We start from the raw sequence: 56460 nt of genomic DNA on the forward strand, positions 1-56460 counted from the left end.
CGACCATCGCGCCGTCGACGGAGCGCTCGGCGCCGAACTGCTGGTCGCCTTCAAGCGGATGATCGAAAACCCGATGGGCATGCTGGTGTAGGGCGACAAGGCTGTACGAGAGACACCAGCCTTAGTCAAAAAATGCCGGAGGTCTCATATGGCCGTGGCGGGCTAAGGACGTCGGCTACAGCTAATACAACGGCCGGCCGTTGCCGCGTTGGGGACCTAACAAAGGCGGGTGAAACGGATGAAGACAGTTCTTTGCTATGGTGACTCGCTGACTTGGGGCTACAATGCCGAAGGACAGCGTCATGCCCTCGAGGACCGCTGGCCAAGCGTACTGCAGGCCGGACTCGGCGGCGGCGTCCAGGTCATCGCCGACGGCCTCAATGGCCGCACCACGGCCTTCGACGATCATCTGGCCGGAGCCGATCGCAATGGCGCCAGGGTACTACCCACGGTCCTGACGACCCACGCGCCACTCGATCTGATCGTCATCATGCTCGGCGCCAATGACATGAAGCCCTGGATCCACGGCAATCCGGTGGCGGCCAAGCAAGGCATCCAGAGGCTGATCGATATCGTCCGCGGCCATGACTATCCTTTCGACTGGCCGGCGCCGCAAATCCTCATCGTTTCGCCGCCTGTCGTCAGCCGCACCGAAAACGCCGACTTCAAGGAAATGTTCGCCGGCGGCGATGAGGCTTCGAAGCAGCTTGCCTCGCAATATGCCGCGCTGGCCGACGAAACGGGCTGCGGCTTCTTCGACGCCGGTACCGTGGCGCAGACCACACCGCTCGACGGAGTTCACCTCGATGCCGAAAACACCCGAAACATCGGCGAGGCGCTGACGCCGGTCGTGCGCGTCATGCTGGAATTGTGATTCAAGGAGAAAAATCGTGGCTGAGACCTACGACGTCATCATCATCGGCTCCGGGCCTGGCGGCTATGTCGCGGCGGTGCGGGCGGCTCAGCTCGGCCTCAAGACGGCGATCGTCGAGCGCGAGCATCTCGGCGGCATCTGCCTCAACTGGGGCTGTATCCCGACCAAGGCCCTGCTGCGCTCGGCCGAGATCATGCATTATTCCGACCATCTCAAGGACTATGGGCTGAAAATCGACGGCAAGGTCAGCGTCGACACAGCTGCCGTGGTCGACCGTTCTCGCAAGGTGTCGCTGCGCCTTAACAATGGCGTCGGCTTCCTGATGAAAAAGAACAAGGTCGATGTGATCTGGGGTGAAGCCAAACTCTCCAAGCCGGGCGAGGTTATCGTCTCGAAAACGGCCAAGAAGCCGATGGAGCCGCGGCCGCCAGTGCCAAAGGGCGTCAAGGGCGAGGGCACCTACAACGCCAAGCACATTATCCTGGCGACTGGTGCGCGGCCGCGTGCGCTACCCGGCATCGAGCCGGACGGCAAGCTGATCTGGACCTATTTCGAGGCGATGGTGCCGAAGGAGATGCCGAAGTCGCTGCTGGTAATGGGTTCGGGCGCTATCGGCATTGAATTCGCTTCGTTCTATCGCACGATGGGCGTCGACGTCACAGTGGTAGAGTTGCTGCCAGCCGTCATGCCGGTCGAGGACGCCGAGGTCTCGAAATTCGCGCAGAAGCAGTTCGAGAAGCAGGGCATGAAGATCATCCTGGAGGCCAAGGTGACCAAAGTCGAGAAATCGACCGATTCGATCACCGCGCATGTGCAGATGAAGGATGGCAGGGTCGAGAAGGTCACTGCTGACCGGATGATCTCGGCCGTCGGCGTGCAAGGCAATATCGAGAATCTCGGCTTGGAAGCGCTGAGTGTGAAGACGGATCGCGGGTGTGTGGTCGTCGACGGCTACGGCGCCACCAATGTTCCCGGGATCTACGCCATCGGCGATGTCGCCGGGCCGCCGATGCTTGCCCACAAGGCCGAGCATGAGGGCGTGGTGTGCGTCGAAAAGATCGCCAAATTCCCGGGCGTGCACGCGATCGACAAGCTCAAGATCCCCGGCTGCACCTACTGCAACCCGCAGGTAGCTTCGGTCGGCCTGACGGAGGCCAAGGCCCTGGCCGAAGGCAAGGAGGTTCGCGTTGGCCGTTTTCCCTTCGCCGCCAACGGCAAGGCGATCGCGCTGGGCGAAGACCAGGGCTTCATCAAGACCATCTTCGACAAGAAGACCGGTCAGCTGCTCGGCGCGCACATGGTCGGCGCCGAGGTCACCGAACTGATTCAGGGTTTTGTCGTCGCCATGAACCTCGAGACGACCGAGGAAGAGCTGATGCACACGATCTTCCCGCATCCGACGCTGTCGGAAATGATGAAGGAAAGCGTACTCGACGCCTATGGCCGCGCGTTAAACGCGTGATGGGATTGAATATGCCGGCGTGCATGGAACCCGACGGCATGGATGTTCGTTTGCGGATGCGTTTTTATCGTTCAAACAAGGAGAGGGTATATGGACGTGAACGGAGTGGGCTGGATCGCAGCCATCATCATCGGCGGCCTGGCAGGCTGGCTCGCCGAAATGGTCATGAAGAGCAATATGGGCATCTTCATGAACATCATCCTGGGTATCGTTGGCGCGGTCGTGCTGAACTTTATCCTGCAGGCTCTCAATATCGGTGTCTTCGGCGCCGGCTGGATAGCCTATCTGATCACCGGCTTCATCGGCGCCTGCCTGCTGATCGCGGTTGGCCGCATGGTGCGCCGCTAGTCCGACCAGACATCTGCCATGCGAAAAAGGCTGTTCCGGCATGCGCCGGAGCAGCCTTTTTCTTTGCGTCAAAAAGTCCTAGATGATGTTGCAATGCGAGCGCTGGATGTGCGGTCGCGAAGGAATCGGGTTTCCAGATGGTTACTGTCCTCGACACGATCGCCAATGCGCCGCGCTTGCGGCACCCGGAGAAGGCGCACAAGCCGGACCAGGACGTGCTGCGCAAGCCCGATTGGATCCGCGTCAAGGCGCCGATGTCCAAGGGCTATTCCGAGACTCGCGAGATCGTGAAGTCGCATAAGCTGGTGACAGTCTGCGAAGAGGCGGGCTGCCCCAACATCGGCGAGTGCTGGGAAAAGAAGCACGCGACCTTCATGATCATGGGCGAGATCTGCACGCGCGCCTGTGCGTTCTGCAACGTCGCCACCGGCATTCCGACCGCGCTCGATCCCGATGAGCCCGCCCGCGTCGCGCATGCCGTCAGACAGATGGGCCTGACCCATGTCGTCATCACTTCGGTGGATCGCGACGATCTGGCCGATGGCGGCGCCCGTCATTTCGCCGAGGTCATCCGAGCCATCAGGGCGGCGACGCCGTTGACGACGATCGAGATCCTGACGCCGGATTTCCTGCGCAAGGACGGCGCGCTGGAGATCGTCGTGGCGGCCAAGCCTGATGTGTTCAATCATAATCTCGAAACCGTGCCGTCGAACTATCTGACGGTTCGCCCCGGCGCCCGCTATTTTCATTCGATCCGGCTTTTGCAGCGGGTCAAGGAACTCGACCCTTCGATCTTCACCAAGTCCGGCATCATGGTCGGGTTGGGCGAGGAGCGGAACGAAATCCTGCAGCTGATGGACGATTTGCGCTCCGCCAATGTCGACTTCATGACGATCGGCCAGTATTTGCAGCCGTCGAAGAAACATCATCCGGTGATCCGCTTCGTCACGCCGGAGGAGTTCAAGTCTTTCGAGACGATCGGCCGGACCAAGGGCTTCCTGCTGGTTGCGTCGAGCCCGCTGACGCGCTCGTCGCATCACGCCGGCGACGACTTCGCCCGGTTGCGCGCGGCGCGCCAGGCGCTGCTCAAGAAATCAGCTTAACTCGCTGGTTTCATGCCGAAATTCGAAGCCATCCGCCGCGTTTCCCACACGCCTGGGGAGATGTTCGCACTGGTTGCGGATGTCGAGTCCTATCCGCAATTCCTGCCGCTTTGCGAAGCGCTGACGGTACGCTCGCGCAAGGAGCGCGATGGACGCACAGTACTCGTCGCCGACATGAGCATCGGTTACAAGGCGATCCGCGAGACGTTCACGACGCAAGTCCTCCTGAAGCCGGAGGAAAACACGATCGACGTGAAGTACATCGATGGGCCATTTAGATATCTGAGCAATGTCTGGCGGTTCGAGCCCGAGGGCACCGGCTGTGCAGTGCGCTTCTTCATCGACTACGAGTTCAAGAGCCGCATCCTGGGCGCGCTGATGGGGACGATGTTCGACCGCGCCTTCCGCATGTTCGCGGAGGCGTTCGAAAAACGCGCGGATGTCATTTACGGCGCCGCGCCACCCACCTGACGCTGGTCAAGCGCGCGCAAGCCAAGTTCCAGCGCATGGCGGACGGTTTCGCGGCGGATGAAATCGCGGCCTTCGTCGGCAAACAGCCTGTGTTCGGCGGTGACGGTTTCGCCCTTAAGCCCAACGCCGAACCATACCAGACCGACGGGCTTTTCCGCTGAACCGCCGCCCGGGCCGGCAATTCCGGTGACCGCCAGGGTCAGCCCGGCGGGAGAATTGGCGAGTGCCCCCTTGGCCATCTCGATCGCCGTCTCGCGGGAAACCGCGCCGTGCGCGTCGAGGGTGGCGGCTGACACGCCAAGCATGTCCATCTTGGCTTCGTTCGAATAGGTGATGAACCCGCGGTCGACGACGGCGGACGAGCCGGCGATGTCGGTGAGTGCCGCGATGATCATGCCGCCGGTGCAGCTTTCAGCCGTCGCCAGCATGATGCCGTGTTGCTGGCATGCCCTCAGCAGGGCGATCGCCAGATCCTTGTTGCTCATTCCGGAACCTCGCCGGGAAAAACCACGCTGGCGGTCGCGATTGCCGCTATGCCTTCCTCGCGCCCGACAAAGCCGAGCTTCTCATTGGTCGTCGCCTTGATCGAGATGCGATCGGGCGAAATTGCCAGCATTTGAGACAGGGCTGCCGTCATGGCTTCGCGATGAGGGCCGACGCGAGGCGCCTCGCAGATCAGCGTGATGTCGGCATTGGCGATGCGGCCGCCGCGATCGCGGACAATCCTTGCCGCATGTTCGACGAAGATTCGGGACGCGGCACCTTTCCACTGCGGATCGGATGGCGGGAAATGCGAGCCGATATCGCCGCTGCCGCAGGTCGCCAGCAGCGCGTCGGTCAGAGCATGGAGGCCGACATCTGCGTCGGAGTGGCCGGACAGCCTTTTGTCATGCGGAATAGCGACGCCACATAAAGTGACATGGTCGCCGGGCTCGAAGGCATGGACGTCGTAGCCATTTCCGGTGCGGATATCCGGGAACTGTGTCCGCCCCCCGGAGAGTCGCTCGTGCGCCATAGCTATGTCCCGTGCCCAGGTGAGTTTGACATTGTCCGGCGAGCCGGGAACGATCCTTACCGGAATGTCGGCCCATTCGGCGATCGAGGCGTCATCGGTAAAGTCCATCTTCCCAAGATGATGGGCTTTCTCATGCGCGGCAAGGATGGGCCAGAACGGGAAACCTTGCGGTGTCTGGGCCGCGTGAAGCCCGTCGCGAGGCACAGTTTCGCCGACCAGGCCGCTTGCCGCCTCGCGCTTCAGCGTGTCGGCGACGGGCAGGGCGGGCAGGGCCCCCTCGCGCTCACCGATGGCGGCGATGGTGCGATCGATCAACTCGGCGTCGACAAAGGGGCGGACTGCGTCGTGGATCAAGACCTGTCCCGGCGCCTGGCTGCGCAGGGCGAGCAATCCAAGCCGGACCGAGGCCTGCCTGGTTGCCCCGCCATCGATGGCGGTGACCCGCTCGACGTTGGCGCCGGCCGCCTGACGAAACAGATCGCGGTCGTCGGCATGGATGGCGACCACGACTTCGCCGGTCTGCGGATGGGCAAGAAATATCTCGAGCGTGTGCGCAATGACGGCCAAGCCGCCAATGTGCTGATATTGCTTCGGCCCATTGGCCTGCCCGGCGCGCGCGCCGCGGCCCGCCGCCACGATCAGCACCGCGACCTTGCCGCCCCTGCCGGAAGCCTGATCTTCGCTCACGTCCATCATGCCGATTGGCTTAGCGCACGATCCCGAAAAGTGTAATCGGTTTTCGGCAAGTTCGTGTGCCAAGTGTAAAGTTCAAAACGTCTTTCAGTGCGGCCTACTCTCTTGTGGTGCGGCCAAGGCGTGGGCGGGCAATTTCCCAATTGCGCCTCATTATGACGTCATTCCGCGTTGCGCTTCGAGATCAACATGGCTAGAGAATGTGCAACGAATGATTATGCTTGGTTTTTGTGCATGACTGATGTGAGCCTCTTGGCGGCGCCACTCTATGTCGGGGACGTGAAAATCCGCAATCGCGTGTTTCTAGCGCCAATGTCGGGCATTACCGACCAGCCGTTTCGCCAGCGCGCCCACGCGCATGGGGCCGGCTTGGTGGTGTCGGAAATGGTTGCGAGTGGCGAACTTGCCAAAGGCAGGGCGGGCTTCGATCTGCGCATACGTCATTCCGGGCTGCCCGTCCACATGGTGCAGCTTGCCGGCCGTGAAGCAGCGCATATGGCCGAAGCGGCGCGCATCGCCGCGGGCGAGGGTGCTGATATCGTCGACATCAATATGGGCTGCCCGGCCAAGAAGGTCACCGGCGGTTATGCCGGCTCCGCCCTGATGCTGGATCTCGACCATGCGCTGTCGCTGATCGATGCCGTGGTCGGTGCTATCGATGTTCCGGTGACGGTGAAGATGCGGCTGGGCTGGGACGAAGGCGCCCTCAACGCGCCGATGCTGGCGCGCCGGGCCGAACAGGCAGGCGTGAGAATGGTCACCGTGCATGGCCGCACACGTTGCCAGTTCTATCAGGGCAAGGCCGATTGGCGCGCCATCGCTCGGGTCAAGGAGGCGGTGTCCATACCGGTCGTTGCCAATGGCGATGTCTGCTCGCCGGTGGAAGCGAGAGCCATCCTCGATCAATCCGGCGCCGACGCCGTGATGGTCGGACGGGCGCATTATGGTGCGCCCTGGATCGCCGGCGCCATCGCAGCGGCAGCGTCAGGCGAGATGGCAGCAAATATCCCAACGACGTCCGCGGCCTTGGCCGACTACGTCATTGCCCACTATGAGGACATGCTGGCGCTTTATGGCGTCGAAAGCGGACTGCGCCAGGCGCGCAAGCACCTCGGCTGGTATCTCGACCGTCATGCCGCCGACGCCACTGCGGACCGCCGAAAAGCCATCCTCACCACATTCGAGCCCGCTCGGGTCATTGCGCTGCTGCGCGACGTGTTTTCAAGCGATCGGCAATCGCCGGACCTACGGAGCGCCGCATGAACGGCGCGGCAGGGCAGGGAGCCCAGATGGTGGACGCCGCCCAGATCGTCCTCAACACCATCCGCCGCCCGGTGATCATGATCAGCGAGGAGGGGTTCATCACCTTCGCCAACGCCGATGCGGAGGACTTCTTTCGCTCAAGCGCGACGATGCTGGCGCGCAATACGCTGTCCAAGCTCATCCCATTCGGCAGCCCGCTGCTCACGCTTGTCGACCAGGTGCGCGAGCGCAGGGCTCCCGTAAACGAATATCGGGTCGACGTGTCGTCGCCGCGCCTCGGCATTGAAAAGGTCGTCGATCTCTATGTCGCGCCGGTGACGGAATTCCCGGGCTCCGTGGTGGTGATGTTCCAGGAGCGCTCGATGGCTGACAAGATCGACCGGCAGATGACCCATCGGGGTGCAGCGCGCTCTGTGACGGGTCTGGCGGCCATGCTCGCCCACGAGATCAAGAACCCGCTTTCGGGCATCCGTGGCGCGGCGCAATTGCTTGAGCTCTCAGCCTCCGACGAGGACCGCGCGCTGACGCGGCTGATCACCGACGAGACCGATCGTATCGTGTCTCTGGTCGATCGCATGGAGGTGTTTTCGGATGAGCGGCCAATCGACCGCTACCCCGTCAACATCCATGTCGTCCTCGACCATGTGAAAGCAATCGCTAGAAACGGTTTTGCCAAGCGAATCAAGATCCTCGAAGATTATGATCCTTCGTTGCCTCCCGTTTTCGCCAACCGCGACCAGTTGATCCAGGTGTTTCTCAACCTGGTCAAGAACGCCGCCGAGGCCATAGGCAGCGACCCGCAGGGCGAAATCGTGCTGTCGACAGCGTTCCGGCCCGGCATTCGCGTTTCCGTGCCGGGCACGCAGGACCGCGTCTCACTGCCACTGGAATTCTGCGTCCGCGACAACGGGTCGGGCGTTTCGGAGGATATCCTGCCGATCCTGTTCGATCCCTTCATCACCACCAAGCCGAACGGCTCGGGGTTGGGCCTGGCGCTGGTTGCCAAGATCGTCGGCGAGCATGGCGGCATCATCGAATGCGAATCGACCCCGCGCGGCACCATTTTCCGGATCCTGATGCCGGCCTGGAAAGAAACACCATTCGCACTCGACGAAGACGGTGAAGGAGACCGCAAATGACGGTACGCGGCAATATTCTCGTCGCCGACGACGATGCGGCGATCCGCACTGTCCTCAACCAGGCCCTGTCGCGCGTCGGCCACGAGGTGCGCGTCACCTCCAACGCCTCGACCTTGTGGCGCTGGGTGGCGGCCGGCGAGGGCGATCTGGTCATCACCGACGTGGTGATGCCGGATGAGAATGCCTTCGACATGCTGCCGCGCATCAAGAAGGCGCGGCCGGAACTTCCAGTCATCGTCATGAGCGCCCAGAACACGTTCATGACGGCGATTCGCGCATCGGAGACCGGCGCCTATGAATATCTGCCGAAACCGTTTGACCTGACCGAACTGCTCAACATCGTCAACCGCGCGCTCTCGGAGCCGCGGCGCCCGAAGGTCGACCCACGACCGGAAGAACAGCCGGACGCGATGCCGCTGGTCGGGCGCTCGGCGGCCATGCAGGACATCTACCGCATGCTGGCGCGCATGATGCAGACCGACCTGACGGTGATGATCTCGGGCGAATCCGGCACCGGCAAGGAGCTGGTCGCCCGCGCCCTGCACGAATATGGCCGTCGTCGCGGCGGTCCTTTCGTTGCCATCAACATGGCTGCGATCCCTCGCGACCTGATCGAATCTGAACTGTTCGGTCACGAGAAGGGCGCCTTCACCGGGGCTCAGAACCGCTCCACCGGTCGCTTCGAACAGGCCGAGGGCGGCACGCTGTTCCTTGATGAGATCGGCGACATGCCGATGGAGGCTCAGACGCGGCTGTTGCGGGTCCTGCAGCAGGGCGAATACACGACGGTCGGCGGACGCACACCGATCAAGACCGACGTGCGCATTGTCGCTGCCACCAACAAGGACCTGCGCACTCTGATCAACCAGGGGCTTTTCCGCGAGGATCTTTTCTATCGTCTGAACGTGGTGCCGCTCAGGCTGCCGGCGTTGCGCGAACGATCCGAGGACGTACCCGACTTGGTCCGCCACTTCTTTAAGCTAGGCGAAACGGAAGGCCTGCAGACCAAGCGAATTTCGTCCGGCGGGATCGAATTGATGAAGCGTTACCCGTGGCCGGGCAATGTGCGCGAGTTGGAAAACCTCGTTCGCAGGCTGGCCGCGCTTTATTCGCAGGACGAGATTTCGGCCGAGATCATCGAGGCCGAACTCAAGACCGGCGAGCGCCCGGTCGTGCCGGGCGGCGGCAACCTCATTCCCGACGACCTCTCCATCGGCCAGGCGGTCGAACATTTCCTGCAACGCTACTTCGCTTCTTTTGCCGGCGAACTGCCGCCTGCAGGCCTCTACCAACGCATACTGTCGGAGGTCGAATACCCGCTGGTCCTCGCCTCGATGACGGCGACTCGGGGAAACCAGATCAAGGCAGCCGAGCTGCTCGGGCTGAACCGCAACACGCTGCGCAAGAAAATCCGCGAACTGGGCGTCAACGTCTACAAATCCTCGCGCCAGCCCTGACCATCCTCTTTTCGGGGGAGTAGACCCCCGAAAGAGTTCCGTTGCGGTCACACTTGTTGCATAATCGCCACAATGCGTTGCATACATCCGACGCAATCAATGGCTCTAGACGGCGACATGGCTTCGCAGGCACCTACACGCAACGAACCGCTTTTCAGCGAGCCCGCCACGCGCGACGGGCGCCGACTGCTTGCGCTGCCCGGCGTGATCGCGGTGGCCGGCGCGCTGGTAACGGCGGCGATCTCGTTCACCATCCTGGTCGGAGCCACACCGATCACACCGGACGAGTCGACGACGTTGGCGCTCATTGCTCTCAATGCCGCCTTCGTCCTGGCTCTCACCGCGCTGGTCGGCCGCGAGGTGCACCGCATCCTGATGGCGCGTCGGCACGGCAAGGCGGCCTCGCGGCTGCACGTTCGCATCGTCGCCATGTTCGCGCTGGTGGCCGCCATTCCGGCGATCATGGTGGCCATCATCGCGTCGATCACGCTAGACATCGGTCTAGACCGCTGGTTCGAAATTCGTACCAAGACGATCGTCAATTCGTCGCTGTCGATCGCCGACGCATACGTCCAGGAAAACGCCCGCAACCTGCAGGGCACCACTCTGTCGATGGCCTATGATCTCGATGCGTCGCGCTCGCTCTACGGTCTCGATCGCACCGGCTTTCTCGACCTCATGAACAAGGAAGCCGTCGGGAGGTCGCTGGCTCACGCCGCGCTGATCAAGCCCGACGGCTCCTTCGTCATGAGCGCCAAGACGGACACGACTTTTGCCATGCCGGAGCCGCCCGAAGGCGCGGTGGCGAGCGCGGCGGACGGCAAGCCGGTTCTGATCGAGCCGAAGACGCGCAACATCATGGGCGCCATTGTCAAGCTGCGCGAGATCGAAGGGCTCTATCTCTACACCATCCGCCTCGTCGACCCGGAGGTGATCAAGGCGCGCCAGATCGTCAGGTCCAACACCGACGAATATCGTGGCCTTGAGGACAATCGCCGCACTTCGCAGGTTGCCTTCGCGCTGCCCTATCTGTCGCTGACGCTGATCATCATCCTGTCGGCGATCTGGACTGGTATCGCCGTCGCCGACCGCCTGGTTCGACCCATCCGGCAGTTGATCGGCGCTGCCGACGAGGTCGCGACCGGCAATCTCGACGTGGCGGTTCCCGTCAGGCCTTCGGACGGCGACGTCGCGTCGCTCGGCGATACATTCAACAAGATGCTGCTGGAACTGAAATCGCAGCGCAACGAGATCCTTTCGGCCAAGGATCTGATCGACGAGCGGCGGCGCTTTTCGGAAGCGGTGCTCGCTGGCGTCACCGCCGGCGTCATCGGCGTCGATCCCTACGGCATCGTCTCCATCGTCAACCGTTCAGCCGAATCGATGCTGGCCATATCGGCCAGCGCGGCCCTCGGACAGAACCTCTCCGCCGTGCTGCCGCATGTCGGCCGGGTCTTCGAGATCGGCCGCAAGTCCGGCAAGCCTGTCTATCGCGAGCAGGTGACCTTCTATCGCGCCGGTGCCGAGCGGACCTTCAACGTGCAGATCACCATCGAGGCCGGGAACAGCGATTCAGAGGAAAAATCCTATGTGGTGACGATCGATGACATCACCGATCTGGTCCAGGCCCAGCGCTCGTCAGCATGGGCCGACGTGGCGCGTCGCATCGCCCACGAGATCAAGAACCCGTTGACGCCGATCCAGCTTTCGGCCGAGCGCATCAGGCGCCGCTTCGGCAAGGTCATCACCGAGGATCGCGAGATTTTCGATCAATGCACGGACACCATCATAAGGCAGGTCGAGGATATCGGCCGGATGGTCGATGAATTCTCGGCCTTCGCGCGCATGCCCAAGCCTGAGATGAAGGCCATAGACCTGCGCGAATCCCTGCGCGAGGCGTCCTTCCTGGTCGAAGTCAGCCGTGCCGACATTGCTTTCGAACGCGTATTCGGGACCGAGCCGCTCAAGGGGACCTTCGACAGCCGCCTGATGGCGCAGGCTTTCGGCAATGTGATCAAGAACGCCGCCGAGGCCATCGACGGGCTGGAACAGAAGGATGGTTCGCACGGCATAATCCGGATTCAAGCGGGGCGTCAGAATGGCGCCATCCGAATCGATGTCATCGACAATGGCAAAGGCCTGCCGCGCGAGAATCGCCAAAGGCTGCTCGAGCCCTATATGACCACGCGTGAAAAGGGCACCGGGCTCGGCCTCGCTATCGTCAAGAAGATCGTGGAAGACCATGGCGGCAGGCTGGAACTCCACGACGCGCCGGCCGATTTCCACAATGGGCGAGGCGCGATGATCAGCATCATCCTGCCGCCCGCCGCCGCCGTCGCTCCACGCGGCGAAAGCAGGGACGAGAACGAACGAGAAACTGAAAAGGTCGGTAATGGCGTCTGATATTCTTATCGTCGATGACGAGGAAGACATCCGTGAACTCGTCGCGGGCATATTGAGCGACGAAGGTCACGAGACCCGCACTGCTTTCGATGCCGACAGCGCTCTGGCTGCGATAGCGGACCGCGCGCCGCGGCTGATTTTCCTCGACATCTGGCTGCAGGGCTCGCGCCTTGACGGCCTGGCCTTGCTGGACGAAATCAAGACCATGCACCCGACCTTGCCAGTGGTCATGATCTCGGGCCACGGCAATATCGAAACCGCGGTCTCGGCCATCCGTCGCGGCGCCTATGACTTCATCGAGAAGCCGTTCAAGGCGGACAGGCTCATCCTGATCGCCGAGCGAGCGCTCGAAACCTCGAAATTGCGGCGCGAGGTTTCCGACCTCAAGCAGCGCAGCGGCGAGACGTTCGATCTGATCGGCATGTCATCGGCGATGAGCCAGCTGCGCCAAACTATCGAGCGCGTCGCGCCAACCAACAGCCGTGTGATGATCATCGGTCCTTCGGGGTCGGGCAAGGAATTGGCAGCACGCGCCATCCACACGCTGTCGGCGCGCAAATCGGCGCCGTTCGTGACGCTGAGCGCCGCCAACATCACGCCTGAACGCATGGAAGTGGAGCTATTCGGCACCGAATCAAACGGCGTCGAGCGTAAGGTCGGCGCACTCGAAGAGGCCCATCGCGGCATTCTCTACATCGACGAAGTGGCCGACATGCCGCGCGAAACGCAAAACAAGATCCTGCGCGTGCTGGTCGAACAGCAGTTCGAACGGGTAGGGGGCACCAAGCGCGTCAAGGTCGACGTCCGCATCATCTCCTCGACCTCGCAGAATCTCGAGGCGATGATCGCCGATGGGCGTTTCCGCGAGGACCTTTACCACCGCCTCGCCGTGGTTCCGGTGATGGTGCCGGGGCTGGCCGAGCGGCGCGAGGATATCCCCTACCTCGTCGACAATTTCATGAAGCAGATCGCCCGCCAGGCCGGCATCAAGCCGCGCCGCATCGGCGACGACGCACTCGCCGTGCTGCAGGCGCACAACTGGCCGGGCAATGTCCGCCAGTTGCGCAATAATGTCGAGCGGCTGATGATCCTGGCGCGCGGCGACGATGTCGACGCGCCTATCACCGCCGACCTGTTGCCGGCCGAGATCGGCGATGTCATGCCGCGCACGCCGAACCAGTCGGACCAGCACATCATGGCGCTGCCGCTCCGCGAGGCGCGCGAACAGTTCGAGAAGGACTATCTGATCGCCCAGATCAACCGGTTCGGCGGCAACATCTCGAAGACCGCCGAGTTCATCGGAATGGAGCGCTCGGCCTTGCACCGCAAGTTGAAGTCATTGGGCGTCTGATCCCGCCCGAAGGCCGTTCAGTGCGCTTGTGCCAACCATTTGCCGGTTACGGCAGCCGTGGAATCGCATAAGAACGCTGGAGAATTCTCCAGGGGTCGCCAATGCCGCGCATAGCCTATGTCAACGGGCGCTACGTCGCCCATGCGGACGCATCCGTGCACATAGAGGACAGAGGCTACCAGTTTGCCGACGGCGTCTACGAGGTCTGCGAAGTGGCGCGGGGCTTCATCGTCGACATGCCGCGCCACCTTGCTCGCTTGAACCGCTCGCTGTCCGAATTGTCGATCGCCTGGCCAGTCACACCGGGGGTGCTGCCGCTCATCCTGCGCGAGGTGGTCAACCGCAACCACGTCACCAATGGCCTGGTCTATGTTCAGGTCACGCGCGGCGTCGCAAGTCGCGATTTCGTCTTCCCGTCGGTGAATACCAAGCCGGCGCTGGTCGTCACCGCCAGGAAAATCGATCCAACAGCCGGTCCAAAGCGCGCCGAAACCGGCATCGCCGTCATTACCGTGCCGGAAAACCGGTGGGACAGGGTCGATATCAAGACGGTCGGATTGCTGCCCAATGTGTTGGCCAAGCAGAAGGCCAGGGAAGCCGGGGCACAGGAGGCTTGGTTCGTCGACACAGAGGGCAACGTCAAGGAGGGCGGCTCCTCAAATGCCTGGATCGTCACGCGCGACGGGGTGCTCGTGACCAGGCCCGCCGAGCATGGCATTTTGCGCGGTATAACCCGCACAACGATGTTCGAAGTGGCGGCCAAACTCGGGCTCAAGATCGAGGAGCGTGGCTTTTCTGTCGCCGAGGCCAAGGCTGCGCGCGAGGCGTTCATCAGTTCGGCGACGACCATTGCAATGCCGGTCGTGAGCATCGACGGGGATTCGGTCGCCAATGGACATCCCGGCTCGGTAACACTTTCGTTGCGGCAAGCCTTTTTTGACATTGCGGAAAAAAGTCCAGCCTGATAACCGCACAGGTGGAATGAACATCAATATATCTCGTTCTGCTTGTCGTTACTGACGACAAGATGGTGTTTGCGAGCTTGACATGCGCCCGACAATTTGGCGCATTGGTTTGCAAACCGAAGGGGATCGGCGAAAGCAAGAACAATGGCGGAACGATCGCAAAACCTTCAGGACCTGTTCCTGAATTCAGTTCGCAAGAGCAAGAATCCACTCACCATCTTCCTGATCAACGGCGTGAAGCTGACCGGCGTCGTCACTTCCTTCGACAATTTCTGTGTCCTGCTGCGCCGTGACGGCCATTCGCAACTCGTCTACAAGCACGCCATTTCCACGATCATGCCGAGCCAGCCGGTTCAGATGTTCGATGGCGAGGAAAGCCAGGGCGCCTGATTGGCACGTGAGAAAGACGCGGACGGTACGGTCCGCGGCAAACCAACCCATCATCCTGGGACGGAAGCCAAGGGTCCGACCCGGGCTGTTGTCATCGTGCCTGTGCTTACCCGCCAGCCGCGTGGCGACGACGAGACAAACAGGCCGCGGCTGGCGCGATCGGCCGATGCCCGGCACGACGAGGCGGTGGGGCTCGCCCGCGCCATCAACCTCGACCCGATCCACACGGCGGTGGTGACCGTCAACGACCCGCGCCCGGCAACCCTGCTCGGCAGCGGCAAGGTCGCGGAGTTCGCAGAAATTGTCAGGGAAAACCATGCGGAACTGGTCATCGTCGACCATCCGCTGACGCCCGTACAGCAGCGCAATCTTGAAAAGGAACTGAACGCCAAGGTGCTTGACCGCACCGGACTGATCCTCGAAATCTTTGGCGAGCGGGCCCGCACCAAGGAAGGCACGCTGCAGGTCGAGCTTGCCCATCTCAACTACCAGAAGGGACGCCTGGTCCGCAGCTGGACCCATCTGGAACGCCAGCGTGGCGGTGCCGGCTTCCTTGGTGGACCCGGTGAGACCCAGATCGAATCCGACCGGCGCCAATTGCAGGAAAAGATCATCAAGCTAAAACACGAGCTGGAAACGGTGCGCCGCACACGCGACCTGCATCGGGCCAAACGCAAGAAGGTGCCGTTCCCGGTGGTGGCCATCGTAGGTTACACCAATGCCGGCAAATCGACGCTCTTCAACAGGCTGACCGGAGCCGACGTACTGGCGCAGGACATGCTGTTCGCGACGCTCGATCCAACGCTGCGCCGCGTGCGCCTGCCGCACGGCACGCCGATCATCCTTTCGGATACGGTGGGCTTCATCTCCGACCTGCCGACACATTTGATCGCGGCCTTCCGGGCGACGCTTGAAGAAGTCGTCGAGGCGGACCTCGTCATTCACCTGCGTGATATTTCCGATCCCGACACGGCTGCCCAGGCCGACGATGTCGAGCGCATCCTGGCCGATCTCGGTGTCGACGCGGGTGATCCCAAGCGGGTCATCGAAGTCTGGAACAAGATCGACCGGCTGGATGAAGGCAACAGGAGCCGCCTGCTCGCCGATGGCGCCGACGCCAGCAAGGCGCCGCCGGTGGCAGTGTCGGCGGTGACAGGCGAGGGGATCGATGCGCTGAAGGCGATCATCGAGACGCGCATGGCGGGCGAGCTTGAAGACCTCACGGTAACCATCGCGCCGGCCCAGTTTGGCGTCGTCGACTGGCTTTACCGTAACGGCGACGTCACCTCGCGCACCGACAATGACGATGGCGGAACGACCATCACACTCAAGGTCACGGCAAGCGCGCGCGAAGAGATCGAAAGCAGGTTGCGTCGCAGAGGTCAGGCGTAGCCGCGTAGAGACGCCGCGCGCTACTTTGCGGTCTTTGCCTGCTGCCAGAGCGCTTCCATCTCGGCCAGGCTGGCGTTTTCCAGCGTGTTGCCGGATTCCCCCAAAGCCTTTTCGACATAGTGGAAACGCGTGCGGAATTTCTCGTTGGTACCGCTCAACGCCGCTTCGGCATCGATTTTGAGGTGTCGCCCGAGATTGACCACGGCAAACAACATGTCGCCGAACTCGTCCTTGATCGAGTCGGAGTCGCCCTTTGCCAACGCCTTGCGCAATTCGCCGATCTCTTCCTCGATCTTGTCGAGGATGGGAGCTGCCTCGCTCCAGTCGAAACCGACGCGCGCGGCCTTCTCCTGAAGCTTCAGCGCTCGTGTGAGCGCGGGCAGGGCGACCGGTACGCTGTCCAGGAAGCCCTTGCCATTATCCTCGGGGTCAAGACCGCGCGCCAGGCGGGCTGTGCGCTTTTCAGCCTTCTCCTGCGCCTTGATCGCTTCCCACATGCCTTTGGCCATGCCAGCGCTGCGCGCCTTCTCATCGCCGAAGACATGCGGGTGGCGGCGGATCATCTTCGTCGTGATCGCCTGGACCACGTCGGGGAAGGCGAATGCACCGGCCTCCTCGGCCATTTGTGCGTGATAGACGACCTGCAGCAGCAGGTCGCCGAGTTCGTCGCGCAGATCATCAAGATCTCCACGGGCGATGGCATCGGCCACCTCATAGGCTTCCTCTATCGTATAGGGCGCTATGGTCGAGAAGTCCTGTTCGATGTCCCAGGGACAGCCGGTCTTCGGCTCCCGCAGCGCCGCCATGATCTCGATCAGGCGCGACATGTCCTTCGATGGTTTCATGGAGCAGATGCTATCGCGCCGTTGGCCACGCGGCCAACGCTGTCGCCGGGTGCCGGCGTCTTGTCCACAGTTGCGCGACCAGCCTTGTCAGTCGAGTACGGAGACAATCGCCTTGGCGAGTTCATCCATGCGGTCCTCGGGCAGGCCCGCCACGTTGATGCGGCTGTCGCCGACCATATAGACGCCATGCTCTACACGCAGCCGCTCGACCTGCGCTTCCGTGAGGCCCAGGCGCGAGAACATACCGCGATGGCTGGCGACGAAGTCGAAGCGGTCAGAGTTGGACTGCCGGCGCAGCGCCTCGGCGAACTGCACACGCAGCCTCAGCATGCGCAGGCGCATCTCTTCAAGTTCGGCTTCCCAGTCGGCGCGCAATGCATCGTCTTCCAGCACGATGCGAACGGCAGCAGCTCCATGGTCCGGCGGCATGGAATACATGGCGCGCGCCGCCGACAGCATCTGGCTCATCGCGACGTCGGCTTGGCCGCCATCCTTGGCAAGGATCATCGCGGCGCCGACGCGGTCGCGATAGACGGCGAAATTCTTGGAGCAGCTGGAGGCGACGACCATTTCAGGGACCTTGGCGGCCAGCAGACGCAGGCCGAGGGCGTCCGCCTCCAGGCCATCGCCGAAGCCCTGATAGGCAATGTCGACAAACGGCAGCAGGCCGCGCTCTACGACCAGATCGGTGACGGCCTGCCACTGAGCCGCGTCGAGATTGGCGCCGGTCGGGTTGTGGCAGCAGCCATGCAGCATCACCACGTCGCCGTCGCTGGCCGTGCGCAGCGCCGCCAGCATGTCGTCGAAACGGACCGCGCCCGAGGCGGCATCGAAATAGGGGTATTCGCGGATCTGCAGGCCGGCCGCACGCATCACCGGCATATGGTTCGGCCATGTCGGATCCGATAGCCAGACCGTTGGGTCAGATCGCGTGCGCTTGAGCAGTTCGGCGACCAGGCGCAGCGCACCGGAGCCGCCAGGCGCCTGAGCGGCGCGGATGCGCGTCATGTCGGCACCGAGCCCGAAGGCCAGCTTGACCATAGCAGTGTTGAAGCCGGTATCCCCGGCAAGGCCGAGATAGGTCTTTGTATCCTGGGCCTGCAGCAGCCGCTTCTCTGCCTCGCGCACCGCGCGCATGACTACGGTCTTGCCGTCGCGACCCTTATAGACGCCGACACCGAGGTCGACCTTGTCCGGACGGGGATCGGCACGATAGAGGCCGATCAAGGCAAGGATCTTGTCGGCGGGAGCCGGCTTCAGGTCTTCGAACATCGCTATGGTTCCGTTGGCGCGGCGGAGTGATACGCAAATCGGACGTGATGCACCAGCGGTTTCAGTTACGCCAAAGCCGATGCGGTACGTCCCACGATGATCTGCACTGCCGCACCGCGCGGAAGAAAACTGGCGTCGCCGGGATTAAAATCCCCACATGCTCCGTAAACAGAGCATGAAACGGTCGATGCCACGCTTTGACATCATAGGACAGCTCGGGTCGTTGCGCCGCTACGCACGTTCCTTGACGCGCGACGGCACCGACGCGGAGGACCTCGTGCACGACGCGCTGGTGCGCGCCTATGAACGGCGCGACACCTTTCGCGCGGGCGGCGACCTGCGCGCCTGGCTGCTGTCGATCGTCCACAATGCCTTCATCGATCGCATGCGGTCACGCCGCTCGGAAGCAGCGCGTATCGAGCAGGCGGCTCACCTGGCCGACAGCAGCATGCCGCCGCCGCAGGAACATTCGTTGCGGCTGGCGCAGGTGCAAGAGGCGTTTTTCAACCTGCCGGAAGAGCAGCGCTCGGCACTGCACCTCGTCGCCATCGAAGGGCTGTCCTACCAGCAGGCCGCCGCTGCCAGCGGAGTACCGCTGGGCACCTTGATGTCGCGGATCGGCAGGGCGAGGGCCGCTTTGCGCGAAATGGAGGACTCTGGTCCTTCGATGTCGAAAAATCATCTCAGGGTCGTCGGAGGTCCTTCATGACTGCAAATGATCCCGTGACCGATGCCGATCTCGACGCCTATGTCGATGATCAGCTCGATGCCACCCGGCGAATCGAGGTCGAGGCATTCCTAGCGGCCCGCCCCGAGACCGCGGCCCGCGTCATGTCGGACCTTAGAACGCGGGACGAGTTGCGCGTCGCGCTCGCAGATTCGAAGGGCATGGCGCGGCCGGCAACCGCCGAGGCCGCGCGGCGGCTCGAGAGGGGGCTTGCGCGGGGTCGTGTCTTCACGGCGCTGCAGCGCGCGGCCACTGTTGCACTTCTGGTGGGGGCGGGCTGGCTGGCCAACGGCGTTATCGGGCCGATGTCGGTGACCAAGGTCGTCGCCTCGCCGCAGCCACCGGCCTATGTCGATGAAGCGATCCGGGCGCACAGGACGACCCTGGTTCGGGAGACCATGCCTTCGCAGCCTGAGGCGCCCAACTACAACGCCGGCGAGATCCGCGCCGCGACAGCCATCGTCATGCCAACGCTGCCAGCGGGCTGGAAGGTTCGCGATGTGCAGATCTATCCATCGCGCTTCGGTCCGAGCGTCGAGGTGGCGGTCGATACCAAGAATATGGGGCTGGTTTCCCTCTTTGCGATCCGCCCAGGCACCTTCGACGTCGTCAAGCCGACCGTGGCCCCCTCCGGCGAAATTTCATCGGCCTATTTCCAGGTCGGTGAAGTCGCCTACGCAGTGGTTGCGCAGGGAGAGGCGAGGGCTCTGGATCAAGCTGCCGAGACGCTTGCCAAGACGCTTTACTGACCAGTTCACAAAGGAGAATTCAACATGAACACCCCTAATCTGGGTTACCGCGTCGGGGCCGGCGCCCAAGCCGGGGCCGTCTTCGACGAAGGCCTGCGCCAGCATATGCTGCGCGTCTACAACTACATGGGTGTCGGCCTGGTGGTCACCGGACTGATCGCCTTTCTGGTGTCGTCGACGCCGGCGCTCTACGTTCCCATCTTCTCCAGCCCACTGAAATGGGTAGTGATGCTGGTCCCGCTCGCCTTTGTCATGCTGTTTTCTTTCAAAATGCAGACCATGTCGGCGGCCAGCGCCCAGGCGATGTTCTGGGCCTTCTGCGCGGTGATGGGCCTGTCGATGGCCTCCGTCTTCCTCGTCTTTACTGGAACCAGCATCGCCCGGACCTTCTTCATCGCGGCCAGTATGTTCGGCGCCACCAGCCTCTACGGCTACACCACCAAGCGTGACCTGACCCAGTTCTCGTCCTTCCTGATCATGGGCTTGATCGGCGTAGTGATCGCCAGCGTCGTCAATATCTTTCTCGGCTCGACAGCTCTGCAGTTTGCCATCTCGGTCATCGGTATCGCCGTCTTCATCGGCCTGACCGCCTGGGATACGCAGACGATCAAGGAGCAGTACGCCGAGAATTTCGACGCCGAATCGCGCCAGAAGCTGGCCGTATTCGGTGCCTTCTCGCTGTATCTGAACTTCATCAACATCTTCCAGCTGCTGTTGAATTTCACCGGCGAACGCGAATAGACCGTCCGCTGTGGGCAAGGGCGATGATTGTCGCTCTTGACGCGGAAGGGGTGGCCGGAGGGAAACCTCCGGCCACAATTCGTTCGGGCAAACGGCGAGCTGCATCTTGAGTCACTGACGGCTTTTGCTACTCTGCCGCTCGTCGACCCAACACCACGCGAGGATCTGTGGCAGACAGCCAGACGCTTCATGGCGACGGCATATCGGCGGTCATAGTCGGGCAGGGCGCCGAACTTGTGTCCCTGCGGGATGCGAAAGGGTTCGAGTTTCTATGGCAGGCCGGCCCGGAATGGCGGCGCCATTCACCTGTACTGTTTCCGATCGTCGGGCGGCTCATGGGCGATGTGTTGCGGTATCGAGGCCGGACCTATCCGATGTCACAGCACGGATTCGCGCGTGACAAGCCCTTTGCCTGGGAGGAGAGGGGCTCCCGGTCCTGCACGCTCGTTCTCACCGACGATGCCGACACCCGCATGCATTACCCGTTCGCCTTTCGGCTTGCGGTGACCTACACGCTGGATCGCCAGCAACTTGGCGTGGGCTTCGAGATCAGCAACACAGGCGATGAGCCGCTGCCGGCATCGATCGGAGCGCATCCGGCATTCAACTGGCCGCTGCTGCCGGATCTGGCCAAGACGGATTACCAGCTGACGTTTGCCGACAATGAAGTGGCGCCCATCCGCCGGCTGAAAGACGGCCTGATGTTGGCCGCGCCGCAGCCAACGCCTGTGCAAAGCAAGACTCTCGAACTGTCCGAGCGACTGTTCGACGAGGACGCTATCATCCTCGACCGCCCGGCCAGCACCAGAGTCCGCTATGCCGCCGGCCACGGTCCGGCGGTCGAAATGTCATGGCAGGGATTTCAGGAGCTGGGCATCTGGTCGAAGCCCGGGGGCGCGCCGTTCCTGTGCATCGAGCCCTGGCACGGCACCGCGAGTCCGATGAACTTCGATGGCGACTTTACCGACAAGCCGGGGGTGATGCTGATCGAACCCGGCGCGACGCGCGCGCTGAGCTATCAGATCCGGATCAGCACAGAGCCGGGGTGATCGCAACCCGGCGAACCATTAGGTCGTCGCTTTCTCATATTCGATAGTTGCCTGCCGCCCGCCTTGCGCCGTATGATTTTCAACAGCGGGGCGCGCCGATGGCACCAAGGTTCATTGCAAGACAGCTTTCACGACCAACCGGGATAGGTGGCTGGTTGGTCAGACTTGGCATGAATCGCGGCAATGCAAAGCTGAATGCCTTCGCGCTTGATCAGCTGCAGGTGGCAGCGCTGGATCGAGTCGTGGAGGTCGGATTTGGCGGTGCCGTGGTCATGCCGCAGCTTCTGCGGGACGCAGCATTTGTATGCGGTGTCGATCGATCCCAGGATGTTGTAGACGCTGCCGCTCGCCGCTTTGCCGATTTCGTCCACTCCGGACGAGCAGAGTTCAAAGTGGGGACAGTCGAAAACCTGCCGTTGCCAGACGCCACCTTCGATAAGGCCCTTAGCGTCCACACAGTGTATTTCTGGCAAAGCCTGGAGGCTGGGTGCAAGGAGATTGCGCGTGTGCTCAAGCCTGGCGGGCAAATTGTGCTGGGTTTCCTTCCTAAAGCCCATATGGATCGGATGAAGATGCCAAGTGACATCTTTACCCCGCGCGATCCGGACGATGTCATGGCCCCCCTTGAACAGGCGGGCTTCCGCATGGTGGAGACGCGCAGACCAAATTCCGAAAGCGGGTGGGTGGTCGCTACTGGTACACGCGCCGATGACCGCTAAGCCCGATTTCGTCCTAGATATAAAGTCGCATAAGATAGATTATGGAACTGACGGATAGGGTCGAAGCGCGGCTAAGCCCATGAAAACAATAACCTATCTCCCGCATGAGACGGTCTGCTACGGTCACCGATGTGATTCACATTGCTATGGCCGCGAAAGATGGCCCGCTGTGTTCCAATGAACCGACGGATCATCGCTGCGACTCATAAGGCAGTTCGACTACCATTCCATCATATGCCGGCTCGACGTTCGCGGGCGTCTCGGTCATGACCGTGGCGTAGTCCAGCGGCACGTGCATATGCGTCAGCACGGCGTGGTTCGGCGCCAGTCGCTCGATCCAGCCGAGCGCTTGCCCGAGCGACAAATGGCTCGGATGCGTCCTGTATTGCAGCGCGTCGATGATCAGCACGTCAAGATCGCGCAGCCGGTCGGCGGTACTATCTGGAAAATCGCTGATGTCAGGGCAATAGGCCATACCGCCGATACGGAAGCCGAGTGAGATGATGTCGCCATGCACCTGCGGCAGAGGCTCAAGGGCGAGGGCACCCCCCTCTCCTTCGATGACCAACGGCCTCTCATGGCTGATGATGTGGGGGGTGACGATGGGCGGATAGGAGCTGGCCGCCGGCGTTTCGAAACAGTAACCGAAAGCCTGTCTGAGCCTTACCATTGTCGGCTCATCGGCATGGACATTTATCCGGTGGTGCTGATCGTGGACGAAGCCGCGCAGATCATCGATGCCGTGGATATGATCGGCGTGCGGATGGGTATAAACGACCGCGTCGATGCGCCGGACCGAGGCCATCAGCATCTGCTGGCGAAAATCCGGCCCGGTATCGATGACAATGGTCGTGCGGGCGCCATTGGCCGCGATGCGCTCGATCAGGGCCGAGGCGCGCATGCGCCGATTCTTCGGATTGTCGGGGGCGCAATTGCCCCAGTCGCCGGTGATCCGGGGAACCCCTGGCGACGAGCCGCAGCCGAGAATGGTGACGCGAAGCCGGTCCGCCATGCTCAGGCACTTTGCTCTACGGGGCGTGGCATCTTGCGGAAAAGACGAAAGAAATTGCTGGTCGTCAGTGCCGCGACTTCGGCTTCGCTGACGCCGATCGTCTCGGCCAGGACCTTGGCTGTGTGCGCGACATAGGCTGGCTCGTTGCGCTTGCCGCGAAACGGTATGGGCGCCAGGTAGGGCGCGTCGGTCTCAACAAGAAGGCGGTCATTGGGCACATCGGCTGCTATGGCGCGCAGTTCGTCCGAATTCTTGAAGGTGAGGATGCCCGAGAATGAGATGTAGCCGCCGAGCGCGATTCCGATTTCGGCCAGCCGGCGTCCGGACGAAAAACAGTGCAGGATGAATGGGAAGGCCCCCTTCTCTGTTTCGTTCTCGAGGATGGCGGCCATGTCGTCATCGGCGTTGCGCGCATGGATGACCAGAGGCAGCCCTGTCTCGCGTGCCGCGGCGATGTGATTGCGAAAGCCTTGCGCCTGTGCGTCGCGGGGCGCCTTGTCGTAGAAATAGTCCAGCCCGGCCTCGCCGATCGCCACCACCTTCGGATGTGCGGCGATACGGATCAGGTCCGCCGCAGTGATGTCAAGCTCCTCGTCGGCATTGTGCGGGTGGGTGCCGACCGAGCAATATACGGCGTCGAAAGCTTCCGCGATTTCAACTATTTGCTGGAACCTTTTCACACGGGTCGAAATCGTCACCATGCGCCCGACACCGGCGGCAAGGGCGCGGGCGACGATGGCGGTCCGCTCCTCGGCGAAATCTGGAAAATCAAGATGACAGTGGCTGTCGACGAGCATCAGGCTTCCGCACCCTGCTTTTCAACATAGCGTGGGAAGACGCCTTCCGGCGCGGGCAAGGCGGTGCCCGGCACCAGCGCGTGGTCCGCGTGGACATGCGCGAACTCACGCTCTCCGGCCGGCACTGCCAGCAGGTCGAGCAGTTTCGCCGCCGAGCCCGGGACGAAGGGTTGGCAAAGCAAGGTCACGCGCCGGACCACTTCCGCAGTCGTCCACAGCACGGTTTCCATACGCGCCGGATCGGTTTTCCTGAGCGCCCAGGGCGCTTGTCCGGCGAAGTACCGATCGGCTTCCGCGACGACGTCGAAGATCGCCGCCAAGGCAACATGGGTCCCCTGCCCGGCCATCGCCTTTCGCGCGGTTTCCAGCGCTTCCACGGCCTGGTCGAGGATCGCGCTGTCGGCCTCCGTAAGGTCGCCGCGATGCGGCACGGCGCTAGCGCAGTTCTTGGCGATCATCGAGAGCGAGCGCTGCGCCAGATTGCCGAGCCCATTGGCAAGATCGGCATTGGTGCGGTTGACGATGGCTTCATGGCTGTAGCTGCCGTCGTTGCCGAACGGCACCTCACGCAGGAAGAAGTAGCGCACCTGGTCCAGACCATAGTGTTCGACCATCGTGAATGGATCCACGACGTTGCCAACCGATTTCGACATTTTCTCGCCGCGGTTGAACAGGAAGCCGTGCGCGAAAACGCGCTTTGGCAGCTCAATGCCGGCCGACATCAGAAAGGCCGGCCAATAGACCGCATGGAAGCGGACAATGTCCTTGCCGATGATGTGCGTGGCCGGCCAGTAGCGCCATTGCTCCGCCTTTGTGTCGGGATAGCCCGCGGCTGTGATGTAATTGGTCAGGGCGTCCACCCAGACATACATCACATGCTTGTCGTCGCCCGGCACAGGCACGCCCCATTTGAAGGTCGTGCGCGAGATCGACAAGTCCTTCAGTCCGGATTTGACGAAGCTGAGCACCTCGTTGCGGCGCTCGGTCGGACCAATAAAGTCGGGCTGGTTCTCGTAAAGTGCCAGCAATTTGTCCTGATAGGCGGAAAGCCTGAAGAAGTAGCTTTCTTCCTCGTTCCATTCGACCGGCGAGCCCAGCGGCTCGCGGCGCACGCCATCTTCGCCGAGCGTCGTCTCGCTCTCGTCGAAATAGGCCTCCTGGCGAACCGAATACCAGCCGCTATAACGATCGAGATAGATGTCGCCATTGGCGGCCATGGCTTTCCAGATCGCCTGGCAGGACTCATAGTGGCGCGGCTCGGTCGTGCGAATGTAATCGTCATTCGAGCCGCCCATAGCCTCTGTCATCGCGCGGAAAATCGCCGAATTGCGGTCGGCCAGCGCCAGAGGCGTTATGCCTTCCTTCTCGGCCGTCTGCTGCATTTTGAGGCCATGTTCGTCGGTGCCAGTCAGGAACAAGACGTCCTTGCCGTCCAGCCGCTGGAAGCGGGCCAGCGCGTCGGTTGCGATGACCGTATAGGCATGGCCGATATGCGGCTTGCCATTCGGATAGAAGATCGGGGTGGTAATATAGAATGTGTCGCGTGACATGAATGAAACCGTCATGAACGTCTGAATGGAAGGCGTGGCGGTGGATATCGCATCGGGACGGCGATTGCCATCCCAAGCCGGCGGCCCGTCACATTCGCATTGCAGAATTCAGGCGGTCGATCATCGTCAGGGCGTGCTGCTTCTTGTCGAGATTATAGGTATCGTTTTCAGATATAGCCTCAAGGGCCTCATGCCAAGTGTCCGACAGGATCTTGGCTCGCTCAAGGTCTCCCGCAAGGGCTGCCACGCTCGCCGCCTCCGATAACAGCTCCAGCGCCCGCCGGTTGAAGATGTCGAACTGGATCGCCTGGTCGCGGCCGGAGACCGCCTCGGCAAGGCGGAACGCTCCGCCCGTGTCGCCTTTCTTTTCGGCCACCAGGGCGTCCAGTGCCGAGGCGATCTCGAGGCCGCCATACTGGGTCAAGAGGATGGCGTTACGCGCGCTGCCCCCTGCCCGCTCAACCAGCGCGGCGCGCGCCGCCGGATCAGTGGGCGGTGGAGGTTCGACGGTTTCCAGCACAGCCATCAGGTCTCCTGCGTCGAGTGGCGACAGGCGTATCACCTGGCAACGCGACCGGAGCGTCGGCAGCAGGCTGCCCGGAGCGTGGACGATCAGGATGAACAGCGTCCGTGCAGGCGGCTCTTCAAGATTCTTCAGCAAGGCATTGGCCGCATTGGTGTTCATGTCGTCCGCCGGATCGATAATGACGACCCTGTAACTGCCATCATGCGAAGTCATCGCAAGGAAGCGGTTGACCCTTCGGATCTCATCAACGGTAACAACAGTCTTGAAGCTCTTGGTCTTGTCGTTCGGCGGACGCGTCAAGTGCAGCACGCCCGGATGGGCACCGGTTGCGATCTGGCGAAAAAGCGGCGAGGCCGGATCTGGGATAGCAAGGGTTTCCGGCGCCTGGTCAAACTGCGGGTGCTTCAGCAGATGATGGGCGAGATGGAATGCCAGCGTCGCCTTGCCGATACCAAGAGGTCCGGTGAAGATCAGAGCGTGCGGCAGCTTTCCCGAGCGGTACGCTGCGGCCAGCATCCCGGCCGCCTGTTGATGTCCGATCAGACGCGGCGTTTCGGATGGCTCGGGAACGCCGTCCAGCGTGTCGTGCTGTTCGGGGGCGATGCGTTCGAAGATCATGCCGGCGTTGCCCGCCTGTTGGTTTGCGCGGTGATCGCTTCCAGGCCGGCGAACACGGCGGCGGTGACGACGTTCTCGACCGTATTGGGGTCGGCGGACGCGTCGACCACGATGCAGCGCCGGGGTTCTGCTGCGGCGATTGCCAAAAACGCCTCCCTGCGAGCCTGGTGGATGGCCAAGTTTTCCTTTTCGAAGCGGTCGGCATCGGCATGTGCGCCGCGACGAAGCGTGGCGCGCCTTAGGCCCTCGACCGGGTCGATGTCGAAGATCAGCGTCATGTCGGGCATCATGCCGTTGATCGCAACCTGCTCCAACGTGGTCATGAAAACCGGGTCGACGCCGCCGGTTACCCCCTGATAGACCCGCGACGAATCCAAGAACCGGTCACAGAGCACGATAGAGCCGCGATCGACCGCCGGCCGGATGACCTGCTCGACATGATCGGAACGCGCGGCGGCGAAAAGCAGCGCCTCCATCTTCGGTCCGAACGGCTCGGCGGCACCGGAAAGCAGTACGTGCCGCACCGCTTCGGCGCCGGGTGAGCCCCCCGGCTCGCGCGTGACGACGACATCGTATTTCTTGGCGCGCATCTTCCTCGCCAGCCGCTCGATCTGCGTCGACTTGCCCGCGCCTTCGCCGCCTTCGAAGGTGATGAAAAAACCTCTTGCCAATCGAAATGCCTCTGCCCGCGCCCGGGTCGACTGTAGCGCATGAGGGTGAAAAGCGGGAAACGGTTTTCGCCATGGTTCATGTGCGAATGGAGCAGATCAGGAGGTCATGCGCTCATCCACCCGGGAGGAGCGCTGCCCTATAGTCCTGCTTGTGGAAAAGGTCCACGGTGCTAGCGCAACCAGCCAACCGCGAGTTCCTTGGCGGCGTCCAGCGCTCGTTGCGGCAGCGTCCCGACGCCGATCGATTCGGCCGCGAACAGCGGCGTCTCCTGGCTCAGCGTGTCGCCGATCCAGACGCGCAAGGCCCCCACGGGCTGCCCTGCCTCGACGGGCGCAGCGACAGGGCCATCGTAGACTATTTTGGCCGTCAGCTTGTCCCTGTTGGTAATGGGCAGGAAGATTGCGATCGGCCCTCCGGCTTTCAGGGCCACGCCGGATTTGGCGCCGCCGAATACCTGCGCTTCGCCGACCACCTCGTCCTTGGCGAAGATCTCGGTCTTCTCGAAGGAGCGTGCACCCCAGTCGAGCAGTTTACGCGCTTCCTCGGCCCGTTCCTTGTCGTTGGCAAGGCCGCTCATCGCCGCGATCACGCGCGCGCCATTGTGGTTGACCGAGGCGACGATGCCGAAGCCGGAGGCCTCGCTGGCCCCGACAGCCAGGCCGTCGGCACCGATATCCATCGCGAGCAGCGGATTGCGGTTCCGCTGGGTTATCTTGTTCCAGGTAAAGTCCTGCTGGCTATAGTAGCGATAGAAATCGGGATAATCTCGCCAAAGGTGAAGCGCCAGCAGCGCCAATTCGCGCACCGTGGTGCGCTGCCCGTCCGCTGGCAAGCCCGTGGAGTTGACGAAGATCGACGTCTTGAGCCCGATCTGGCGGGCACGTTCGGTCATCTGTGCGGCGAAATTGTCTTCGGAGCCCGCCATGCCTTCGGCGATGACGATGCAGCCATCATTGGCCGCCTGCACGGTGACGCCCTGGACAAGATCCCCGATCCTGATCGCGGATTTGAGCTTGGCGAACATCGTCGATGTGCCCGAAGGTGCCCCGCCTTTGCGCCAGGCGTTTTCACTCACCACGAATGTATCGTCGAGCGTAAGCCGTTTGGACTTCAAAGCGTTGAAAACGACTTCCATCGTCATCAGCTTGGCCATCGAGGCCGGCTGGATCGGCTTGTCGGCGTCTTTCGCAAACAGCACCGTTCCGGTCTCGGCGTCGATCATGAAGGCCTGGGCTGCCTTCGTTTCGAAAAGTTGCGCGCGAGCCGGAGCGAGGGGAAGCAACAACAGGCAAAAAACCAGAAGCCCGGCGAAAGGCTGGCATAAGCGAAGCGGCATGAAATTCGACCCGTTTGGCCGGCAAGTCCGGCAAGCCCGCGAAAACTATCGGGCTTTTTCGCCGTCGGATCAACACCTGGCTTCCGGTCAGTTCCGCACGGCCAGCGCATCCGGCGCGCCATGCGACCATGCCGCCTGCAGCAGTTCGTCGAGATTGCGTTGGCCCTCGGGATAGAGATTGACCGAATACCAGTCCTTGCCATCCAGATTCGAACGCTGGATCTCGGTCTTGCCGAATTCGGCGAGCTGCGAGGCGACACGCTCGGCTTCGACCGCATCCTCGAAGGAACCGGCTGCCACATAGGCCGCCGACGGACTGGCCGGGGGCGCCAGCCGCTGCGAGGACTGAAGCATATCAGACGGCGACATGCCGTCGCCGCCGAGGGCCGCGAAGACATCCGAAGCGCGATGGGGCCGCTCATCCGCATAGGACAACGACGCGACGGCGAATGGCGATTGCGCAGGCAGGGCGATCTCCGGGCGCTGCGGCACGATTGGGCCGAAATCGGGCAGCGCCACGTCACCAAAGGCCGGCGTTTGCGCCGACATGACTGGTTGTGCTTCAGCCGCGTCGGTCGGCTGGCCTGGGAACGGCACCGCGGAGGCGGCTGCCGGCAGGCTGGGCGAAGGGCCATTCATGGCGACCATCACCCCGGTCGGTAGGCCGTCCGACGGATCCGGTATGCGGTTGCCGGGATGGTAGGAGGCCATCAGATACTTGTCGTCGTCGCCGTCCAGCGGTGCGCGGCCGACATATTCGACTTTGACCTGGGCAGTACCGATATTGGCATAATCGAGCATCTGGGCGGCGCGCTCCGAGACGTCGATGATGCGGCCGTCATGATATGGGCCGCGATCATTGACGCGAACGATGACGGAGCTGCCGGTCTTGAGATTGGTGACGCGGGCGTAGCTAGGCAGCGGCATGGTCGGGTGCGCCGCCGTCAGATGCGTCATGTCGTAGACTTCACCATTGGCGGTGAGCCGGCCGTGGAAGGCATCGCCATACCAGGAGGCCAGACCCACCTTGGCGTAGTGCTTGTCCTCCTTCGGGTAATACCATTTGCCGCGCACCTGGTAGGGCTTGCCCAGCTGGTCCCGGCCACCGCCCCGCTGTATGCGGCCGTCCCGGAAGAAAACACGCGGGCTGGCCTTCACGCCATATTCGGATTCGGCGAAATATTCCTTTGACCGGGTTTTCTTGTAGACCATGCCTTTCGGCTCGGGCTGCGACGCGCATGCGGCCAGCATGCCGGCAGAAAGAGCGAGCAAAGCGACCGTGGCAGCGCGACGAAGACGCGGGTGCGTCATGGTCTGCATGTTCAAGATGTCCCCTACAATCTCACCAAAGATTAAGCCGCTCGACCGTCAGAAAAGTGAAGCCCTCACATACTGGCACGGCGGCCCGTACTGCATCCTTGTGCGCAGGAATTGCTTATCACGGTATTAACCAATTGTGGCTGGAAACGGGCAAGATTATGGCGTTGGCTCCGGGTTCAGAGCCCTGAAAAGCGACCGTTCTTCGGGGGCGCAGAGCTTGAGAATTTGGGGCGCTTGGTGATGATCACCATCCGTCGCGAGCCTAATGGAAGATGGTTGAGAGGCTTTCGTCGCGGGCACTAGAGCAGTGCACGCGAATGCCGGAGGAATGGCCGAGCGGTTTAAGGCGCCGGTCTTGAGAGTGGCGGAAGGGGCCCCGCCCAGTTCCACGCGATCACGACAAGTGCGACTTCGGGGCTATTTTGAAGTCGCACCGGCTCTGCCGTCCCTCTCCGTCGCTGCCCTTCATTGCCAGTCCGGTGCCAATTCTTTCCCGCCACTATCGTGAGGAGTGTTGGACAAGGTTCAAGACAACTGCCGCCAACCGCGCCTGGTTCGTCGGCTTCGGCAGTACCGCCACCTTAGCGAAACGGAGCGGTAGGGCCGAATCGTCATAGCCCGTCACAAAAGCGAAAGGGATGCCTTTTTCGTGTAGCGTATCCGCCAGCGAGAAACTCGTTTCGCCGTTCAACTGCACATCCAGGAGCACGGAATCCGGCTGTTCTCGTGCGATCCTGTCGAGGGCAGCTTCCACTGAAGGCACAGGGCCAATGACTTCGCAGCCGGCTCGGCGCAGATGCTCCGCATGGTCCTCGGCGATGAGCCATTCGTCTTCCACGATCAAGATGCGCAGAGCGGTTGCCAAAGTCAGGCCTTACGGTCGAGAAGAAAAGATATCTTCACCCTCAAACCAGTTGGCTCGAAAAATGTTTCAGCCGTACCGCCGAGACGGTATTCAATTTCGCCTTTGACCAGCGACAGGCCAAAACCGCCATGCTTAGGTTGAGCGACTGGCGGCCCGTCGATCTCTTGCCAGGCGAGGTCGAGCTTGTCGCCGCGAAGCGACCATGCGATGTCCACCTTGCCCTCCCCCCTGGTCAGTGCGCCGTACTTGGCAGCATTGGTGGCCAGTTCGTGCATCACCATGCCGAGTGACAGCGCCTGTTGGGGCTTCAGCTTCACCGAGGGGCCAGAAAGTGAAAAGCGGGGGCGCTCGAAGGGCGCGGCTTCCTGATCGATCAGTTCCTCGATGGAGACTTCCGTCCAGTTCTCGCGGGACAGCGCTCCGTAGGCACGCGCCATGGCGTGGAGCCGTCCAAGCAATGCCGTTGCGAATTCCTCCTTGCTCGAAGACGTCTCCACGGTGCGGTTGGCAATGCTGGTGACGACCGCGAGCATGTTCTTGACGCGATGGTTCAGTTCCGAGATCAGCACCTTCTGGTGTTCCTCGGCTTGGGCCAGCGGAGTGACGTCCACCAGCGTCACCACCACGCCCCGGATGCGAGCACCCTTGTCGCGATAAGGAATGAGGCGGACCATGTAGAAATCGCCCCGTGCATCGCGCGACAGATGATGAACGACCGGCTCGCCGGTCTCGAAAACCTTCGCGATCTGACCGCGCATTTCTGGATAGTCGAGCTGGTTGGAAAGTTCGGTAAGCGGACGGCCGACATCGAAGGTGCGCAGATTGAAGAAAGACGAAGCCGCGGGCGTGAAGCTGCGGATCACCAGCTCGCGATCGAGGAAGACGGTCGCGATGTCGGTGCTCTCGAAAAGGTTTTTCAGGTCGCTGTTGGCGTGGTCGAGTTCTTCGATCTTGCCGGACAGTTCGGCGTTGATCGTGTTCAGCTCTTCGTTGAGCGATTGCATCTCCTCTTTGGACGCCTCCAGTTCCTCATTGGTCGACTGCGCCTCCTCATTGACGGAGACCAGTTCCTCATTGGAGGACTTCACTTCCTCCAATGCCGTTTCGTACTCCTCGATGGTCGATTGCAGGCGCTCGCGGGTTTCGCGCAGATCGCGCTCGAGATGGATAATGTCGTGGGCAGAGCCCATGCCGCGCTCGGCTTCCGAAATGTCGGGCCGGGCTCCAAGCGGCTGGAACAGCACGAGGTAGAACGGCTCGCCGCTGCCTCGGTCGGGCAGCGGCTCGATGATGATGGTGACGAGTTGTGAGCTGTCGTCCTCGCCATCGACGACGACGTTCTCGCGCAACACGGTCTGACGCGTCGTCATCGCCTCGCGCAATGCGGCGCGTAGATCGAGCCTGAGGCCTCGCCGCGCCATATTGAGCAGGTTGCGGCTCGGTGCGCCCTGCGGCGGTTCGAGATAGCGTCCGGTTCGCGCCGAATAATAGACGACGTCGCCTTCCGCATTGACCACCACATGCGGCGGCGCGTGGCGTTCTAGCACCTGCGTTTCAACCGATTGGCGCAGCGGATAACCGGCAGGTGCGCCTGTCCTGCCTGGCCGCCCGTCGGACAGGAACGGGATGCTCCGGCCGCTCTCGCCAACCAAAAGCGAAAGACGCGACTTCGGCAACACATCTTCGCGCGCCCTGAACACGCGATGCTTCTTGTCGACCGTCGCGAACAGATCGGTGTGCTGGCCGATGCTTTCGGATGTGCCGAGGAAAAGATAGCCCGATGGCTTCAGCGCATAGCGAAAGACCGGAATAACCCGGTTTTGGATGTCCGGCCCGAAATAGATGAGCAGATTACGGCAGGACACCATGTCCATGCGCGAAAAAGGTGGGTCCTTGATGACGCTGTGGGGCGAGAAGATGCACAGTTCGCGCACCTCGCTGGCCAGCACGAAGCTCTCGCCTTCATGGGTGAAGAACCGCTGGCGCCTCTCGGCCGACACACCGTCGAGCATGCTGGCGGGATAACGCGCCGAGCGTGCGACCGAGAGCGCGTACTCGTCGATGTCGGTGGCGAAAATCTGTACTCTCGGCACCACCGGTAAAGTGTCCATATGCTCGCGCAGCAGAATGCCGATCGAATACACTTCCTCCCCAGTGGCGCAGCCCGGCACCCAGATCCTGATCGTCTCGGACGCGGTCTTGCCCTCGAAAAGCTTTGGCACGACCTTCTTTTCCAGCACGTCGAAGGCGTCGGGATCGCGAAAGAAGTTGGTGACGTTGATCAGGAGGTCGCGAAACAGCGCCGTGACCTCGCGCGGCTCCTTGCGCAGCAGCTCGATATAGGCGGAAAACGAAGTTATCTGGCCGATCTGCATGCGTCGCTTGACGCGGCGAATGAAGGTCTTGGTCTTGTAGCCGGAAAAATCATGGCCTGACTGAGAGCGTAGGACATCGTAGATTTCCACGCGTGCCCGGTCGATGTTTTCGGAGGCGCGGTCGCCGCTTTCGGCCAGCTTGGCGAGCGTGTCGAAGCCGCGGGCGAAGTCCATCAGCCTTCCACCCATCTCCTCCGCCGGAACCGCCATATCGACGACGCCGCTTGCAATGGCGCTTTGCGGCATATCAGGATTGCTCGGCCCCGAGCTGTCCGCGGTTTGAGCCATCACGAAGCCGCCATGCTCCTTGATCATCTTGGCGCCGAGCGTCCCGTCACCGTCGCCGCCCGAAAGGATGATGGCGACCGCGTACTCGCCCTGGTCTTCCGCGAGGGAGCTGAAGAAAACGTCGATCGGCTTGCGTTCACGGCTTGCTGCGCTTGCGGGCCGCAGCTGCAATCTGCCGCCTTGCATCGTCAAGACGGCGTTTTGCGGCATCACATAGACTTTGTCAGCCTCAGCCTCCATGCCGTCTTCGGCGATCGTCACCGGCATTGCGGTATAGCGGCCCAGCACATCGTGCAGCAGGCTCTCCCGCTCGGGGCTCAGATGAGTGATAACGACAAAGGCCATACCGGGCGCGTCGGGCATGCCCTTGAACAGCGCTTCCATGGCCGGGATGCCACCCGCCGAAGCGCCTACGCCGACAATCGCCGACCTAGAATTTCGTACCACTTAGCCTGCCTTCCGAATATTTGCGCCATTGTAGATAGTGCGACCACGCTGGTTTTCTCGCTGAGAAAGACCAGCGGGATTTTCGCCGGTCAAGCGCTTTTGATCAGCAGCAACCGCATCTGTGCGAGATCACGACCAAGGCGCGCTGTTCGGTTTTTTTCGCGTGCCGCTTCTATCATTGCGCGCAGACCCTCGCTGGAATGGCCGAACTCGCTTGCTGTGCGCCGGGACAAGCCTCGCAGCAACTCGGCCTCGTAGCGGAGTTCGCATTGCAAAATGCGCAAGTCTTCCAGATGGCGTCCAATCTGGTCCATGTCGAAGCATGCTCTCTCGCAACGTCAATCGCAAGGTTCTGTATGTCCGACAGCATCGAAAAGCTTCACCGGCGCTAAACCCAAGTTCGGAACGAGTTGCGACACTCGACGTTGAATTCGCTCGGGCTCGCCAATGCTTCATGCCGGCTAATGCTGGGGCGCTTCTTCGGAAGTGAAAGAACATTCCATTTCTTCAATCGACAAAATGGCCTTGTACGCCCTATTCTGAGGAAGTTTGACTACGAAGCGCCGATGTGAGGAGGAGGCAGAATGCAACGCCTGGTTGAAGCTAAGATCCTCATTGTAGAAGACGAGTTTCTCGTGGCGGATGATATTGCGCGCTATTTCGCTGGATTGGGCGCGCATATCCTCGGTCCAGTGGCCACCGTCGCGGAGGCCCAGATGCTCGCTGAAGAGGCGGATGCGGCTGTCCTGGACATTGACCTAAACGGCGCGTCCGTGTTTCCGGTCGCCGATCGCCTTTCCGAGCTCGGCATCCCCTTCGTCTTCTTCAGCGCGTATGACCGCAACGTGATCCCATCCAGGCTCGACCATATCGCCAGCCTTATGAAGCCGACGGACCGGCGGAAAATCATCGCAGCGCTTTTTCCCGACACGGACGTGAAGGAGAGCATTGACGACCCGCTTGATGTCCTGGCTCTGCTGCCGAAACTGCGGTTGGCGGGCCGGCTGATGCTTCCGGATGCAGGCGCCGCTGACCGCCTTGTTGAAATGACGCTGGAACTCGCCATTCGCGAGAGTGCCGATCGCCCTGCCGGCATGTCGACCGAGCGATGGCTTAACTCGATCCTGAAACGGGTCGCAAACAGTTCGGCTGGTCTGCTCCACTAATTGCATATGCAAGCCACGCAAGACACGGCCCCTCACCGTGCTCGATTCGCGGAGCGGCTGACGATAGAAATGGGGTGTAAATTCATACAAATCAACGCCCCTTCTCGCTAGACCTCGCGATGCAAGCTGCACGTAGAGGTCTGCGCCCTTTGACAGCCTTGGCGAGGATCAGTGTTGCCCACCGATCTCACCGATTACGGGCCTCTATCTGCAGCCAGACCAAACTGAACTTCCTTGGCAATGTTCCAACGACGTCGAAAAATCGGGCTGGCAAAGCGACTGGAACAGCCGGCTCGGGCGCCAGGACGGTCGGCCACACATCGGACTGATCAGCAGGTCGTCATGCGATGAGCGCATGCCATAGCCATCAGTCCGCTCTTAGGTGATCGCACCCGTGCTGAATGGGGCGTTGTTTTGGGCGTCGCTGCCGGCTCGGCTATGGCGAAGACACGCTGTCGTCGCAGAAGTGCTCATAAATGATGCCGAGGATCTGCGACCGCACCGCTTCCCGCGCCTCGGGCCGGATTACAGGCATCAAAAGATCGACCGTGTCTTTGACTTTTTTCGGCAGGTCGGCGCTAGCGTCCGTCAACTTACTGCCGTGAGCGTAGACATTCTCGGTGAGTTTCTTGTCCAGTTCGGAGAACAGTCCCATGAGGTAGCTCCGTGTTTTTGCCGCAACATCTGGCAGCGTGATTGGTTCCGACCTGCGCCTTTGAAGCGTGCAATTCCTGACACCGAGGGAACATTCGCACCCTGTGCAAGTTCGGCCCTTGTTTCCAATTGTTTGCCAGCCGGAGGAGATCAAGAATGGCCAAGGACAAGGTGATGCCGGCGCAAGAGGCTGACAGACCGCCTATAAGATCGTCTGGCGCCGATGGCCTGCCCCATCCGCACCGCGACGCCCAGGACAGTGACGAAGGTGGCAGGCCGACAGTTCCCAAGACCGCCGGCGCGCCGCTAGCATCCGAATCGCCACTCGATAGCCGCGTTGCCAATCGCAATGCGGGCCGCCCCCGTCAGGCAAGCACGACGCCTCGCCCGACCGATAAGCCGCTGGGTTGAAAAGAGTGCGGCGGCGCAGGCTGGTATTCCTCAGGGACCGCCTCCCCCGCCGACCGCGCCGTAGACCTGCCCGGTCGCGTAGCTGTCCTCCTGCGACGCCAGAAGCACATAGATCGAGGCGAGTTCGGCAGGCTGCCCCGGTCTGCCCATCGGGCTGTCGGCGCCAAACTGGGGGAGCTTTTCCGGGAACTGGCCGCCGCTCGGCTGTAGCGGCGTCCAGATTGGCCCGGGTGCAACAGCGTTGACGCGGATGCCTTTCTTGGCCAGCTGCTTTGCCAGGCTCTTGGTAAAGTTCTGGCCGCAGGCCTTGGTCATGGCGTAGTCGACAAGCTCTTCGTCAGGATCGTAGGCGTTCACCGAGCTCGTGATGATGATGGACGACCCGGCATCCATGTGTCTCAGCGCCGCCTTGGTGATCCAGAACATGGCATAGACATTGGTCTTGAACGTCCAGTCGAAAGCTTCCGTGGTGATGTCGGCAAGCTCTTTCTGCGGGTGCTGGCGCGCGGCGTTGCTGACCAGTATGTCCAGTCCGCCGAGCCCGGCCACCGCATCCTCGACCAGCTTCTGGCAGAAGCTTTCCTCGCGGATGTCGCCAGGCAGCGGCAGCGCCTTCCTGCCGGCTGCCTCGATCAGCTGCACCACCTCCTTCGCGTCGGGCTCCTCCGCTGGCAGATAGCCGATGGCGACATCAGCACCTTCGCGCGCGAAGGCGATCGCGGCCGCGCGGCCCATCCCGGAATCGCCGCCAGTGATAAGCGCCTTGCGGCCGGCCAGCCGGCCGGATCCCTTGTAGCTGTCTTCGCCGTGATCGGGCCGCGGATCCATTTTGCCCGCAAGGCCCGGCCACTCCTGCTGCTGCGGCTTGAATGGTGGCCGCGGATATTGCTTGGTCGGATCCTGCTTGGCAGGCGCCGCGGCCGGGCCGGAAGCCGCCGCTGCATTGGCCTGCTTTGCCTGTGCTGGCGCTACCAGCGCGGCAATCATGCCGCCGGCCATGCCGCCGACGACGGTTCGGCGCGACGTCGCGGCGGGATTTGATTTGTCCGTCATGTCTTAGCTCCTGTTGAATGCCGGCTTTCCGGCGAAAAGCTGAGTTCTGTGGCGCTGATGCGCCTCAGCTGAAGGCTCCGCTGCGCTCCACGAATTTGTTGAAGCGGCTCTGTTTGCCGTTGCCGGCCTCGTCCTGGTGCAAAAAAGCCAGTTCGTTCTCATCGAAGATACGGAAGAACTCGTCCCACTCGATCGGTTCGAGCGTGTCTTCGGGTTCGCCGAAGTCGATCCGCAGGATGCCGCCCTTTCCGCTGGTGCGGACAACAGCCGGACGGCCGTCCCGCTCCTCGACCCAGTTGCGGATTTCGTCGTGGTTGGTTGTCTTTTTCGCTTCAGACATCGCTTTGCCTTTCTCGCCATCGACCGATGAGCGGCCTAACAGCGGCGAAGCAGCAATGTTCCAAAACTCTGCGTTCGGCTTTGCGCCGCCCGGTCCCACGCTCGCGCGAAGGAACTTTGTTCAAACAAGGGAACAAAGCTGCCGCCCGCCAGTTCGGGGCGCCAACGCCAGATCTTGCCCAAACCAATCTCAGAGGAGTCATCGTGAAACGCATATTGGTTACGGGAGGCTGCGGCTTCATTGGCCGTCACGTCGCCGAGGAGCTTGTGGAACATGGCTATGAGGTGCGTATCCTCGATTCACTGCTGGAGCAGGTGCATGGCGCCGAAGCCATCGCTCTTCCCGGCGGCGCCGAGTTGATGAAGGGCGATATCCGCGACCGCGAGGCCGTGATCGAGGCGCTGTCGGACGTCGACGCAGTCGTTCACCTAGCCGCCGAAGTCGGTGTTGGCCAGTCCATGTATGAGATCGCCCGCTATGTCGGCACCAACGATCTCGGCAGCGCGATCCTCCTGGAGGCACTCATCAAGCAACCGGTCGAGCGCATCGTCGTGGCCTCCTCGATGAGCATCTATGGCGAGGGCCTGTACGAAACCGCGGACGGTCGGCGTATCGATGACGCCCGCCGCAAGGCCGGCGATATCAAGAGCGGCCAGTGGGACCTTCTGTCGGGCACCGGAGACAGGCTTTCGCCTGTCCCCACCGATGAAGAGAAGCGGGCTGATCTCGCTTCTATCTATGCGCTGACCAAATACGCGCAGGAGCGGGCCGTGCTGATCTTCGGCCAGGCTTACGGCATCGACGCGGTGGCGCTGCGCCTCTTCAACGTCTTCGGCGCCGGGCAGGCGCTGTCCAATCCTTACACCGGCGTGCTTGCCAATTTCGCGTCGCGTCTGGCGAATGGCCAGCGGCCGATGATCTTCGAGGATGGCGAGCAGAAGCGCGACTTTGTCCATGTGCGCGACGTCGCGCGTGCCTTTCGCCTGGCGTTGGAACAGCGTCAGGCGCATGGCCACGCCATTAACATCGGCAGCGGCCGTTCCTACACGATCAGCGAAGTCGCCCGCCTGCTCGCCGAAGCGATGGGCGAGCCCGGCCTGTCGCCGGAGATCCTCGGCAAGTCACGCTCGGGCGATATACGCAACTGCTTTGCCGATATTTCTAAAGCGCACGAATTGCTCGGCTTCGAACCGGAACACCGGCTGGAACACTCTCTCGACGAGTTTGTCGCCTGGGTACGCAACACCGTCGCCATCGACCGGGGTGCCGACATGAAGCGGGAATTGGAAGAACGGGGACTGGTGTCATGAGCCATCATCGCCAGGCTGCCGTTGCCATTGTCGGCGGCAGCGGTTTCATCGGCTCCAATCTCGCCGACAGCCTGATGTCGGATGGCAAGCCGGTGCTGGTCATCGACAATCTCAGCCGGCCCGGCGTCGAGCAGAACCTGCAATGGCTGGCGCAGAAACACGGCAATCTGCTTGCCGTCGAGCGAGCGGACGTGCGCGATGCGAAGGCGATGATGTCTGCGCTGGCTGCCGCAAAAGCCATATTCCATCTGGCCGCGCAGACAGCCGTGACTACCAGCCTTGCCGACCCGGCGGAAGATCTCGATGTCAATGTGAGGGGCACGTTCCATGTGCTGGAAGCGGGGGGCCGGGTCGGCGCGCCGGTGATCTTCGCCAGCACCAATAAGGTCTATGGCGCATTGCCGCAGATCGCCGTGCGTCAAGCGCGTGACCACTACGAGCCTTGCGACGACGATATCCGCGCCAACGGCGTCGGGGAGGACGTAGGCCTGGACTTCTGCACGCCCTATGGCTGTTCCAAGGGCGCGGCTGACCAATATGTCCTCGACTACGCCAAGTCCTACGGCTTGAGCACGGCGGTGCTGCGCATGAGCTGCATTTACGGACCGCGCCAATTCGGCACCGAGGATCAGGGCTGGGTGGCGCATTTCCTGCTTAGCGCACTCGCCGGCCGCCCCATTACCATTTACGGCGACGGTCTCCAGGTGCGCGACATCCTGCATGTCAACGATGCGGTTGCCGCCTATCGCGGCGTTCTTGCCCGCATCGATGATCTCAAGGGCCAGGCCTTCAACCTGGGTGGGGGACCGCGCAACGCTGTCAGCCTGCGGGCGCTGGTGGCCGAGATCGCAAGCATGACCGGTGAAAACATCGCGCTTCACTACGACCGCGGGCGGACCGGCGACCAACCGTTCTTCGTTGCCGACACCCGCAAGATCGAAGCCGCGCTGGGCTGGCAGGCGAAATTCTCCTGGCGAGATGGCCTACGCGATCTCGCCGCCTGGCTGCGGCAGCATCGTTTGGCGCCTGGGCTCGAAGCCGCGAGGTACGTTGCATGAAAGTCGCCTTGGTCAATCCCTTCTGGACATACACGCACAGCATCTACTTCGGCTGCCGCCAGCCGCATCTGCCGCTGGAACTCGGCTATTCCAAGGCAATGTTGGAGACTGAAGGCCACGAGGTGCTGATGCTGGACGGGCAATTGCAATCGCTCGACAACGCCATGCTTGCCGAGCGAGTGGCAGACTTCGCACCAGATATCACGGTCGTGACCACCGCGCCGACCTATCTGTTCTGGCGCTGCGCTCCGCCGGAGCTGCGCGTGCCCGGGGAATTCCTCGGCCATCTCGCGGGACGCGGCGGCCGCACCGTCGCGGTCGGACCGCATGGCTCGGCGACACCGGCGCCCACTCTGCGCAAGCTCGGCGTAGATATCGTCGTCAAAGGCGAATGCGAGGAGATCATCGCCGATCTCGCCCGACACCGCGACTGGCAAAACGTGCCGCACACGGCGCGCCTGGTCAATGGCACGCTCGCAGCCAATGGGGGCGCACATGCAAGCCGATTCGTCGACCACCCTGCCCTGCACTGGCCCTCCGAATGGATCGCTGCCCATGCGCATCATCACCATCGGTTCGACGCCGACCAGCACGGTGCGGGCGCCGAGGTGGAGGCGTCGCGAGGGTGTCCCTACAATTGCAGCTTTTGCGCCAAGATCGATTTCCGCGATGGCTATCGCCGCCGCAATCACGACGCCGTTATCGCCGAGATCGACGGGCTGATCGCGCAAGGTGTCGGCTATATCTACTTCATCGACGAGATTTTCCTGCCGCAGAAAGCCCTTCTGGAGGCGCTGGTCGAGCGCAACATTCAGTTCGGCGTGCAGACCCGCATCGATCTCTGGAAACCCGATCTGTTGCGGCTGCTGGGCGAGGCCGGCTGCGTGTCGGTTGAAGCTGGCCTCGAAAGCCTCACCGTCGAAGGCCGTGAGATGCTGGCGAAGCGGTGCCGGCTGGGCACCGAGGAACTCGCCGCGCTGCTGGTCGACGCCCGTCGTCACATCCCCTTCGTACAGGCCAATCTGATCGGCGTCGTCGAGGACGATCCGGCGCTTGTGGATTATTGGCGCAAGCACCTCATCGACAATGGCGTGTGGGCAAATGAGCCGGTGCCCCTTTACCCCTATCCAAGTTCGCCCAGCTACCGCGAGCTGTGGGGTGAGCCCGACGATCTTGCCTGGGAACGTGCCCACGATCACTATCTCGCCTCCTTCGAGACCTTCAGCGACATCCAGGAAAGACGCCCACGCGCGCTGGCGGAACTGGAGGCCACGTGCTGCAGTCACTGATCCGTCATCCGCGGCGCATTCTTATGACCACCGATGCGGTCGGTGGTGTGTGGCGCTATTCGCTCGATCTGGCGCGCGCCCTGGCGGCCGAAGGCAATAGCGTGGTGCTGGCGGGGCTGGGACCTGAGCCGTCGCGAGCCCAGGCGGACGAGGCTCGGGCTTTTGCGGCGCTGGAGTGGCTCACCACTCCGCCGGACTGGATGGCCCGCGATGAGAAAGATCTCGATCGGTTGCCCGTCGAACTCCAGGCCCTCGTCAGCGCTCACGCGATCGATCTGATGCATCTCAACGCCCCGGCGCAGGCGGCCGGCCTCGAGCTCCGCTGCCCAATCGTGGCGATGTCGCATTCCTGCGTCATGACCTGGTTGCATGCCGTGCGCGGCGACGTCGTCGCCGGCGATTGGGCCTGGCACCGGGAGCGCAATAGAGCGGGGTTCGATCGGGCCGATGCCGTAATAGCACCGAGCCAAAGCCATGCCGCGGCGCTGCAGGCCTGCTATGGGCCGATTGCAAGACTGTCCGTCGTCCACAATGGCGCTGGACCATGCCCGGCAGGCGAAGGGCGTGACGGTTTCGTCTTTGCTGCCGCGCGCTGGTGGGACGAGGGCAAGAACGCCGGCACTCTCGATAAGGCGGCAGCGATCGCGCCGTGGCCGGTCTACGCGGCAGGACCCCTCGACGGCCCCAACGGGCAGCGGGCCAGTCTTGCCAATTGCTGCGGGCTTGGACCGGTCGGACATGACGAAGTGCGCCGACTGATGGCGAGGGCAGGCATGTTCGTGTCGCCGTCTATCTATGAGCCGTTCGGGCTTGCCGCGCTCGAAGCCGCGATGTCCGGTACACCTCTGGTGCTCGCCGACATCCCAACCTATCGCGAGATCTGGGACGGCGCGGCCTTGTTCTTCGAGGCGCGCGACGCCGATCAGCTTGCGGACTGCGTCGCCCGGCTTGCCGAAGATGGTGAACTGCGGCGCCAGTTCGGCAGCCTGGCGGCGGATCGGGGCCGCAGGTTCTCTTTGCCGGTCCAGGCGGGCGCAACGAGCGAAATCTACGATCTGGCGGCTGTGGCCGCCGCAGGACGCTAGCCATGAAATTTCTGTTCTACACCCACTCTGCCGTTTCCGACTGGAACCACGGCAACGCGCATTTCCAGCGCGGGATCATGCGCGAACTCACTGCACGTGGACATCATGTCATTGCGCTGGAGCCGGCGGACGGCTGGAGCCGCTCCAACCTTCTGGCCGAGAAGGGACGTTCCGCCATCGAACGCTTCCGCGATGACTTCCCGGAATTGACCTCGGTGATGTATGACCCGGTCTTCGATCATGAAGCCTGGTTTGCCGACGCCGATGTGGTGATCGTCCATGAATGGACGGCGCCCGACCTTGTGGCACGCGTCGGGCGTGCGCGGGCCAATGGCGGCGATTTCACCCTTCTTTTCCACGACACGCACCACCGGGCGGTATCGGCAACGCAAGAGATCTCGGCCCTGGAGCTGGAGAATTATGACGGCGTCCTGGTTTTTGGGGAGACCTTGCGCGATGGCTATCTTCGCGCCGGGTGGGGCAAGCGTGTCTTCACCTGGCATGAGGCGGCCGACGACCGATTGTTCAGGCCATTGCCCGGCATCGATCCCGGAGCGGATCTGGTCTGGATCGGCAATTGGGGCGACGACGAGCGGACCGCCGAGATAACCGAATTTCTGATCCAACCGGCGCGCGAGCTTGGCTTGTCGGGAACCGTTCATGGCGTGCGCTACCCGCCCGAAGCCTTGGCGGCACTGGCTGCAGCCGGCCTGCGCCATGAAGGCTGGATTGCCAACGCCGACGTGCCTGAGGCCTTCGCCCATCACCGCGTCACGATGCACATTCCCCGCCGGGCGTATCGGGAAAGCCTTCGTGGTATTCCCACCATCCGAATGTTCGAAGCGCTGGCCTGCGGTATTCCGCTGGTTTCGGCACCCTGGTCTGACACCGAAGGGCTGTTTCGCGCCGGCCAAGACTTCCTGTTTGCCCGCGACGGCGCCGAAATGAGCCAGCACCTGCGCGACATACGGCACGACCAGGCGCTTGCGGCGTCGCTCTCGGCGTCCGGTCTCGAGACCATTCGCGCGCGGCACACATGCCGGCACCGAGCCGACGAGCTGTTCGAAATTCTTGCCGGATGCGGCAATCGCCACGTGTCCGAAGATTTGCCGGCAAAGGAGGCCGCCGCATGAAAATCGCATTCTATGGCTCCAGCCTGCTGTCCTCCTACTGGAATGGTGCGGCGACCTATTATCGTGGGCTGCTCAAGGCGCTTGCCAAGCGCGGCTATGATATCGTCTTTTACGAGCCTGACGCCTTCGACCGGCAAAAACATCGCGACATCGAAGCGCCGGATTGGTGCACCGTCGTCGTCTACGAGGCTACTGCCCACTCGCTGATGCAAGTAGCTGCACTCGCCGCGCAAGCCGACATCGTGGTCAAGGCAAGCGGTGTCGGCTTTGAGGACGACGCCTTGCTGCGCGCGGTGCTCGACCATGCCCGCCCTGATGCATTGACGGTGTTCTGGGACGTCGACGCTCCGGCCACGCTCAATGAATTGCGCAACAATCCAGATCATCCGCTGCATCAGGCGCTAACCAGGATCGACCTCGTCCTGACCTATGGCGGAGGCGATCCGGTGGTCTGGGAATACCGGGCGATGGGCGCGGCCGAGTGTATCCCCGTCTACAACGCGCTCGATCCGGAAACGCATCATCCCGTTGCCGGCGATCCGCGCTTTGCCTGCGATCTTGCCTTTTTAGGCAACCGCCTTCCCGACCGCGAGGCGCGCGTCGAGGCGTTCTTCCTCGAGCCAGCACAGGCGCTGGACGGCCAGCGCTTCCTGCTCGGCGGCTCGGGCTGGGGAGACAAGCCACTGCCGTCAAACGTCTCATGGCTTGGCCATGTCGGGACGAGAGATCACAATGTCTTCAACGTCACGCCCAAAGCAGTCTTGAACATCAGCCGCGACAGCATGGCGGCGAACGGATTCTCTCCCGCCACGCGCGTATTCGAAGCAGCTGGTGCCGGCGCATGCCTGGTGACCGACGCTTGGCTTGGCGTCGAGGTGTTTTTGAAGCCGGGCGAGGAGATCCTGGTTGCCAGAGACGGCGCCGACGTCGCCGAGATCATGCGCACGCTTTCGCCGTCGAAGGCCCGGGCTATAGGCGCGGCGGCGCTGAGCCGCGTGCTTGCCGACCACACCTACACATTGCGGGCCGAACTGGTCGACACGATCTTCAAGCGCCATCTCGAAAGCGAAACAGCGGAGGCGGCGGAATGAACACGCAACTCGACATCGTCTTCCTTGGCCTTTCCCTGTCGTCGTCCTGGGGCAACGGACATGCCACGACTTTTCGCGGCTTGCTGCGGGGCCTGAACGAACTCGGCCATCGCGTCATTTTCCTGGAGCGCGACGTGCCCTGGTATGCACAGCACCGGGACCTGCACGATCCGGATTTTTGCGCTCTACGCTACTACGACCGCGTCGATGACTTGCGCCGCAGCCACGAGCGGGAGCTGCAGCGGGCCGACATCGTGGTCATGGGATCTTTCGTTCCTGAAGGAAAGGGCGTGATCGACAGCCTGACCTCGTTATGCACCGGGCAATTGTGCTTTTACGACATCGATACGCCCGTAACGCTGGCCAAACTCGCAGAAGATGATTGCGACTATCTGGCCCGCCGCCAAGTTCCCTATTTTGACTGCTATTTCTCGTTCACCGGCGGCCCGACGCTGGACCGCTTGAAGTCGGAGTTCGGCGCGCGACGTGCGGAAGCGCTCTATTGTTCCGTCGATCCGAAGCGCCATCATCGAATTGAAACAGCCATCCAATGGGATCTCGGCTATCTCGGCACCTACAGTGCTGACCGGCAGCCGGCATTGGAAACACTGTTGATCGAGCCGGCCCGCAGGTTGCCCGAACAACGCTTTGTCGTTGCCGGGTCGCAATATCCGACCGACATCATCTGGCCCGATAATATCGAGCGCATCGACCATCTTCCTCCCGACGAGCACGCCGCTTTCTACAGCAGCCAACGCTACACGCTGAACCTGACGCGCAGGTCGATGATCGAGGCTGGGTGGTCACCCAGCGTGCGGCTGTTCGAGGCCGCCGCCTGCGCCACGCCGATCATCAGCGACCGTTGGCCGGGGCTCGACAGCTTGTTCCCGCAATCAGCGATCGAAACCGCGGCAAGTGCGCAAGACGTCATCAGGATCCTCGACAGCCAGTCCGAGCGGACGAGACTCAGCGTTGCCAGGCAGGCTCAGGCGATTGTCTTGGCCGATCACACGGGAGCTGCGCGAGCCAAGGAGCTCATTTCCAAACTGATGCAGCCAGACCAAGCGCGTCAGGCGCTCGGCCAGAATGCGGAAAGTGCAGCATGACAGGCACACAGGAGAGAATGGCAATGTCCCAATTCAGAAAGACGCCAGCACTGACGATACTTGTTGCGGGCGGTGCCGGCTTCCTCGGTTCGCACTTGTGTGACACGTTGCTCGACAGCGGTCATAGCGTGATCTGCGTCGACAATTTCCTCACAGGCCGGCTCGAAAACATCAGTTCACTTCTGGGACGCCCGCGTTTCCGCCTCGTCGAACAGGATGTCTGCCAGCCCATAGCGCTTGAGGGGCCGGTTGATCGCATTGTCAATATGGCTTGTGCGGCCTCCCCGCCGCGCTACCAGGCCGATCCGATCCATACCACGCGCACATGCGTGGTCGGCACCCTCAACCTTCTGGAACTGGCCGTCGCCAAAGGCGCCCGTTTCCTGCAGGCCTCGACCAGTGAAGTCTATGGCGATCCCGAACAGCATCCGCAACATGAGGATTACGTCGGCCACGTTAATTGTACCGGTCCCCGCGCCTGCTATGACGAAGGCAAGCGAACCGCCGAAACGCTTTGCTTCGACTATTTGCGCGCGGATCGGGCCGATGTCCGTGTCGCGCGCATCTTCAACACCTATGGTCCCCGAATGGATCCGGCCGACGGCCGCATCGTTTCAAATCTCGTCATGCAGGCTCTCGAAAAACGGCCGCTGACGATTTTCGGCGATGGGCAGCAATCGAGGTCCTTCTGCTACGTTACCGACCTGGTGGAGGGACTGCTGCGCCTGATGGAGATCGACCCCAACCCCCGCCAGCCTGTCAACCTCGGCAATCCCGGAGAGTTCACCATTCTCGAGCTCGCCAGCCTGGTGCGCAAGATGACAGGCACTCGCTCGACCGTGACGTTCCTGCCACTGCCACAAGACGACCCGCGGCGGCGGCGTCCCGACATCACACGGGCCAAGACCCTGCTCGGCTGGCGGCCGAAAGTGGCACTGCGGGACGGCTTGCTGGCGACCATCGCCTATTTCGCCGATCTGGACGACAGCGGGGCAGAGCCTATCAACGCAGTCACCAGACCGGCTACGGACAACACGCAAAACGTCCCCGTGTGAAAGCCCGCCGGGCATGCTCCGCTTTCGTGAAAACATTCGGCGGAGCTGCGGGTTCAATGCCTAACTGGAGAACAATGCAGTGCAACCGAAGTGCAACGTCGAGGACATCGATCAACTGGCGGCCAAGACAACGGCAGAGTTCCTGCGCCGGAGCTCCATCACCTATCTGGAATGTTGCGTCAGCCTGATGATGACCCATATGGGGCGCGACGAAATAGCGGCTATCCTGGAGCAGGAAGCCGATATGCTGCGCAAGCTGGACTGAACTAGCGACATCACATCCTTGCGTGGTCGAGAAAGCGGGACAAGTTCGCCTTATAGCGTCTGATGCGAGGCCGCAGCTGCTCGCTTTCAGCGGCATGAGCCTGCTCGGCCATGCTCCATAGTCCCAGTTGGAAAGAGAGATAGCATGGCTGCAAAAAGCTCAGCAGCTCGCTGTCGACAGCACGGTGCATGGCAGTCTCCGCGCAGGCCGCCAGCTTGATCGATCCGGCCACTGATAGATTATGTTCGATGATGGCGCCGGCTATGTCCCACTCAATGGCTTGGCAGCCGATAAGCTCGTGCGACCGACAGTGATCGAGACCATCTGTCTTGAGCACTTTGCCGTCAGGGCAGACAAGAAATTCCCAAGGGTGCAGGCGCCCGTCGATCTCGACACGCTCCGCGGAGTGCGGCACGGGCCTGGCCTCGAACCAACGGCGCAGTTCAGCCGCTCGGCTTGCCCCCAACGCCTCGGTGCAATTTTGCACCGCCATGCTTGCCAACGCATCGTATGCAGCGCCACTCTGCGATGTTTGCAGATGGGCGCTGCGCCAGCCGAGATATCGCCCAAGCCACTCGATCAACCGTTCTCTGGCCAGATCGGCGCCATCCAGCCTCTTCGCCTCGATCCAGCGCTCGACCAGAAAGCCGTGGCAGAGGCCTGCCACGGGCGGGCCGAAACCGGCTTCGTGCAGCAATATGGCTGTGCGCAGCTTGCGCAGTCCACTCTGGCCAAGTCCGGCGAACTTGACCAGCCAGCGCTCCGCCCCGGCTGAAGCCAAGAACTTTCGTCGCTCAAAATCCGGAAAGATCGGTGGCCACTGGGCGGCAGGCAAAGCCAGCTCATGGCGCCACCCTCCTCCGGATATCTCACGAAGCTCAGCCACGGGCGTTGCCAGAAGCTTGCCCACCCAATCGGCGAGTTCTCCGCCCGCGCGGGCGTTGAACGTGTGTTCGAAATCAGCGCAGTGGATACGGCATCGGGACCAGGTGGCACGCATATCCTCCGTCGCTTTGCCGCCTGGGCCGTTTCGATGACTTGGGAACAGATGGATATTGGCGAGACCGACGCCGCGGTCGCGCAACCAGCTGACAACGGCATGGAATGAGCTGCCAGAGAGGCCAGGCCCCTCATCGACGATCGCGTATCTGGTCGCCGGATTGCGCAGCCAGTTGTCGATCAGATCGGGCGCGGCGGTGATATGCCTGGCAAACGGATGTCCCACCGGCCTTACACTTATGGGCGGTGGTGCCTCGAGAGCGGCCGCGACCATCGCGGCAAGCCCGAGACCAATGCTGCGGATGCCGATGACGCATGTGTTGGCGTCGAGGCCGGACTGATAGGCCGCGGCAAGGTAGGTCTCGGGATAGAGTGCATAGTGGGTATAGCCTTCAGCGGCGCCGGTGATGATTTCACCCCGGAGATCCAGCTTGGCCAACATCTGCGGAAGGTTGCAGCCAAGCGCACCGGCAGCGGCAAAGCCGCTTTGCCAGGAGCGCGCCACCTCCAGGGCAAGTGCGACCAGTATTTGTGCCCCAAGTTGCTGCGAGGCCGAGTTGCGGTCTGCGCCCGCGATCTCGAACTGGGCATCGGCCAGGCCCTGAATCAGTTCCGAGACGTCGACGAAAAGCGTGACCAGAGCGGAATGCCGTTCAACGCCCGGCCGCATCGCACCGATCTTGCCCGCGGCCGCGCAAGCGAGCTCGGCAAGCCGGCCGGCGTGGTGCTTCTGCTTGTGGTCACCAAAGACAATCATCGTCCTGCTTTGCTGTCTGCCGCAACGCGAAGGCAGGCATTTTCGATCCGCAGGCCGGCAACGCAATTTTTTGCGCCTTGAAGGAACATTCCTGGCCGATCGCGGTTCGGCGGCAGGAACTTACCTTTAAGCAACAGAGGCAGCGGTTTCGTGGGATCGAAGAAAGTTCGAATAGGCATCGTTGGTATCGGCAATTGCGCATCCTCGCTGGTGCAAGGGCTGACTTACTATCGCAATGCCAAGAGCAACGAACCAATCCCCGGGCTGATGCATGCCGATCTCGGCGGCTATCATGTCGACGACATCGAAATCGTCTGCGCGTTCGATGTGGCGGACGGCAAGGTCGGGTGCGATGTCGCCGAGGCAATCTACAGCACGCCCAACAACACCTATCGTTTCGCCGAGGTGGGACCGACCAACGTCCGCGTCGAGCGCGGTCCGACGCTTGACGGGATCGGCAAATATCTGAGCGACGACATCGAGGAATCGCAGCAGCCTGTCGTCGATGTTGTCGCAAGGCTGCGCGAAAGCGCGCCTGATGTACTGGTATCTTATCTGCCGGTCGGTTCCGAAGAGGCGACTCGCTTTTACGCCGAATGCGCGCTCGAAGCCGGCTGCGGCTTCGTCAACTGCATACCGGTCTTCATCGCTTCTCGGCCGGAGTGGCGCCAGCGCTTCGAGGAGCGTGGTCTGCCTTTGGTGGGAGACGACATCAAGAGCCAAGTCGGCGCAACAATAGTGCATCGCATGCTGGCCAACCTCTTTCGCGAACGCGGGGTGCGCATCGACCGCACCTACCAGCTCAATTTCGGCGGCAATACCGATTTCCTGAACATGCTCGAACGTGAGCGACTGGAATCGAAGAAGATCTCGAAGACCCAGTCTGTAACCAGCCAGATCGATGTCCCGCTCGCAGCGGGCGACATTCATGTCGGTCCCAGCGACCATGTCCCGTGGCTGACCGACCGTAAATGGGCCTACATACGTGTCGAGGGCACAACCTTCGGTGGCGTACCCTTGAATGCCGAGCTGAAGCTCGAAGTGTGGGATTCGCCCAACTCGGCAGGTGTCGTCATCGACGCGGTTCGCTGCGCCAAGCTCGCTCTCGATCGCGGAATTGGCGGAGCATTGACCGGCCCCTGCAGCTACTTCATGAAGTCGCCGCCGGAACAGTTCACCGACGCCGAAGCCCGTCAACGCACGCTGGACTTTATCGCCGGCAGGGGCGAGCCGTTGCTCGACGCGGCAGAATGACGACGACGTTCTTTTTGGTCCGGCATGCCGCGCACGACAATGTCGGCAGCTATCTGGCTGGCAGAATGGGCGGCGTCAGCCTTGGCCCGGCCGGTCAGGCGCAAGCCATGCATCTGGCGCGTCGCATGTCGCGCGAACCATTGGCCGCAATTTGCAGCAGTCCGCGCGAGCGCACGCTCGAAACCGCCAAGCCGATGGCGATCGCCTGCGCTGTGAAGACAATTGCGATCCGCGCCGAACTTGACGAGATAGACTTCGGCGCGTGGTCGGGAAAGACCTTCGAGGAATTGAACAAAGACGCGGCCTGGCAGACGTGGAACAGTCAGCGTCAAAGCGCCTGCACACCGAGCGGCGAGACGATGCAGGATGTCCAGGAGCGCGTTATCGGGCTCATGGATGCCGTTCGCCAGAACGCCATGAATCAGTGCGTCGCACTGATCAGCCATGCCGATGTCATCAAGGCCGCCGTTTGCAAAGTTCTAGGACTGCAGCTCGGCGACTGTTTTCGCTTCGATATCGAGCCTGCCTCGATCACCACGATCGTCTGTGGCGACTGGGGTTCCAAGCTCATTCGCCTTAATGAAAGCGCCTGACGGAGGCCGCATGCGCTTGTCCGGATTTCGGTCTCGCCGTCGTGCCGCATCTTGGCGCCGACGGGATTGCCACGACGTGTGTTTCGGTACGCTGGTCAACGGCCGCCTCCCGGCGCGGTGGCGGTCGGGGACCCCATCCTTACCTGGCGAAGGAGACTAGCCATGCTGCATTCCAGTGCCGAGATACAGGCCCGCATCGACGCGCTGGGGCCGTGGTTCCACAATATGGAGCTTGCCGGCGTGGCGACCGCCCCCGATCATTTCCTCGGCAACTATCCTTCGGTCAAATGGCGAAAATTCGCGGATGTCATTCCGCACGATCTGTCGGGCAAGTCCGTCCTCGACATCGGCTGCAATGCCGGGTTCTACTCTATCGAAATGAAAAGGCGCGGCGCCGAACGTGTGCTGGGCATCGATTTCGATGAAGCCTATCTGGCGCAAGCGCGTTTTGCTGCTGAGATCGCCGACTGCGAAATCGAGTTCCGCCAGTTATCGGTCTATGATGTCGGCGCATTGGGTGAGACCTTCGACATCGTGCTGTTCATGGGAGTGCTCTACCATTTGCGCCATCCGCTGTTGGCGCTCGATCTCATCCGGCAGCATGTTGCAAATGACCTCTTGGTTTTCCAGTCGATGCAGCGCGGCAGCAAGGAAACTCTCCCGGTCGAAGAGAACTACCATTTCTGGACGCATGATCTGTTCGAACGTGCCGCCTTCCCGAAATTACATTTCATCGAGCATCGTTACGCGGACGATCCGACCAACTGGTGGATACCCAACCGCGCCTGCACCGAGGCGATGCTGCGAAGCGCCGGTTTCGAAATCCTGCAGCATCCCGAGGATGAGGTGTTCTTCTGCCGTGCTGCTGGCGAGGCGGCGGGCGGCGGCGCCGTCTACCCCGCGAAAGGACCAAGCCATGATTGAAGCGGCGATGATTTGGAACGAGCCCAACAACAAGTCCCATTGGGATCCCGAACTCGATCAAGACTGGAGCCGTTTCGCCAATATGGCAATTCTCGCCGCCGATGCGATCGCGAGCGAGAACCCCGCCTTGACCAAGGTGCTGGGCGGGATATCGCCGATCGATGCCGGTTTCATGACGCGCATGAAGGAGTTTGGCGTGCTCGATCACGTCGATGCCGTGGCCGTCCACGGCTTTCCGCTCGACTGGAACCTCTGGCAGATCCAGGAGTGGCCGCAAAAGCTGGGCGAGATCGCGGCTGTCACCGAGCTGCCGATCTGGGTAAGCGAAGTCGGCGTGTCGACTTTCGGGGCCGAGGAAGTCCAGCTCTGGGGCCTGCGGCGAACCGCCGAACTGCTGCTTGGCAATGCCCCACGCATTCACTGGTACAGTCTCTACGACCTGCCGCGAGCATGGGGCGCAACGACCCGCCATCGCGAGGCAGAGGGCTCTTCCTACTACCGTCACTTCTACATGGGTCTGCTGCGCGAGGATGGCACACCCAAGCCCGCTCTTGAAGAGTTCGCGCGTTATACCCCGCAAATGGGGTTGGTGCAGTGGTTCCATTTCGAGGACCCCCGTCTCGACGAGGCGGTCGCGTGGATGAAGAGGCTTGGCGTCACCAATTTACGAACCGGTCTTTCCTGGGCTGACAGTTTCAGGCCGAACGCACTGGACTGGTTCGACCGGCAGATGGAGGCACTCGCGGATTTTGACGTCACCGTCACCTACTGTTTCACGCCGGAGCATCGCGGCCTGCAGCCGCATCACTCCAGCCCGCCGCAAATAGCTGAGGAATTTGCAGAGTTCTGTGCGACGATGACCCGCCGCTACGCGCCAGGGGTTACCGTCGACACGGCACCGGAGTCGCGAGTGACCGCCATGGGAGCCCCGTGACCAACTTTGCAATGAGTTCGGTCCCGGCTCGACAGGCAGACCGGCTCCAGGCCACTGGGCCTTGGCCGCATCAGGGATAGGAAACAACCAGTCCACGCAACGCGAGCATGTCCCAGGCGATTGCATCAGACGATTGAATCGCAGTCCGACCGGATCCGACCCGATTTCAAGACCATGCAGTGGGTTGCGGAAGATTGACCTCATCTCAGCTTCAAGTTGACCTTTCAGAACGCGTCGCATCCGGGCCGAATGTTGTGCAGCTGCGAGGCGAATTGGCGCTGTTGCGAGAGGACGTTTGCAAACGTCAGCGGTATGTGGTGAGAGTGGCGGCAAGGGACTGTCATTTGTTAAGAGAAGCATATGCCTCGCACCAGCCCACCCGATCTCGCTGCCCAAGCCAGCCTGGGCGCAGATCATGAGATTACAACACTGTTGAGTGCCATCGAGCAGGAGAAGGTTCCTGATCGGCTGACGCAACTGGCAATCGAATTGCAGAACGCGCTTGTCCAAAAGCGGCGGCACCAAACGACGAACTGATTACCTGCCCCTGCCGACTTCCCGATCCCAGTGATTGTCGGCAAGGGGATGCTGTCTTTCCACCAGCGCTTGCGACGACGTCTCGCCCAAAACTTCCAATACACCGGCGCGAGCCCGATTGAGGCGGCTCTTAACGGTCCCAACCGCACAGCCGCAAATGTCGGCTGTCTCCTCGTAGCTGACGCCGAGTACACCGATCAGCATCAGAACCTCGCGCTGATGTTCAGGCAGCTTTTGGATTGCCTGGTGGACTTCTTTGCTCTGGATAGACCAGTCTTGCGGGGCTTCCGTGACAGGACGGCTGGAGGCGCAGTCGAGGAGACCGGGCGCCTCGCGCACAGCAGCCTTGATGCGCGTGTAATGCGTGTTGCGCATGATTGTGAAAAGCCAAGATTTCATGCGCGTTCCCGCCTCGAACTTATCGAGATTGGCAAGGCCCTTGGTCAGGGTCTCCTGGACGAGGTCGTCGGCGTCGTCCGGGACGCGGCAAAACGTTCGCGCGAATGCGCGCAAGGCTGGAATGAGATCAACAATAGAAAGGCTGTCTGTGTCGATAGCAGCTGCAGGTTCTCTGGGTAACAAGGGTTGGACCCCCGAGCTTGATGGATGCACATGATGTGGAATGTGCGAAGACGAGGAACGTTCCTCCCCCACAGCAACTCCCTTCGAGGTACTTAAATCGCCCCGATGAAGCCGCCAAGCCAGACAAAAAATCGGCGACAGAACAATTCCTAGTTCAAGGGGAACCAAGCTTGCCAACAGCAGTTCGGGGCGTTCACGGAGGCTGCAATGGATTCTGGACGTACCGAGCCTTTGCGCTATCAAACAACGGTTCCGCCACCCCAGCCGAGCGGTCTGTCTCCGGTCCTCGAACGTAATCTGCAGGCCTTGACAAAGCGGCGCAAGGACGAGGAGGGAAACGCTTCACTGCAAGATAGAATAGCTGACGCCATCACCAACTTTGCGGGCAGCATGGTATCGATTTATCTGCATATCCTCATCTTCGGCACATGGATCCTGGCAAACCTAGGGGTGCTCGGTGTCAATCCGTGGGATTCTTCTCTTGTGGTGCTGGCGATGATTGCGTCGGTGGAAGCGATATTCCTCTCCACTTTTGTTATGATCAGTCAAAACAGAATGGATCGTGCTGCGCGGCGGCGCGCTGAACTGGACCTCCAGACCAACCTCTTGGCTGAGCATGAAATCACGCGTCTCGTCGAAATTGTTTCAGCCGTCGCCAAGCACCTAGGGATTCAAACCGGTGTCGATCATGAAGTGGCTGAACTGGCGAGGGATATCGCACCGGAAGCCGTACTCGATAAAATCGAAGAGAACGATCCCGAAGCTTCGTGACCCCTATCAAGCTGTTCATTTTCGCAATTGAAAATCGGATTTTCCAACCAGTGAATGGCTCGCCGAGTCCGCGGGAGAGCCGACGCTCGGCTGCCATAGCCTTTGAGCCGGTCGCTGCTAGTCAGAGCGCGGCTGGCGAGAACTTATCCCTGCGGTCTCCTTCCTGGAGGGATGAGGCTTGCAAATTCGCCACCCTGTCGAGCATCCGAAGCACCGTCCGCGGGTCGCTGTGGTGCGCCATGTGGCCGGAATGCGGGACTATCTCTATCAATGATCCCGAAATCTCGGCATGCAAACGCTCCGCCTCATGCCGAGCATCGAATAGCCTGTCCCCTGCTCCGGCTACGATGCCGGTCGGCACATCGATGTCTCGATAGCTTGGCTTTCTCAAAAGCGCCGCGCCTAGCATCAGGCCTGTCTCCTCGCAGACAGATCGCAGCTGAGAAGGCCGGCTGGCAATTTCCCTTGTGGCCGCCGAAAAAACGTCGGAGATCGGGCCTGGCTGGAATATGGTTCGCATGGCCGATTGCCAGCCGAGCCTAACTCCCAGCGGCAGCAAGGTGTGGCGCAATGCCGTGCCGATCAGGGGCAAGGCGGGCAACGCGGCGATAGCAAGATCGAGCCTCGGTGGTGGATAGTAATACCCGGAGACGAGGACTAGGCCTGCGACCGACCGTCCATGCCTGCGCGCCATCTCCAGCGCGATCCAAGCACCCCAGGAATGTCCGAGCACAAGATACCTGCGAATTCCGAGGCTGAGCGCGGCTTCATGGAAAAGATCGGCCTGCCGGCGCGCCGACCACAACACGCCGCGCGGTCGCGCGCTGCCGCCGAAGCCGGGGCGGTCGAAGGCGAGAACCCGGTGCTTGGCACTCGCTTGATCGAGAATGCCACTGATCGCAAAATCCTCAGCAACGGAGCCGTTTCCATGCAACAGGAGCAAGGGAAGCCCGCTGCCTTTATCGATGACGCGGAGGTTCACTCCACTGATCCGGATGGTCCGTCCCACCGAACCCTGGACCAGGGCCTTTCTGGCGCGCGCGTGATTGTAAGTGGCGAGCGCCAAGGCGGCGGCCGCAAGCAAGGTCGGCAGCTTTGCTCGCCTTGCGATCATGGTAGCCTCCGGCGTCGGGGCTGCAGGGCGGCGCCGCACGGCCTGGCTCGCGAACTGCAGAGAAAAGGCCGGAGCGACGAGTGGTTCGACGCCGTCAACACATCGGCGCTTGCGCCGGGCCTAATGCCCACAGTGCGTGGGCTGAAGCAGCGGCCTACCGACACCGAACTGATCCTAGGAAGATTGGCGGCTTCGAGTCTTCGCAATGTCGGACGGACATCTGGGAACCTTTCGCAGTGCCTGCATCCCTGGCCGCGTCGCCTTGGTAGCCGTAGATGACCGACGCCAGCCCGGGGAAAATCTGGATCCCGGCCGATGACCCCCGCGAACAACGCGAAGATGAGGTAGAGCGTGCCGATATCCTTGTGGTCGGTCGAAAACAGCCAGCGGGTTATGCCCTTCAGCTTGTGAACTGCGAGACCGCCCTGAGCTGCTGGCGAATATGCACTCATCACCGTTTTCCGCTTGAGCCGCCCCTTGCGACGCATCCGAACCATGCTTCAAGTTGATTGTTCCCTCTGCGGAATGGGTCACGGTCGGGAACATTTGCGGCAGGCCATAGTTCGGCTCGGGCGCTGACCCTGCGGGGCTGAAGGATCGACACTCCATGCTTATGATTGCTGCGACACGGGTTCTGACGATCGTGGTTGCCGCGCTGATATCAGCCTTCTGGATCAAGGCTCGTCATGGTCTTCATGACCCCACGCCGGACATGTCGATGTTCACGCAACAGGAGCAGACTTTC

At 61.9% G+C, this 56460-nt stretch carries 57 protein-coding genes and 1 pseudogene (1 of these 58 only partly in view); 37 read left to right on the forward strand and 21 right to left on the reverse strand.

Annotated features, from left to right (window positions below; translation table 11 throughout):
- The 6 genes from LB513_RS17560 to LB513_RS17585 all read left to right on the forward strand — a co-directional run.
- A partial coding sequence (locus LB513_RS17560) for a 2-oxo acid dehydrogenase subunit E2 (RefSeq protein ID WP_224664993.1) occupies positions 1–91 on the forward strand: 91 nt, incomplete at its 5' end.
- Positions 92–238: 147 nt separating this feature from the next.
- On the forward strand, positions 239–874 hold the full coding sequence (locus LB513_RS17565) for an SGNH/GDSL hydrolase family protein (protein WP_224664771.1): 636 nt from the start codon (positions 239–241) through the stop codon (positions 872–874).
- A 16-nt stretch (positions 875–890) separates the two neighbouring features.
- Positions 891–2336, forward strand: coding sequence for a dihydrolipoyl dehydrogenase (lpdA, locus tag LB513_RS17570; RefSeq protein ID WP_224664772.1), 1446 nt, complete (start codon positions 891–893; stop codon positions 2334–2336).
- A 90-nt stretch (positions 2337–2426) separates the two neighbouring features.
- Positions 2427–2684: a GlsB/YeaQ/YmgE family stress response membrane protein gene (locus tag LB513_RS17575; RefSeq protein WP_224664773.1), complete on the forward strand. Its 258-nt coding sequence runs from the start codon at positions 2427–2429 to the stop codon at positions 2682–2684.
- A 137-nt stretch (positions 2685–2821) separates the two neighbouring features.
- Positions 2822–3787 carry a lipoyl synthase gene (gene lipA, locus LB513_RS17580; protein ID WP_224664774.1) on the forward strand — a complete coding sequence of 322 codons (966 nt, stop codon included), beginning with the start codon at positions 2822–2824 and terminating at the stop codon, positions 3785–3787.
- A 12-nt stretch (positions 3788–3799) separates the two neighbouring features.
- Positions 3800–4258 carry a type II toxin-antitoxin system RatA family toxin gene (locus LB513_RS17585; protein ID WP_224664775.1) on the forward strand — a complete coding sequence of 153 codons (459 nt, stop codon included), beginning with the start codon at positions 3800–3802 and terminating at the stop codon, positions 4256–4258.
- On the opposite strand, the gene LB513_RS17590 is transcribed toward LB513_RS17585, so the two are convergent.
- Both LB513_RS17590 and LB513_RS17595 read right to left on the reverse strand, forming a co-directional pair.
- Positions 4234–4743 carry a CinA family protein gene (locus LB513_RS17590; protein WP_224664776.1) on the reverse strand — a complete coding sequence of 170 codons (510 nt, stop codon included), beginning with the start codon at positions 4741–4743 and terminating at the stop codon, positions 4234–4236. The two genes, LB513_RS17585 and LB513_RS17590, sit on opposite strands and share 25 nt — an antisense overlap.
- Positions 4740–5969 carry a bifunctional 2-C-methyl-D-erythritol 4-phosphate cytidylyltransferase/2-C-methyl-D-erythritol 2,4-cyclodiphosphate synthase gene (locus LB513_RS17595; RefSeq protein WP_411962716.1) on the reverse strand — a complete coding sequence of 410 codons (1230 nt, stop codon included), beginning with the start codon at positions 5967–5969 and terminating at the stop codon, positions 4740–4742. Before LB513_RS17595 ends, LB513_RS17590 begins: the two co-directional genes overlap by 4 nt.
- Before the next feature lie 231 nt (positions 5970–6200).
- Between LB513_RS17595 and dusB the strand changes: the two genes are divergently transcribed.
- The 8 genes from dusB (at position 6201) to hflX (ending at position 16326) form a co-directional block, all read left to right on the forward strand.
- Positions 6201–7229 carry a tRNA dihydrouridine synthase DusB gene (dusB, locus tag LB513_RS17600; protein WP_224664777.1) on the forward strand — a complete coding sequence of 343 codons (1029 nt, stop codon included), beginning with the start codon at positions 6201–6203 and terminating at the stop codon, positions 7227–7229.
- Positions 7226–8368 (forward strand): two-component system sensor histidine kinase NtrB, encoded by a 1143-nt coding sequence (locus LB513_RS17605; protein ID WP_224664778.1) that lies wholly within the window; start codon positions 7226–7228, stop codon positions 8366–8368. The genes dusB and LB513_RS17605 overlap by 4 nt, the downstream gene beginning before the upstream one ends.
- Positions 8365–9825 carry a nitrogen regulation protein NR(I) gene (gene ntrC, locus LB513_RS17610; RefSeq protein WP_224664779.1) on the forward strand — a complete coding sequence of 487 codons (1461 nt, stop codon included), beginning with the start codon at positions 8365–8367 and terminating at the stop codon, positions 9823–9825. Before LB513_RS17605 ends, ntrC begins: the two co-directional genes overlap by 4 nt.
- 117 nt (positions 9826–9942) lie before the next feature.
- Positions 9943–12228 carry a sensor histidine kinase NtrY-like gene (locus LB513_RS17615; protein ID WP_224664780.1) on the forward strand — a complete coding sequence of 762 codons (2286 nt, stop codon included), beginning with the start codon at positions 9943–9945 and terminating at the stop codon, positions 12226–12228.
- Positions 12218–13579, forward strand: coding sequence for a sigma-54-dependent transcriptional regulator (locus LB513_RS17620; RefSeq protein WP_224664781.1), 1362 nt, complete (start codon positions 12218–12220; stop codon positions 13577–13579). Before LB513_RS17615 ends, LB513_RS17620 begins: the two co-directional genes overlap by 11 nt.
- Positions 13580–13680: 101 nt before the next feature.
- Complete coding sequence (locus LB513_RS17625) at positions 13681–14544, forward strand: D-amino-acid transaminase (protein ID WP_224664782.1); 864 nt, start codon at positions 13681–13683, stop codon at positions 14542–14544.
- A 144-nt stretch (positions 14545–14688) separates the two neighbouring features.
- Positions 14689–14934, forward strand: coding sequence for an RNA chaperone Hfq (gene hfq, locus LB513_RS17630; protein ID WP_006202172.1), 246 nt, complete (start codon positions 14689–14691; stop codon positions 14932–14934).
- The gene (gene hflX / locus LB513_RS17635) at positions 14935–16326 is read left to right on the forward strand and encodes a GTPase HflX (RefSeq protein WP_224664783.1); all 1392 of its coding nucleotides are present in this window, start codon (positions 14935–14937) and stop codon (positions 16324–16326) included.
- Between the two features lie 20 nt (positions 16327–16346).
- Here the strand turns inward: hflX and mazG are convergent, their stop codons facing one another.
- Both mazG and LB513_RS17645 read right to left on the reverse strand, forming a co-directional pair.
- Positions 16347–17171 (reverse strand): nucleoside triphosphate pyrophosphohydrolase, encoded by an 825-nt coding sequence (gene mazG / locus LB513_RS17640; protein WP_224664784.1) that lies wholly within the window; start codon positions 17169–17171, stop codon positions 16347–16349.
- 87 nt (positions 17172–17258) lie between these two features.
- Positions 17259–18443, reverse strand: a complete 1185-nt coding sequence (locus LB513_RS17645; RefSeq protein WP_224664785.1) for an aromatic amino acid transaminase — start codon at positions 18441–18443, stop codon at positions 17259–17261.
- Positions 18444–18618: 175 nt separating this feature from the next.
- Here LB513_RS17645 and LB513_RS17650 point away from each other — a divergent pair, with 175 nt between their 5' ends.
- From LB513_RS17650 to LB513_RS17670, 5 genes are all read left to right on the forward strand, one after another.
- Positions 18619–19152 (forward strand): sigma-70 family RNA polymerase sigma factor, encoded by a 534-nt coding sequence (locus tag LB513_RS17650; RefSeq protein ID WP_411962720.1) that lies wholly within the window; start codon positions 18619–18621, stop codon positions 19150–19152.
- Positions 19149–19919 (forward strand): anti-sigma factor family protein, encoded by a 771-nt coding sequence (locus tag LB513_RS17655; RefSeq protein WP_224664787.1) that lies wholly within the window; start codon positions 19149–19151, stop codon positions 19917–19919. Before LB513_RS17650 ends, LB513_RS17655 begins: the two co-directional genes overlap by 4 nt.
- A gap of 24 nt (positions 19920–19943) precedes the next feature.
- Complete coding sequence (locus LB513_RS17660) at positions 19944–20660, forward strand: Bax inhibitor-1/YccA family protein (RefSeq protein ID WP_224664788.1); 717 nt, start codon at positions 19944–19946, stop codon at positions 20658–20660.
- A gap of 167 nt (positions 20661–20827) precedes the next feature.
- A complete protein-coding gene (locus tag LB513_RS17665) occupies positions 20828–21709 on the forward strand; it encodes an aldose 1-epimerase family protein (protein WP_224664789.1) in 882 nt (293 codons plus the stop codon).
- 170 nt (positions 21710–21879) lie between these two features.
- A complete protein-coding gene (locus LB513_RS17670; RefSeq protein ID WP_224664790.1) occupies positions 21880–22428 on the forward strand; it encodes a class I SAM-dependent methyltransferase in 549 nt (182 codons plus the stop codon).
- A gap of 190 nt (positions 22429–22618) precedes the next feature.
- Here LB513_RS17670 and LB513_RS17675 read toward each other — a convergent pair whose 3' ends face one another.
- The 10 genes from LB513_RS17675 to LB513_RS17720 form a co-directional block, all read right to left on the reverse strand.
- A complete protein-coding gene (locus LB513_RS17675; RefSeq protein ID WP_224664791.1) occupies positions 22619–23440 on the reverse strand; it encodes an MBL fold metallo-hydrolase in 822 nt (273 codons plus the stop codon).
- 2 nt (positions 23441–23442) lie between these two features.
- Positions 23443–24237: a TatD family hydrolase gene (locus tag LB513_RS17680; RefSeq protein WP_224664792.1), complete on the reverse strand. Its 795-nt coding sequence runs from the start codon at positions 24235–24237 to the stop codon at positions 23443–23445.
- Positions 24237–25787 (reverse strand): methionine--tRNA ligase, encoded by a 1551-nt coding sequence (metG, locus tag LB513_RS17685; RefSeq protein ID WP_224664793.1) that lies wholly within the window; start codon positions 25785–25787, stop codon positions 24237–24239. Before metG ends, LB513_RS17680 begins: the two co-directional genes overlap by 1 nt.
- 88 nt (positions 25788–25875) lie before the next feature.
- A complete protein-coding gene (locus tag LB513_RS17690; protein WP_224664794.1) occupies positions 25876–26931 on the reverse strand; it encodes a DNA polymerase III subunit delta' in 1056 nt (351 codons plus the stop codon).
- Positions 26928–27602: a dTMP kinase gene (tmk, locus tag LB513_RS17695; RefSeq protein ID WP_224664795.1), complete on the reverse strand. Its 675-nt coding sequence runs from the start codon at positions 27600–27602 to the stop codon at positions 26928–26930. Before tmk ends, LB513_RS17690 begins: the two co-directional genes overlap by 4 nt.
- A 170-nt stretch (positions 27603–27772) precedes the next feature.
- Entirely contained in the window at positions 27773–28939 is a 1167-nt protein-coding gene (locus LB513_RS17700; RefSeq protein WP_224664796.1) for a D-alanyl-D-alanine carboxypeptidase family protein, read from the reverse strand.
- An 87-nt stretch (positions 28940–29026) separates the two neighbouring features.
- Positions 29027–30259 (reverse strand): septal ring lytic transglycosylase RlpA family protein, encoded by a 1233-nt coding sequence (locus LB513_RS17705; protein ID WP_224664995.1) that lies wholly within the window; start codon positions 30257–30259, stop codon positions 29027–29029.
- Positions 30260–30758: 499 nt separating this feature from the next.
- Entirely contained in the window at positions 30759–31124 is a 366-nt protein-coding gene (locus LB513_RS17710) for a response regulator (protein ID WP_224664797.1), read from the reverse strand.
- Positions 31125–31126: 2 nt separating this feature from the next.
- A complete protein-coding gene (locus LB513_RS17715; RefSeq protein WP_224664798.1) occupies positions 31127–34234 on the reverse strand; it encodes a CheR family methyltransferase in 3108 nt (1035 codons plus the stop codon).
- 89 nt (positions 34235–34323) lie between these two features.
- Positions 34324–34548, reverse strand: a complete 225-nt coding sequence (locus LB513_RS17720) for a hypothetical protein (protein WP_224664799.1) — start codon at positions 34546–34548, stop codon at positions 34324–34326.
- A 270-nt stretch (positions 34549–34818) separates the two neighbouring features.
- Here LB513_RS17720 and LB513_RS17725 point away from each other — a divergent pair, with 270 nt between their 5' ends.
- The gene (locus LB513_RS17725; protein WP_224664800.1) at positions 34819–35400 is read left to right on the forward strand and encodes a response regulator; all 582 of its coding nucleotides are present in this window, start codon (positions 34819–34821) and stop codon (positions 35398–35400) included.
- Positions 35401–35836: 436 nt separating this feature from the next.
- On the opposite strand, the gene LB513_RS17730 is transcribed toward LB513_RS17725, so the two are convergent.
- On the reverse strand, positions 35837–36055 hold the full coding sequence (locus tag LB513_RS17730) for a hypothetical protein (RefSeq protein WP_224664801.1): 219 nt from the start codon (positions 36053–36055) through the stop codon (positions 35837–35839).
- Between the two features lie 155 nt (positions 36056–36210).
- On the opposite strand from LB513_RS17730, the gene LB513_RS17735 reads away from it, so the two are divergent.
- Positions 36211–36465 (forward strand): hypothetical protein, encoded by a 255-nt coding sequence (locus LB513_RS17735; protein ID WP_224664802.1) that lies wholly within the window; start codon positions 36211–36213, stop codon positions 36463–36465.
- A 30-nt stretch (positions 36466–36495) separates the two neighbouring features.
- Here LB513_RS17735 and LB513_RS17740 read toward each other — a convergent pair whose 3' ends face one another.
- Both LB513_RS17740 and LB513_RS17745 read right to left on the reverse strand, forming a co-directional pair.
- Positions 36496–37518, reverse strand: coding sequence for an SDR family oxidoreductase (locus LB513_RS17740; RefSeq protein ID WP_224664803.1), 1023 nt, complete (start codon positions 37516–37518; stop codon positions 36496–36498).
- A gap of 64 nt (positions 37519–37582) precedes the next feature.
- Entirely contained in the window at positions 37583–37858 is a 276-nt protein-coding gene (locus LB513_RS17745; protein ID WP_224664996.1) for a hypothetical protein, read from the reverse strand.
- Between the two features lie 203 nt (positions 37859–38061).
- On the opposite strand from LB513_RS17745, the gene LB513_RS17750 reads away from it, so the two are divergent.
- From LB513_RS17750 to LB513_RS17790, 9 genes are all read left to right on the forward strand, one after another.
- On the forward strand, positions 38062–39168 hold the full coding sequence (locus LB513_RS17750) for an NAD-dependent epimerase/dehydratase family protein (RefSeq protein WP_224664804.1): 1107 nt from the start codon (positions 38062–38064) through the stop codon (positions 39166–39168).
- The gene (locus tag LB513_RS17755; RefSeq protein WP_224664805.1) at positions 39165–40226 is read left to right on the forward strand and encodes an NAD-dependent epimerase/dehydratase family protein; all 1062 of its coding nucleotides are present in this window, start codon (positions 39165–39167) and stop codon (positions 40224–40226) included. The genes LB513_RS17750 and LB513_RS17755 overlap by 4 nt, the downstream gene beginning before the upstream one ends.
- The gene (locus tag LB513_RS17760) at positions 40223–41515 is read left to right on the forward strand and encodes a TIGR04295 family B12-binding domain-containing radical SAM protein (protein WP_224664806.1); all 1293 of its coding nucleotides are present in this window, start codon (positions 40223–40225) and stop codon (positions 41513–41515) included. Before LB513_RS17755 ends, LB513_RS17760 begins: the two co-directional genes overlap by 4 nt.
- Positions 41500–42600 carry a glycosyltransferase family 4 protein gene (locus LB513_RS17765; RefSeq protein ID WP_224664807.1) on the forward strand — a complete coding sequence of 367 codons (1101 nt, stop codon included), beginning with the start codon at positions 41500–41502 and terminating at the stop codon, positions 42598–42600. The genes LB513_RS17760 and LB513_RS17765 overlap by 16 nt, the downstream gene beginning before the upstream one ends.
- A 2-nt stretch (positions 42601–42602) precedes the next feature.
- Positions 42603–43733, forward strand: coding sequence for a glycosyltransferase (locus LB513_RS17770; RefSeq protein ID WP_224664808.1), 1131 nt, complete (start codon positions 42603–42605; stop codon positions 43731–43733).
- On the forward strand, positions 43730–44824 hold the full coding sequence (locus LB513_RS17775) for a glycosyltransferase (RefSeq protein WP_224664809.1): 1095 nt from the start codon (positions 43730–43732) through the stop codon (positions 44822–44824). Before LB513_RS17770 ends, LB513_RS17775 begins: the two co-directional genes overlap by 4 nt.
- Positions 44821–45930 carry a glycosyltransferase gene (locus tag LB513_RS17780; RefSeq protein WP_224664810.1) on the forward strand — a complete coding sequence of 370 codons (1110 nt, stop codon included), beginning with the start codon at positions 44821–44823 and terminating at the stop codon, positions 45928–45930. Before LB513_RS17775 ends, LB513_RS17780 begins: the two co-directional genes overlap by 4 nt.
- A gap of 23 nt (positions 45931–45953) precedes the next feature.
- Positions 45954–46985, forward strand: a complete 1032-nt coding sequence (locus LB513_RS17785) for a UDP-glucuronic acid decarboxylase family protein (protein ID WP_224664811.1) — start codon at positions 45954–45956, stop codon at positions 46983–46985.
- Positions 46986–47064: 79 nt separating this feature from the next.
- Positions 47065–47250 carry a hypothetical protein gene (locus LB513_RS17790; protein WP_224664812.1) on the forward strand — a complete coding sequence of 62 codons (186 nt, stop codon included), beginning with the start codon at positions 47065–47067 and terminating at the stop codon, positions 47248–47250.
- 10 nt (positions 47251–47260) lie between these two features.
- On the opposite strand, the gene LB513_RS17795 is transcribed toward LB513_RS17790, so the two are convergent.
- Positions 47261–49006, reverse strand: a complete 1746-nt coding sequence (locus tag LB513_RS17795; RefSeq protein ID WP_224664813.1) for a hypothetical protein — start codon at positions 49004–49006, stop codon at positions 47261–47263.
- 150 nt (positions 49007–49156) lie between these two features.
- On the opposite strand from LB513_RS17795, the gene LB513_RS17800 reads away from it, so the two are divergent.
- From LB513_RS17800 to LB513_RS17820, 5 genes are all read left to right on the forward strand, one after another.
- Positions 49157–50260, forward strand: a complete 1104-nt coding sequence (locus LB513_RS17800) for an inositol-3-phosphate synthase (protein ID WP_224664814.1) — start codon at positions 49157–49159, stop codon at positions 50258–50260.
- Complete coding sequence (locus tag LB513_RS17805; protein ID WP_224664815.1) at positions 50257–50853, forward strand: histidine phosphatase family protein; 597 nt, start codon at positions 50257–50259, stop codon at positions 50851–50853. Before LB513_RS17800 ends, LB513_RS17805 begins: the two co-directional genes overlap by 4 nt.
- Positions 50854–51015: 162 nt before the next feature.
- A complete protein-coding gene (locus tag LB513_RS17810) occupies positions 51016–51777 on the forward strand; it encodes a TIGR04290 family methyltransferase (RefSeq protein WP_224664816.1) in 762 nt (253 codons plus the stop codon).
- Positions 51770–52711, forward strand: coding sequence for a beta-xylosidase (locus LB513_RS17815; RefSeq protein WP_224664817.1), 942 nt, complete (start codon positions 51770–51772; stop codon positions 52709–52711). Before LB513_RS17810 ends, LB513_RS17815 begins: the two co-directional genes overlap by 8 nt.
- A gap of 360 nt (positions 52712–53071) precedes the next feature.
- The gene (locus tag LB513_RS17820; RefSeq protein ID WP_224664818.1) at positions 53072–53248 is read left to right on the forward strand and encodes a hypothetical protein; all 177 of its coding nucleotides are present in this window, start codon (positions 53072–53074) and stop codon (positions 53246–53248) included.
- On the opposite strand, the gene LB513_RS17825 is transcribed toward LB513_RS17820, so the two are convergent.
- Positions 53249–53830: a sigma-70 family RNA polymerase sigma factor gene (locus LB513_RS17825; RefSeq protein WP_263482157.1), complete on the reverse strand. Its 582-nt coding sequence runs from the start codon at positions 53828–53830 to the stop codon at positions 53249–53251.
- Positions 53831–54037: 207 nt separating this feature from the next.
- Between LB513_RS17825 and LB513_RS17830 the strand changes: the two genes are divergently transcribed.
- On the forward strand, positions 54038–54601 hold the full coding sequence (locus LB513_RS17830) for a DUF1003 domain-containing protein (protein WP_224664819.1): 564 nt from the start codon (positions 54038–54040) through the stop codon (positions 54599–54601).
- Between the two features lie 121 nt (positions 54602–54722).
- On the opposite strand, the gene LB513_RS17835 is transcribed toward LB513_RS17830, so the two are convergent.
- Together LB513_RS17835 and LB513_RS17840 are read right to left on the reverse strand one after the other, a co-directional pair.
- Positions 54723–55715, reverse strand: a complete 993-nt coding sequence (locus LB513_RS17835) for an alpha/beta fold hydrolase (RefSeq protein WP_224664820.1) — start codon at positions 55713–55715, stop codon at positions 54723–54725.
- Positions 55716–55953: 238 nt separating this feature from the next.
- Positions 55954–56167: pseudogene (locus LB513_RS17840) on the reverse strand (cytochrome c oxidase subunit I); the annotation flags it as partial.
- Between the two features lie 155 nt (positions 56168–56322).
- Here LB513_RS17840 and LB513_RS17845 point away from each other — a divergent pair.
- Positions 56323–56460: the 5' portion of a hypothetical protein gene (locus tag LB513_RS17845; protein ID WP_224664821.1), read on the forward strand. The gene runs 18 nt beyond the window's last position; only the first 138 of its 156 coding nucleotides appear in the window; the start codon lies at positions 56323–56325; its stop codon lies off the right edge, out of view.

The organism is Mesorhizobium sp. ES1-1, from assembly GCF_020164785.1.
Taxonomy (GTDB): domain Bacteria; phylum Pseudomonadota; class Alphaproteobacteria; order Rhizobiales; family Rhizobiaceae; genus Mesorhizobium.

Excerpts from the sequence above, each read along its gene's own strand:
- LB513_RS17565 (WP_224664771.1), top strand. The coding sequence starts at position 239 with ATGAAGACAGTTCTTTGCTATGGTGACTCGCTGACTTGGGGCTACAAT.
- LB513_RS17575 (WP_224664773.1), top strand. The coding sequence starts at position 2,427 with ATGGACGTGAACGGAGTGGGCTGGATCGCAGCCATCATCATCGGCGGC.
- lipA (WP_224664774.1), top strand. The coding sequence starts at position 2,822 with ATGGTTACTGTCCTCGACACGATCGCCAATGCGCCGCGCTTGCGGCAC.
- LB513_RS17585 (WP_224664775.1), top strand. The coding sequence starts at position 3,800 with ATGCCGAAATTCGAAGCCATCCGCCGCGTTTCCCACACGCCTGGGGAG.
- LB513_RS17590 (WP_224664776.1), bottom strand. The coding sequence starts at position 4,743 with ATGAGCAACAAGGATCTGGCGATCGCCCTGCTGAGGGCATGCCAGCAA.
- LB513_RS17595 (WP_411962716.1), bottom strand. The coding sequence starts at position 5,969 with ATGATGGACGTGAGCGAAGATCAGGCTTCCGGCAGGGGCGGCAAGGTC.
- dusB (WP_224664777.1), top strand. The coding sequence starts at position 6,201 with ATGACTGATGTGAGCCTCTTGGCGGCGCCACTCTATGTCGGGGACGTG.
- LB513_RS17605 (WP_224664778.1), top strand. The coding sequence starts at position 7,226 with ATGAACGGCGCGGCAGGGCAGGGAGCCCAGATGGTGGACGCCGCCCAG.
- ntrC (WP_224664779.1), top strand. The coding sequence starts at position 8,365 with ATGACGGTACGCGGCAATATTCTCGTCGCCGACGACGATGCGGCGATC.
- LB513_RS17615 (WP_224664780.1), top strand. The coding sequence starts at position 9,943 with ATGGCTTCGCAGGCACCTACACGCAACGAACCGCTTTTCAGCGAGCCC.
- LB513_RS17620 (WP_224664781.1), top strand. The coding sequence starts at position 12,218 with ATGGCGTCTGATATTCTTATCGTCGATGACGAGGAAGACATCCGTGAA.
- LB513_RS17625 (WP_224664782.1), top strand. The coding sequence starts at position 13,681 with ATGCCGCGCATAGCCTATGTCAACGGGCGCTACGTCGCCCATGCGGAC.
- hfq (WP_006202172.1), top strand. The coding sequence starts at position 14,689 with ATGGCGGAACGATCGCAAAACCTTCAGGACCTGTTCCTGAATTCAGTT.
- mazG (WP_224664784.1), bottom strand. The coding sequence starts at position 17,171 with ATGAAACCATCGAAGGACATGTCGCGCCTGATCGAGATCATGGCGGCG.
- LB513_RS17645 (WP_224664785.1), bottom strand. The coding sequence starts at position 18,443 with ATGTTCGAAGACCTGAAGCCGGCTCCCGCCGACAAGATCCTTGCCTTG.
- LB513_RS17650 (WP_411962720.1), top strand. The coding sequence starts at position 18,619 with ATGAAACGGTCGATGCCACGCTTTGACATCATAGGACAGCTCGGGTCG.
- LB513_RS17655 (WP_224664787.1), top strand. The coding sequence starts at position 19,149 with ATGACTGCAAATGATCCCGTGACCGATGCCGATCTCGACGCCTATGTC.
- LB513_RS17660 (WP_224664788.1), top strand. The coding sequence starts at position 19,944 with ATGAACACCCCTAATCTGGGTTACCGCGTCGGGGCCGGCGCCCAAGCC.
- LB513_RS17670 (WP_224664790.1), top strand. The coding sequence starts at position 21,880 with ATGAATCGCGGCAATGCAAAGCTGAATGCCTTCGCGCTTGATCAGCTG.
- LB513_RS17675 (WP_224664791.1), bottom strand. The coding sequence starts at position 23,440 with ATGGCGGACCGGCTTCGCGTCACCATTCTCGGCTGCGGCTCGTCGCCA.
- LB513_RS17680 (WP_224664792.1), bottom strand. The coding sequence starts at position 24,237 with ATGCTCGTCGACAGCCACTGTCATCTTGATTTTCCAGATTTCGCCGAG.
- metG (WP_224664793.1), bottom strand. The coding sequence starts at position 25,787 with ATGTCACGCGACACATTCTATATTACCACCCCGATCTTCTATCCGAAT.
- LB513_RS17690 (WP_224664794.1), bottom strand. The coding sequence starts at position 26,931 with ATGATCTTCGAACGCATCGCCCCCGAACAGCACGACACGCTGGACGGC.
- LB513_RS17700 (WP_224664796.1), bottom strand. The coding sequence starts at position 28,939 with ATGCCGCTTCGCTTATGCCAGCCTTTCGCCGGGCTTCTGGTTTTTTGC.
- LB513_RS17705 (WP_224664995.1), bottom strand. The coding sequence starts at position 30,259 with ATGCAGACCATGACGCACCCGCGTCTTCGTCGCGCTGCCACGGTCGCT.
- LB513_RS17720 (WP_224664799.1), bottom strand. The coding sequence starts at position 34,548 with ATGGACCAGATTGGACGCCATCTGGAAGACTTGCGCATTTTGCAATGC.
- LB513_RS17725 (WP_224664800.1), top strand. The coding sequence starts at position 34,819 with ATGCAACGCCTGGTTGAAGCTAAGATCCTCATTGTAGAAGACGAGTTT.
- LB513_RS17730 (WP_224664801.1), bottom strand. The coding sequence starts at position 36,055 with ATGGGACTGTTCTCCGAACTGGACAAGAAACTCACCGAGAATGTCTAC.
- LB513_RS17735 (WP_224664802.1), top strand. The coding sequence starts at position 36,211 with ATGGCCAAGGACAAGGTGATGCCGGCGCAAGAGGCTGACAGACCGCCT.
- LB513_RS17740 (WP_224664803.1), bottom strand. The coding sequence starts at position 37,518 with ATGACGGACAAATCAAATCCCGCCGCGACGTCGCGCCGAACCGTCGTC.
- LB513_RS17745 (WP_224664996.1), bottom strand. The coding sequence starts at position 37,858 with ATGTCTGAAGCGAAAAAGACAACCAACCACGACGAAATCCGCAACTGG.
- LB513_RS17755 (WP_224664805.1), top strand. The coding sequence starts at position 39,165 with ATGAGCCATCATCGCCAGGCTGCCGTTGCCATTGTCGGCGGCAGCGGT.
- LB513_RS17760 (WP_224664806.1), top strand. The coding sequence starts at position 40,223 with ATGAAAGTCGCCTTGGTCAATCCCTTCTGGACATACACGCACAGCATC.
- LB513_RS17770 (WP_224664808.1), top strand. The coding sequence starts at position 42,603 with ATGAAATTTCTGTTCTACACCCACTCTGCCGTTTCCGACTGGAACCAC.
- LB513_RS17775 (WP_224664809.1), top strand. The coding sequence starts at position 43,730 with ATGAAAATCGCATTCTATGGCTCCAGCCTGCTGTCCTCCTACTGGAAT.
- LB513_RS17780 (WP_224664810.1), top strand. The coding sequence starts at position 44,821 with ATGAACACGCAACTCGACATCGTCTTCCTTGGCCTTTCCCTGTCGTCG.
- LB513_RS17785 (WP_224664811.1), top strand. The coding sequence starts at position 45,954 with ATGTCCCAATTCAGAAAGACGCCAGCACTGACGATACTTGTTGCGGGC.
- LB513_RS17795 (WP_224664813.1), bottom strand. The coding sequence starts at position 49,006 with ATGATTGTCTTTGGTGACCACAAGCAGAAGCACCACGCCGGCCGGCTT.
- LB513_RS17805 (WP_224664815.1), top strand. The coding sequence starts at position 50,257 with ATGACGACGACGTTCTTTTTGGTCCGGCATGCCGCGCACGACAATGTC.
- LB513_RS17810 (WP_224664816.1), top strand. The coding sequence starts at position 51,016 with ATGCTGCATTCCAGTGCCGAGATACAGGCCCGCATCGACGCGCTGGGG.
- LB513_RS17815 (WP_224664817.1), top strand. The coding sequence starts at position 51,770 with ATGATTGAAGCGGCGATGATTTGGAACGAGCCCAACAACAAGTCCCAT.
- LB513_RS17820 (WP_224664818.1), top strand. The coding sequence starts at position 53,072 with ATGCCTCGCACCAGCCCACCCGATCTCGCTGCCCAAGCCAGCCTGGGC.
- LB513_RS17830 (WP_224664819.1), top strand. The coding sequence starts at position 54,038 with ATGGATTCTGGACGTACCGAGCCTTTGCGCTATCAAACAACGGTTCCG.
- LB513_RS17835 (WP_224664820.1), bottom strand. The coding sequence starts at position 55,715 with ATGATCGCAAGGCGAGCAAAGCTGCCGACCTTGCTTGCGGCCGCCGCC.